We start from the raw sequence: 57,671 nt of genomic DNA, 5'->3' as shown, positions 1-57,671 counted from the left end.
GGACAGGTGTCGAGGTGACACACGCGCATCATGATGCAACCCGAGACCACCAGGGGCGCGGTCGCGAAACCGAACTCCTCGGCGCCGAGCAGGGCGGCGATCATCACGTCGCGGCCGGTCTTCATCTGACCGTCGACCTGGACGACGATGCGGTCACGCAGGCCGTTGAGCAGCAGGGTCTGCTGGGTCTCGGCCAGGCCGAGCTCCCAGGGTCCACCGGCGTGCTTGAGCGAGGTCAGCGGCGAAGCGCCGGTGCCGCCGTCGTGGCCCGAGATGAGCACAACGTCGGCGTGTGCCTTGGACACACCGGTGGCGACGGTGCCGACGCCCGGCTCCGCGACAAGTTTCACGTGAATCCGAGCCTGCGGGTTCGCGTTCTTCAGATCGTGGATCAGCTGGGCCAGATCCTCGATCGAGTAGATGTCGTGGTGCGGCGGCGGGGAGATCAGGCCGACGCCCGGCGTGGAGTGCCGCACCTCGGCGACCCACGGGTACACCTTGTGCGCGGGCAGCTGGCCGCCCTCGCCCGGCTTGGCACCCTGGGCCATCTTGATCTGGATGTCGGTGGCGTTGGTCAGGTAGTGCGCGGTGACGCCGAAGCGACCCGAGGCGACCTGCTTGATCGCCGAACGACGCCAGTCGCCGTTCTCCTCGACCTCGAAGCGAGCGGGGCTCTCGCCGCCCTCACCGGAGTTCGAGCGGGCGCCGATGCGGTTCATCGCGATCGCGAGGGTCTCGTGCGCCTCGGCGGAGATGGAGCCGTAGCTCATCGCACCGGTCGAGAAACGCTTCACGATCTCGCTCGCGGACTCGACCTCGTCGATGGAGATCGAGGCGCGCTGGTTCGACTTGAACTTGAACAGGCCACGCAGCGCCGCCAAGCGCTCGGACTGATCGTCGACCAGCTTGGTGTACTCCTTGAAGATCGAGTACTGACCGGTGCGGGTCGCGTGCTGGAGCTTGAACACCGTGTCCGGGTTGAACAGGTGGTACTCGCCCTCACGACGCCACTGGTACTCGCCACCGACCTCGAGCTCGCGGTGCGCGCGCTCGTTGCGGTTCTCCAGGAACGCGACGCGGTGGCGGATGGCCACCTCTTCGGCGATCTCGTCGAGACCGATGCCGCCAAGCGGGGAGCGCAGACCGGTGAAGTACTCGTCGACCAGGTCCTGTGCCAGGCCGATGACCTGGTACAGCTGGGCGCCGTTGTAGGAGGCGAGAGTGGAGATGCCCATCTTCGACATCACCTTGAGCACGCCGTTGCTACCCGCGGTGCAGTAGTTCGCGACGGCCTTGCGGAAGTCGGCGGCCAGATCGCCGGTGCTGCCCGGAATCTGCAGCGAACCGCGCTCGAGCATGTCCTCGATGGTCTCGAAGGCCATGTACGGGTTGATCGCGGCGGCGCCGAAACCGATCAGCAGGGCCATGTGGTGCACCTCGCGGGCGTCACCGGCCTCCACGACCAGGCCGACCATGGTGCGGGTGCGCTCACGGATGAGGTGGTGGTGCACCGACGAGGTGAGCAGCAGCGACGGGATCGGCGCGAGCTTCTCGTTCGACTCCCGGTCGGACAGCACGATGGTGCGGGCGCCGCCGTCGATGGCGGCCGAGACCTGGGTGTTGATGGCGGCCAGCGCCTTGCGCAGACCCTCGCCGCCTTCGGCGACCGGGTACAGACCGCGCACGACCACCGAGCGCAGGCCCGGCTGGCTGCCGTCGTCGTTGATGTGGACGAGCTTGGCCAGCTCGTCGTTGTCCAGAATCGGCTGTTCGAGCGCGATCATCCGACAGGAGTCAGGGCCGGGGTGCAGCAGATCGGCCTCGGGGCCGAGGTTGCGCTTGAGGCTGGTGACGACCTTCTCGCGGATGGCGTCGAGCGGCGGGTTGGTGACCTGCGCGAACAGCTGCGAGAAGTAGTCGAACAGCAGACGCGACCGGTTCGACAGCACCGCGATCGGCGTATCGGTACCCATCGAGCCCAGTGCCTCGCCGCCGGTCTTGGCCATCGGCGTGATCAGCAGGTTCAGGTCCTCGGTGGTGTAGCCGAAGATCTGCTGACGGATCAGCACGCGGTCGTGCGACATGTGCACGTGCGGGCGGTCGGGCAGGTCGGCAAGGCGGCTGACGCCTTCGTCGAGCCACTGCTGGTACGGCTGCGCCGAGGCCAGTTCCGACTTGACCTCTTCGTCGGTGACGATTCGGCCCTTTTCGGTGTCGACCAGGAACATCTTGCCCGGCTGCAGGCGGATCTTCTGGACCACGGTGGCCGGATCGATGTCGAGCACGCCGACCTCGGAGGCCAGCACGACCAGACCGTCTTCGGTGACCCAGATACGACCGGGGCGCAGACCGTTGCGGTCGAGCACGGCGCCGATCTTGGTGCCGTCGGAGAAGCACACCGCTGCCGGGCCGTCCCACGGCTCCATCAGCATCGAGTGGTACTCGTAGAACGCGCGCCGCTCTGGGTCGAGGTTCTCGTTACGCTCCCACGCCTCGGGAATCATCATCATGATGGCGTGGTGCAGTTCGCGACCGCCCAGGTGCAGCAGTTCGAGCACCTCGTCGAAGCGCGCGGTGTCGGAGGCGCCGGGGGTGCAGACGGGGAAGATCTTCTGCAGACGGTCCTTGCCCGCTTCGTCCTTGCCGAACACATCGCTGCGCAGCAGCGCCTCACGGGCGCGCATCCAGTTCTCGTTACCGGTGACGGTGTTGATCTCACCGTTGTGGGCGACCCGGCGGAACGGGTGCGCCAGCGGCCACGAGGGGAAGGTGTTGGTGGAGAAGCGCGAGTGCACGATGCCGATGGCCGACTCGACGCGCTCGTCCTGCAGGTCCAGATAGAACGCACGCAGCTGGGGCGTGGTGAACATGCCCTTGTAGATGAAGGTCTGGCCGGACAGGCTCGGGAAGTACACCGATTCCTTGCCGACGGTGCCCTCACCGGGGCCTGCCTGGCCGAGCTCGTGCTCGATCCGCTTGCGGATCACGTAGGCGCGACGCTCCAGGTCCATGCCCGAGAGCTGCTCGGCGGAGTTCTTCGGCGAGCCGATGAAGATCTGCCGGAAGGTCGGCATGGCGTCACGGGCCAGCGCGCCGAGCGAGGACTCGTCGATCGGCACCTCGCGCCAGCCGAGCACGGCCAGGCCCTCTTCGGTGACGATCTTCTCGACGCCGTAGGCGGCACGCGCGGCTTCGCGGCGGGCCTGCGGCAGGAAGGCGATACCGGAGGCGTAGGAGCCTTCCGGCGGCAACTCGAAGGGGGCTGCACTTTCGGCGATGATCGCGCGGAAGAACTTGTCCGGGAGCTGGATCAGGACGCCCGCGCCGTCGCCGGAGTTCGGCTCGGCACCCGCAGCACCGCGGTGCTCCAGGTTCAGGAGGGCCGTGATGGCCTTGTCGACGATGTCTCGACTGCGTCGTCCGTGCATGTCGGCGACGAACGCGACGCCGCAGGCGTCGTGTTCGAATGCCGGATCGTAGAGCCCGGTGGCTCCGGGTGACCTGTGGCCAGGAAGTTGCGTCATGCCTCTGCCTTCAAGAAAGTCGGCTGTCGATGTCGGCCACCCAGCAAGCTGAGCGTGGGCCCTTCGTCGTTTCGCCTCCGTCAAGACTGCGTCCGTACGATCCGAAACCAGCGACGGTGGTGGTTTGCGGCGTTGACGTAGTTGGGGTGCTCAGAGATAACGGGATGCTTACTTGTCCCTTACCTCTGCGCGGGGTTTCACCCGCTACTCTTGGCCCGGTTTCACCGGACCTCGAACAGGTGGTTGTGCCGAACTGGGTGCGTTCGGCGTAAGAGCAAACGATAAGTCAGACCGCAGACCCAACCAACTAAGGTTGTGCTAAGTAACCCGTCTAGCTGGGGTTTGTAACGGCTGCTTGCATCGTCGCGCGCGTCGTCCAGTGTAAAGCAGTCCGGGGACCGGATCGATCCCGGACAACCCACGCCTACCTGCGTCAACACCGTCGACGAGCAGACTCGGATCAGCCATCGGCCAGGGGCCGAAAGCTGAACTCACCTGCACCGCAGCAGATTTCCCTGCTGATGACCTGGTCAAACCTCCCACCTCCGCTAACCGGGGGTGGGGACTGTGAGATATTCCCGACACGGGCCCCCACGAGCACGCCAGTCAGCCGACCGTACGGTCTGTATTGCCAAATGTGCGCCACAGCACATCGCTGGCTAACTCCTCCTGGCAGTGTCGTTCGACACAAATCGGGCGCGGGCGGCGGTACGGCCCGGCTCGCCGCGCACGACACGCCGAGGTCGGCCCGGAAATATCTCGGCCAGCGCGATGGGCGGACCCGTTCGACTGTGAGGCTGACCACAAGCAGCGCCTCGCCACTCGGTGTGTCGGTGTCCGGCCTGTCACGCTGACACAACGAATCCATGCCAGTTTCGCCATGCCATGTGGAGCGCACGACCCGGGGAGAACTCATGACCGGCTTACTCACCTGGCTCGGCGGAGGCCTTGCCTCGCCCCCGCGCCGGGACTCCGAAACGGGCACCGACCTGGCTTTCAGCCATGAACAGGGCCGCTATCTCGTCACCGGTGCCGCGGTGTCGCTGTTCGCGGTGGTCGCCGGTCTCGTCGCGTTATCCGCACTGCTCGCCGCCGACGTCGGCGTTGTCGGCGCGGTGCTGTTCGCGCTGGTCATCACCCTCGCGGCCGGGGCGCTCGGCCGGGCGCTGGCCACCACTCGTCCCGGTGCCGACGATGATCGGTTCGGCGTCGCGGCCCGGATCGGGGTCGGGGTGCTGGCGGGGGTGTTCGTGGCCGAACTCGCCGCCACCGTGCTGCTCGGCGGGACCATCGACCGGGAACTGGATGTGCGCGCCCAGGCCGGCGCCGAGAACGCGCCCGCCGTGGTCGCGGCCCGCACGTCGTTCGACCTGGCAGGCGCCGACCGTGGTGCGCTCGACCTGAGCATCGCCAAGGCGCAGGGCGATATCGACCGCGCGCTGGTGATCGCCCGGTGCGAGTACAACCCCACCCCCGAATGCCCGCGGACCAGGATCACCGGGGTACCGGGTCGCGGTCCGGAAACCCAGACCGCCAACGACATGCTCGACGACGCCCGCAAACAGCTCGCCACCGCGCAGGGCCGCATCGAGGGCCTCGACCAGCGGGTTCGTACCGAGTCCGCCACGCTCGCCGCCTCCAGGACCAGCGCGATCGCCGAGGGTGACCGCGGTCTCGGCGCCCGCTGGCTGGCCATGAACAGCTACACCGCCTCACACGCCGGCGGCGCGGCGCTGCGACTGCTCATTCTGCTCGCGGGGATCGTCGTGGCCCTGCTGCCGCTGCTGTTGCGCTGGTGGCGCGGGGAAACCTCGCTGGACCGCCGGGTCGACGCCGCGGAGGTGGCCGATCGGGCCCAGCGCGAATCCGACGCCGCCATCGCGGTGAAACGCGCCGAGGTGCGCACCGAGACGGCCGCGTTGCGCGCCGAACACGAGCTCACTGCCGCGCAACTGGCCATCGAAGCCGATACCGTGATCGATCGAGAACGTCAGCGCACCAGGATCATCGCCGCGATCGGCGGTTTCGAGCTCGGGTTCACCGAGCCGCATCGAAAGGACGACTCCGTGTCTCTGGAGCCGAACGTGACATCGCAGCTGCCCGCCGGTTATGTCCAGCACGCGCTGCCCGCCGGTACCGCCGGGGCGCTCGTCCCCGCGCACCAGGTGCCCACGCAGCAGCCGCCCGCGCAGGCACCGACCAGCGGTGGCGGACTGGAACTGCCGATCATCGGGACGGTGCCGTTCACCGACACCGCCGCCCGCTGGATCCGGCCGCTGGTACCGGCGTTCGTCGCCAATGTCTTCGACTCGGCCACCCACCCGATGCGTACCGCGCGACAGGCGTTCGAAGAGGTCGAAGAGGTGACGTTCACCCTGCGACGCACGCGCAAGGTCACCGTCGACACGCAGGATTCCGCGGCGCAGCAGCAGCAGCAGGTTCCCGCCGGATATCAGCTCGCCGGCCAGCCCGCGCAGGGATTCCTGCCGCCCGGCGCCTACCCGCAACAGCCGTACCAGCAGCAGCCCTACCAGCAGCAGCCCTACCAGCCCTACGCCCAGCAGATCGCCTCGAACGTGGTCGACGCACCGTCGAGCCGCTTCCACCCGGACCCGCGCCAGTACCCGTCGGCACCGAGCTACACCGCGCTGCCCGCCGGACAGGGCAACGGCCTGCCCGAGGCGGACAGCCACGGCGAGCTCCCCGGCGGCAACGCCAACGAACTCCCCGGCAACCGTCGCCAGCTGCCCCCCGCCCGCTGAGAACTCCCACCAGGGCCGATCAGCTCAACGTGCTCTTCGTTCGCAGCGCGCTGTACGCCGCGAACAATAGGACCGCGACGATGCCGAGCACCGTCAGGTGAATACCGCTGACGAACGCCTGATTCGCCGAGGACAGGAACTCCTGCGCCACCGCGGCGGGCAGCTCACCAGCCACCTCGACCGCGCCACTGAGTGAACCCGATGCCGCGGCCACCGCGTCATCGGGCAGCAGGGACAGGTCGAGGCCACGCCGGAAGATCGCCATCACGGTGCTCCCGAGCAGGGCGACGCCGAGCGCGAGACCCGTCTCGTAGGCGGTCTCCGAGATCGCCGCGGCCGCACCGGCACGTTCCTCCGGCGCCGATCCGACGACCAGGTCGGCGGCCACGGTCATGGCCACACCCGCGCCGAGGCCGATGCCGACGAAACCGAGCACGAATGCCTCGGCACCGGTCACCGCGTCGACCGCGAGAAAGGCCGCCGAGCCCATCGCCGTGATGATCAGCGCACCGGCCAGCACCATCGTCGCGCGCCAGCGCCGCACGAGCCAGGCCGCCGCCAGCGAGCCGAGCACGCTCGCCGCGAGTCCGGGCAGCATCAACAGACCCGCCTGCAAGGGCGTGCGCCCGAGAACCAGCTGTAGATACTGCGAGCCGAAGAACAGCACGCCTGCCAGTGCGAACACCGCGAGCAGATTGGTGAACACCGCGACCCGGAACCTCGGCAACTCGAACAGCCGCAGGTCGAGCATCGGATCGGGCAGGCGACGCTGCCTGCGCACGAACAACACGGCCGAGACCACACCGACCAGGCCGGTCAGCAGCGCGCCCACCGCCGGACCGTGCGCGGCGGTTTCCTTCACCGCGTAGACCACCGGGACCAGCGCCAGCATGGACAGCAGCGCGCTGAGCGCGTCGAACCGGCCGGGGTTCGGGTCACGTGATTCGGGGATGAGCAGCGGGGCCAGTGCCAGCAGCACCAGCATCACCGGCAGGTTCACCAGGAACACCGAGCCCCACCAGAAGTGTTCGAGCAGCCAGCCGCCGACCAGCGGACCGGCCGCGGCGCCACCACCGGCCATCGCACTCCACACACCGATCGCCACGGTGCGCTGACGCGCGTCCTGGAACATCGATCGGATCAGCCCCAGCGTGGCGGGCATCAGCGTGGCACCGGCCACGCCCTGCAAGACGCGTGCCGCGATCAGCATTTCCGGCGAAACCGCCCAGGCGGCCAGCGCCGAGGCTATGCCGAAACCGACGGCGCCGATGAGCAGCAGCCTGCGCCTGCCGATCCGGTCGCCGAGATTGCCCATCACCACCAGCAGGCCGGCGAGCACGAACGAGTACACGTCGATGATCCAGAGCAGCTGCGGGGTGCTCGGGGCGAGGTCGGCGCTGATCGCGGGCACGGCCAGGTCGAGCACGGTCGCGTCGACGGCGAGCAGCAGCAGGGCTAGGGCGAGTACGCCCAGGCCCGCCCACTCACGCGGGGTGGCGCGCGGCGGGCTGAGTGCGGTGGGGGTGTTCATCGGTCTCTCGACTTTCGGGTTTGGTAAACCGTCCAGCCGGTACAGTAGCAGAGAAACCGTCCAGACGGTACAGTGATTGCCGTGAGCCCCGGCACCCGCGATCGCATCCTCGACGCCCTGGAAACCCTGCTGCTCGAACGCGGCGCGGCCCAGATGACCCTCGACAACGTCGCCGCGGCGGCGGGCGTGTCCAAAGGCGGGCTGCTCTATCACTTCAAGAGCAAGGACGCCCTGCTCGTCGGGCTGGTCCACCGGCTGGGCGAGCGCGTGCGCACCCAGCTCGACGAAGCAAGGGCGAGCGGGACTTCGATCGCCGAGTGGTACCTGCAGACGCCCGACCCCACCGTGCCCGACGACGTCGTCGAGCTGGCCCTCTACCGCTCGCTACTGGCGACCATGCGCACCATCGACGCCTCGGCGAGCAGCGAACCCGACGAGGTGCAGCGCGCACTGGGCGCGGCGATGGCGGCCTGGTCGGACGACCTCGAGACGGAGGTACACGATCCCGTCCGCGCCGACACGATCCGCCTGGTCGGCGACGGGGTCTACCTGCGCGCCCTGCTCGGCCTGCCGCCGATCGAACCCGCGCGCTACCGCGCGGTCGTCGACCGGCTGCTGGAACACTGACGCCACATTTCAGTGGACGAGTGCACCGCCGAGCCATCGACGACACCCACCTGCTCGCCGGTCCGCGACGCTCGCCCGCGACACATTGAGTGGACGTTTGTACACCGAACATGCTGTGGACAACACCACGGCCCGCCGGCCGGTGCAGCGTCACAAAAACGGCTGCGACCAGTTGGTATAGCAACCTGACTCACAACGTGACCTGAGCGACTCTGTGGCCGATTCGGCTCTATCGGTTTACAGTTCGGATGTGATCAACCGCGAGGGACCTGCGGGCGCGGCAAGATCAGCGCCGTGGGGCTCACCGCTGCTCGGGCCGGTCGACGAGAAATCGACGATCCGCCGCGTTCGGGTGCAGTTGCTGCTCACCATTCCGCTGCTCATCGCGAACCTGATCGGCATCACGATGGTGGTGGTGCTGGCCGGCTTCGTCCTGCCGGGACCGACCGTGTTCACCCGCGAATTGCTGCTGGTCAACAGCGTATTCACGCCACTGTGCGCCGCACTCGCGCTGGCGGGCGGCGGCGTGTGGGGCACGGTGGCGGGCCTGCGGTCCATGGGCTGGGCCACCGACCCCGAGCACGTGCCGAACCCGGCCGAACAGCGGGTCACCGTGTCGGCGCCACGCTGGATGGTGCTGCAGCAGGCCGTGCTGTGGACGTTGACGTTGACCGTGCTCACCATCGTCTACGGCGTGCTCGAGCCCGCGCTGATCCCCAAGGTCATCCTCGCCATCGGCGCCGCGGCGATCGTCGTGTGCGCCAACAGCTATCTGATCATCGAATTCGCGCTGCGCCCGGTGACCGCGCGTGTGCTGGCCGCCGACCCGCAACGCCGCCGCGGCATCGGGGTGTTCGGCCGGACGATGCTGTCGTGGCTGGTCGGTGTCGGGGTGCCGGTGGCGCTGACCATGACGGTCGCGATCTGGGCGCTGGCCGACCCCGCGGTGAGCAAGGCCAGACTCGCGGTGTGCGTGCTCAGCCTCGGCGGCTCCGCGCTGGTGTTCGGGTTGATCCTGATGGCCCAGGTCGTCGCCGCGACGGTGGCCCCGATCAAGGGTGTCCGCCAAGCACTGCGCCGCGTCGAGAACGGTGACCTCGACGCCGAGATCACCCTCTACGACGGCACCGAGCTGGGCGAACTGCAAAGCGGTTTCAATCGGATGGCGCACGGGCTGCGTGAGCGGGCGATGATCGAGGACCTGTTCGGCAAGCACGTCGGCCACGATGTCGCGATGGCGGCGATCGCGTCCCAGCCGGTGCTCGGCGGCACCGAAACCGAGGCCGCTGCCCTGTTCATCGACATCATCGGCTCGACCACGATGGCGGCCACCCTGCCCGCGCCCGAGATCGTCGGCATCCTCAACCGGTTCTTCGACATCGTCGTCGACGAGGTGGAGCGCCACGGTGGGCTGCTCAACAAGTTCGAGGGCGACGCGGCGCTGGCCGTGTTCGGCACCCCGGCTCCCCTCGACGACCTGGCGGGTTCGGCGCTGTCGTGCGGCCGGGCGATCCAGCGTCGACTGCGCGATGCCTCCGATCTCGACGCGGGTATCGGTGTGGCGGCGGGGCGAGTGGTCGCGGGCAATGTGGGCACGCACAATCGGTACGAATTCACGGTGATCGGCGATGCGGTGAACGAGGCCGCCCGGCTGTGTGAGCTGTCCAAGCAGCACGACGAACGCTTGCTCACCTCGGCGACTACGGTTGCCGCGGCTGCCGACTCCGAATCCGCGCACTGGATTCTGGGCGAGAAGGTCACGCTGCGTGGGCGTTTGCAGCCGACGCATGTGGCGCTGCCGAGGCTGTCCGAGCCGGCTGACGGCACCGCGTCCGCGGGGCGCGGGTCCGCCGAGGTTCGGTAGGGACGCATCAGGTCGTACCGGGACCGGGCGACGCATCGACCGGGCGGTTCGGGTGGGAATGACTACACTCGGCGGCGTGCGTCCCGCCGTCGAAACGGTTGGCGCCGTCGGGGCGGGAGTCGATCCGGCGCCGGTGCCTGCGCCGGTGCCGCCGATGCCGCCTACGGTGCCGATCCGCCCCTTGCGTTTCCGCGAACTGCTCGATGAGCCGTTCGCCCTGATCCAGGCCCATCTCCGGGCTTTCGCGGTGCTCGGCGGCAGTGCGCTGGTGCTCGCGGTGCTCGTCGTGCTCGGGCTCACCGGCCTGGTCTCCCACCTCACCGACGGCTCCGACGCGGGCACGGCGTGGGCGGCGATCCTGGCGACCGCGGCGGCGGTGTGGCTGGTGCGCCTGGTCCTGCGCGGTGCGACCGTCGCCATCGCGCTCGCCGATTTCCACGGGGTGCGGTACGGCGTGCTCGACGGATTGCGGGCCGCGGCCCGGCGCGCGATGCCGCTGGTGATGGCACAGATCATGTTCACGCTCACCGGCATCGGGGTGCTGCTGCTTGGCAGCATTCTGGTGATCACCTATCCGCTCGCGCTGATCTGGCTCTCGCATGTGCGGTCACGCCGGTTCGTCGCCGAACCGGTGATCATCGCCGAGCACGCGGGTTTCGGTGTGGGCGTAGCCCGTTCGAAGGAACTCATGCACGGTGCCGTGTGGTCGACCGGGGGTCTGTGGCTCACCCAGCGGTGCATCTTCGCCGTACTCGCGGTGCCCGCGTTCGGTATTCCGTTCTTCCTCTCCGACTTCTCCGGCACCCACCGCTGGGCCGTCATCACACTGCTCGTCGGCGGATTTCTGCTGGTGGTGACGGTGAGCGAGATCGTCGAGGCGACCAGCCGCGTGCTCTGCTACATCAGCAGGCGGTGTGTCCGGGAAGGTATGGACATCAGAATCCCCGGTGATCGCCGGTGACCGACTCCCCCGATGGGGTCCCACCCCGGCCTCGCCTCGGTGCCGCCGCCGAGCACCGCGCCGCCGCCGAGAACGCCGCCGGCCGACGCGATTACGACCGCGCGCTGCGCGAACGCTTCCGCGCCGTCCTGCGCGGACTCGAACAGGACGGCAGCTTGCCGGTGCGCCGCTCGCGCACGGCGCAGGAGACCGCCGACGACGCGACCACCGCACTCCCGCTGGAGCAATCCACCGAATTGCATCCGGCGGCACGGAGTTTCGACGAAGTCGTCTACGGCGGTCGCGCGGCCACCGAGGACGAGTACCGCCGCCTCGAATACGCCGACCGGTACTCCCAATCAGCACCACCGCCCGTACCCGACCCGCTCGAGATCGAGGTCGTCGAACGCGAACCCAAGCAGCGCAGGAAACTTCCGCCGCTGCCCGGGATCTTGCGCAGCCCCCGCTTCTGGGCGACGCTCGCCGCCTGCCTCGCCATCGCGCTGCTGCTCTACGCCACCATGCAGTCGTGCGGCGCCCCCGATGCGCCCGACACCCCCGACCTACCCGACCCGCCGGATCCACCCGACCGCCCGCGCGACGACAGCGACCTCGATTTCGGCAGCGGCAAGGACTCGATCTTCACCCGCCTACCCGGCTGGCTGGCGTTCGGCGGCCTGCAATTCCTGCTCGCCTTCGCCGCGCTGATCTGGTGGCGCGCGCGCAGGCGTGGCGCACTGGTCGGCGAGCCGCGCCCGGTCGAAGTCGCCGCGAACGAGCTGCTCGCGGGCCAGGCGGGGCTGTACCGCCGCTCCGGCGACGTGGCACACGTGGCGCACATCTTGCGCGCCGCGACGCTGCGCCGGATCAAGCCGCGGCTGGGCGGCGAGCTCACCAACGATCAACTCGTCGACGCCGTGTCGAGCCGCCTCGGCGTCCCCGCGCAGCAGATCGGCACGGTCCTGTTCGGTGACGTGCCGGACGAGACAACCCTCAATTACATTGCCGCACACCTCGAATGGATCGAGACGGAGCTCGGATGACAAATATCTCCAAGGACGCTGTTCTGCTCGAGACGCCGAGCGCACAGGAAGCCGCGGCCGCACTGGCCGCGCTGCGCACCGAGATCGGCAAGGCGGTGGTCGGCAACGACCAGGCCGTGCTGTACCTGGTGCTGGCACTGCTGTGCCGCGGCCACGTACTGCTGGAAGGTGTTCCGGGCGTGGCGAAGACGCTGCTGGTGCGCGCGCTGGCCACCTCGCTGGCACTCGAGCACGCGCGCGTGCAGTTCACTCCCGACCTGATGCCGGGCGATGTCACCGGATCCCAGATCTACGACCCGCATTCGGCCGAGTTCACCTTCCGCAAGGGCCCGGTCTTCACCAATCTGCTGCTGGCCGACGAAATCAACCGCACCCCACCGAAAACCCAGTCCTCGCTGCTGGAATCGATGGAGGAGCGCCAGGTTTCGGTGGACGGTCAGCCGCGTCCGCTGCCCGATCCGTTCGTGGTGGTGGCCACCCAGAACCCGATCGAGCAGGAGGGCACCTATCCGCTGCCCGAGGCGCAGCTCGACCGGTTCCTGTTCAAGGTCGACATCCGGCTGCCCGAGCGCGACGACGAGTTCCGCATCCTGCAACGGCATGCGAGCGGCTTCGATCCGCGCGATCTCGGCGCCGCCGGACTGCGGCCGGTCGCCGGGCCCGAGCACATCGCGGCCGCGCGCGCCGCGGTGGGCGCGGTGGCGGTGAGCCCGGAGGTGCTGGCCTACATCGTCGATCTGTGCCGTGCCACCCGCTCCTCCCCCGCCGTCGCACACGGCGCGTCCACCCGCGGTGCGACCGCGCTGCTGGCCGCCGCCCGCGCCTTCGCTTGGCTCAACGGCCGCACCTACGTGACGCCCGATGACGTGAAAACGGTGGCGATGGCGGTACTGCGGCATCGACTGCAGTTGCGTCCGGAGGCCGAGCTGGACGGGGTGAGCACCGAGGGTGTGCTCTCGTCGCTGCTGGTCTCGGTGCCGGTTCCGGTCTAGCGACGTGGTGGTCACAGGCCGATTCGCGCTGCTCGCCACGATCGCGGCGGCGGTGGTGATGTTCGTGGTGCCGACCGGGGTCGGGGTGCTCGGCGCGTGTGCGGTGCTGGTGGCGCTGCTGCTCACCGATACCGCGTTGGCCGCGCGAGCGGATTCGCTGTCGCTGACCCGCGATCCGTTGACCGTGGTGCGGCTCGGTCGCGGCACCGAGGTGGAGCTGGTGGTCACCAATACCGGCACGGCCACCGTGCGCGGCATGCTGTGGGACGCCTGGCCCGACAGCGCGCGTGCCGAAATCCGCGAACAGCACCTGGATCTTGCCCCACACACCCGAATCCGTTTGCGCACCAATCTGACTCCCACCTATCGCGGTGATCGGGTCGCGGGCCCGGTGACGGTCCGGCTGCTCGGACCCCTGGGTCTGGCGGGACGGCAGAGCCGGGTCGATGTGCCTGCCAGGGTGCGCGCGCTGCCCGCGTTCCGCAGTGAGCGACTGCTGCGTTCGAAGGTGAAGCGGCTGCATCATCTCGAGGGCCGCAATGTCGCCAATACGCGCGGGCAGGGCACCGAGTTCGATTCGTTCCGCGAGTACGTGGCGGGCGATGACGTGCGCAGTATCGACTGGCGGGCCACCGCGCGCGCCAATGACGTGCTGGTGCGGACCTGGCGGCCCGAACGCAACCGGCACATGCTGATGGTCCTCGATACCGGGCGGGCCAGTGCGGGCCGGGTCGGCGAGGGGACCCGGCTCGACAGTGCGATCGAAGCGGCGCTGCTGCTCGGCGGGCTGGCCGCGGCCGCGGGCGATACGGTCGATCTGCTGGCCTACGACCGCAGAGTGCGCGCGGAAGTGAGTGGTGCGGGCGGCAATCAGCTGCCGCTGAAACTTATGCACACCCTTGCGGGGGTTACTCCACAGCTGGTGGACACCGACACCGACGGGCTGGTCCGCACCGTGATCTCGCGGGTTCGCAGGCGGGCGCTGATCGTGTGGTTCACCAGTCTCGACGGGCCGACCGTCACCGAGCACCTGTTGCCCGCGCTACCCACGCTCACGCGCCGTCACCGGGTGCTGATCGTCTCCGTCACCGATCCCGATATCGCCGCGGCGGCGGGTGATCGCTCGGCGGTCTACACCGCGGCCGCCGCCGAAACCGTGCTGGCCGAACGCGCTCTCGTGCAGGAATCACTGCGGCGGCGCGGGGTGGCCGTGGTGGCCGCGGCCCCCGATCACCTGCCCGAGGCGCTGGCCGACGAATACCTCGAACTCAAGCAGTCCGGCTCGCTGTGATCTGTGGGCATCGCGAATTGTGCACAACCGCACATGGTTGTGGATAACCGCAGTTTCCACCAGTACTCACAGGTCATCCACCGACTCGCCAACAGATTCATCCACAGGCTGGGTTGTGCACAGGTAGGTTCGCGCACAACCTGATTCGTGCACAGCTGATTCATCCACAGCCTGTGCATCTACCTCAGCGAAAGCTGCTGTCGCCGAGCGAGAATCGCGCCGAGCACGTGATACGGCGGGTAGCCGACAGGCACCGGGCAGCGCAGCGCCGCACACATGGCCTCGACGAGCTGAGTGCCCAGATAGTGCTGTGTGGGCGGCGTGAGCATCGGCAGCCTGGTCAGATACCGGCGGGCCGCCCCGGCCAGTTCGTCGGAGATCCCGCTCGGATCCAGCTGCGCCGACCAGCCTGTCAACCACGGCGGCGCGACGGCCAGCGACGGCATCGGCATGGTCTGACGGGTGTGCACAACTACCGTTCCGGCGAGCACGTCGCCCACCCGCTTGCCATCGCGCGAACACAGCGACGTGACAACGGCCACCGCGCCGAACGCGCCGAGCATCCAGAAATCCACAATCGCGCCCGCGAGGCCGCGGGTGAGCGCGTGCCGGAAGTCGATCGGCCCGGCGTCGGCCCGCACAACGCGCAAGCCGAACGCCAGCTTGCCCAGTGACCGCCCGCGCGAGACGGTTTCGCTGCACACCGGGTAGGCGATCAGCACGGTCACCACCGTGACGACCGCGGTCACCGAGAACCAGGCGGAATCGGCGTCGGTGGCCAGCAGCACGAGCATCATGATGTATTGCAGCGTCGCGGCGAGGGCGAGCTGGAGCATCAGGTCGAGCAGAAAAGCGCCCGCACGGCTGGGGATGCGCGCGATCGGTAGTTCGAGCGCTACCGCTTCGCCGGTGGTGAATTCAGCCATGTGGCTAGCATTCCCGATATGGACACCGATGCCTACAGCTGGGCGAATCAACGGTCGTGGTATCGGCTGGATCAGCTGGTTCGCCAGCGCAAGCTGTCCGGCGCGGAGGCCGATGAGCTGGTCCGGTTGTATCGGTCCACCTCGCAGCAGCTGGCGAGATTGCAGGCGCACCATCCGGATCCGGAACTCGTCGACCGGCTCAGCGCGCTGCTGGCGCGCGCACGCGGGCGGGTGCTCGCGGCGCGGTCGCAGCCGTGGCGCGAAGTCGGCCGGTTCTTCACCCGGCACTTTCCCTCGGCTGTGTACAGAGCCTGGCCGTGGTGGCTGGGGACAACCGCGGTCTTTCTCGCTGTCGCGGGCGTGATCGGCGTGCTTGTGGATCGTTCGGCTGCGGCCCGCGATGCGCTGGGGATACCAGAGGGCGACCTGTCAGATGTCACCGGACCTGGGGGTTCGTTCGAGTCGTACTACTCCGAGCACCCCAACGAGGCCTTCGCCGCGAAGGTGTGGACACACAATTCGCTGGTGTCGGCGATCGCGTTGTTCACCGGTGTACTGATCCTCCCGGCTGTGTACGCATTGTTCATGAACGCGCTGAATCTGGGGATAACCGGTGGATTGATGGCCGAGGCGGGGCGGCTGGATTCGTTCTTCGGCTTCATCCTGCCGCACGGCACCCTGGAGCTCACCGCGCTGTTCGTGGCCGGCGGGGTGGGGTTGAAGCTCGGGTGGACGCTGGTCGACCCGGGACGGCGCAGCAGGGCGGCCGCGATGGCCAGGCAGGGGCGTGCGACCGCGACGGTGGCGCTCGGGCTGGTGTGCGTGCTGCTGGTGTGTGGGCTGCTGGAGGGTTTCGTGACGCCGAGCCCGCTGCCCGCACCCGTGCGGATCGCGCTGGGGTTCACCGCCGAGGCGCTGTTCCTGTACTACGTCTTCGGGATCGGCAGGCGGGTGGCCGAGGAGCAGGACGCCGAGGCGGCGGGACCGGTTGTCTCGGCGGATCCGGCCGATCGGTGGCTGATGGCGCCGGCGAAGGTTCTCGACCGGGCGTGAGCTCGCATCTGCACGTACATCTGTGAGGCCGACAACTCCGAGCACACCGCGCCGGGGACAGCACCGGACAATCGGCAGCTACGGAAGGTTAAGAGACGGTGACGAACTCCCCCATTTGAGTTCCGCTGGCCGCAGCGAGTCGGGCTCGAACTGCGGCCAGCGTTACCGTCAACTGTACACAATCGTTATGCCCATGCAACCCCCAACGCGCAGGTCCGGGGTAGGAATTGCGAACCTGCAAAGGCCTGTGGACGCACTGTTTTTCACACCCGCAGCAAACTTCCGGCGCCCCCTTCATCGAGCAGTCGGCGGCACCGAGAATTCACCCCGGGCAAACCTTCGATTACGAGTCACGCATCCTCGATGGCACCCGCGCGCGAATTTCGGGCAAGGTTGCCCCCGATCACACTGAGCCCTCCGCATAGCTGTCACCTGGGGTTTCGGCAACGGAATTACGGTTGCCGACTACTTGAAACGGGAAAAGAGACTTCAAGTTTGTTAACTAGTCTGCAAACAAGACACACGCTCAGCAATCGCAGTGAAACACCGAATTCATCGGCTCTAACTGGACGGACGACTGGTTGCGAACGGTCCGCCGAACAGTCAGAAATCAGCAGAAGAACATCCGGAATACAAGGTTGCACTGGCAGTGTGACCTTCGCCTCACCTGCGGGGATCAGGAGTATCCGACCGCCTGTGCGGGCAAGTGAAACCCGGCGAACGGTCGGAGGGCGCGTCGATATCGCCAACGCTGAGATAAGTCGTCAGGCAGCTGAAACAGGCGCGAGGTCGGGTTTGCGCGGGCGAGGCGGCCTCAGCCGATTCGGACGACCCCCGAGATCGTTCCCTGCCACAGCGCGCCCCCGCGGGTGATGAGCGCGGCCATCTGCAGCGGGTCCTCGGCGACCGTGCCCGGCAGCGGAGTCGAGGCGCGTACGGCACCCGTCGCCGGGTCGATAACGACATAGTCGAATCCGTCGAGGGGGGTTGTCACATCGGGTCCGACACGGCGCAGAGTGTGGATGCCACCATCGGCGAGAGACAGCCGTGGGACGGCCGCGCTGCGTACCCGGCTGTCCCACACCGGGACACATCCCTCGGCGGTGAGGTCGACCCGGCTCAGACCGCCGCGAAACGGCGCGCTCGCGGGCACAGCCGGGCCCGCGCCCTCCGGAACGGTGGGATACGGATAGCCGTAGGTACTCGCGACGAAGACCGACGAACCGACCGCGATCGGCGAATTCTCGCTGCCGCCGACTGGAACCGGGACGGAGCAGACCTGCTCACCCGAACCGGAGCGCGCCACGATGAGCCGCACCTGGTCGTCGGCGTTGTCGACGATGGCGAGATATTCGTCGCCGCGCACCGGCCCGAAGTACGTCGGCGTCGAGCCGGTGCCCCAGCTGAGCTGACCCGGTTTCCGCGCGGAACCACGATCGTAGGCAGATCGCCAACGAATCTCGGGCTCACCGGCTTTCGCGTGCAACTCGTAGAGCGCATGCGTACTCGCCACGGCCACACCACCATTGGGCGCCGACGAAATGCTGTTGGCCACCAGTTCCCCCGACGGCAGCGCCACCGTCCCCACCCGCCCGTCCGGTCCGACGAACCCGACCACCCCGTGTCCGGTCGCGAACCAGACGTTGCCGGTCCAATCGGGGACGAGTCCGGTCACGTTGTCGCCCTGCGGAATCGAGCTGCTCAGATCCGCCTGCACGGCGGCGGTCAATCGCCACGCACCGTCGTCACCCCGAACATGAGCGACCCGCAGCAGCCGTCGCCCACCGTCGACGACCACCAGCCGATCCTCGTTGTCGAGGTAGGCATACACCCCGCCGAGCAAGCTCCCCTTGGTCAACGGCAACGAAGCGAGCGCCCCACCGATCGGCCCCGACGCACCCGAGTCGAACAGGAACACCGTCGGCGTCTGCCCCGCGATGGCGGTGCACAACCCGACCACCAACCCGTCCGCGCCTTCGAGCAGCGTCGGGCATGCCGCCCCGAGCGGATACACCGTGACACCGGCCCCGGCGGCAGGCCCGGCCAGCGGAGTCACATCCGAGGACCCCGCGTCCCCGTGCATGGTCGCCGTCCCGAGCGGACCGAGGTAGGGATTAGCCGCCAGCGGACCGGTCACCGGCGGCTGGTCCGCCGACGCCGAACCCGACCAGGCACCCGCCGAGACGAGGACCAAGGCGGCGGCGCGGGCGATGAAGCGGCGGCGGGTTGCAGACGGCACGGTCTGTATAGAACCCCAATTCGAGGCCGGGCAAAAGCATTCGGATCATCTTGCGGCACCGGCGGCGATCCGATGCCGCCTACGATGGCGGCATGACCGGGGTCAAAGATCGCTTGCTCACGACAATCGCCGGGCAGCTCGGCAATCCGCACGGTGTGCTCGGTAAGGGCGTGGCATTCGTGCTCAATCGCGGGAACAAGCGTGCCATCGCGGCTGCCGTCGACGCCGCGGCGCCGCCCGCAGGGGCGACGGTCGCCGATATCGGCTTCGGTGGTGGGGTCGGCCTCGAGTTGTTGCTGGCCCGCGTCGGTGCCGACGGTGTGGTGCACGGCATCGAGCCGTCCCCCGACATGCTCGCCCGCGCCCGTGGCCGTTTCGCCATGGAGGTCGCCGAGGGCCGCCTGGCGCTCGCCGACGGCACTCTCACCGCGCTCCCGCTGCCCGACGCGAGCGTGCACGCGGCGATCACCGTCAACACCATCTACTTCCTCGACGACCTCCCGGCCGCCTGCACCGAACTCGCCCGCGTGCTTCGCCCCGGCGGCAGCGCGGTGATCGGCATCGGCGACCCCGAAGCCATGTCCACCATGCCGTTCACGCCCTATGGATTCACTTTGCGTCCGGTCGCCGATGTGGTGGCGGCGCTGAGCTCCGCAGGACTGACCGTGGAGCAGCGCACCCTGGCCAACCCGCCGATTCCGCACCACCAGCTGATCGCCCGCAAGGCCTGACCAGACTCTTGACCGACCGGTCGGTCATGGCTACCGTCGGTACATGAGCACACCGATCACCGTCACCACACGATATGGCGAGGTGGTCGTGCACCTGAGCGGCCGCTCGCCCGCTGACGCGCCGGGACTGCTTCTGCTGCACGCGAATCCGGGTGACCATCGCGACTTCGATCAGATCGTCCCCAGGCTGGGCGAGACGTGGGCCCTCGCCGCGATCGACTGGCCGGGCTACGGCGCGTCCACGGTCGTCGACCCGGACGCGATCACCGTCGACGCGCTCGGTGACGTCGCCGTGCAAGTGTCGAAGACGCTGGCGCAGCGCGGTTTCGGTTCACTCACGGTGATCGGCAACAGTGTCGGCGGCTACGCGGCAGTCCGGTTGGCCGAGCGCGCTCCGGATCTGGTGCGCGGGCTGGTGCTGGTGCAGTCGGCCGGGTTCGCACCGCGGAACCTGTTGACCAGAGCCATGTTCCACCTCATCTCCCGCCCCTCGGTAGCCCGGCGGTTCGTCGTTGCGAACGCGAGGCTGTATCTGGGTTCGCTGCGAAACGATGGTGTTCGTCCCCTCTTCGAGCGGGCCCGCGAGATACCCGGCGATCCGGTCCGGCTCGCTGTGTACCGCCGTCTCTGGCTGAGCCTGGACGACCCGCGCGTCGACCTACCCGCCGCATCCCCGCTGCTCCCCGACCTGCCCGTCCAGGTGGTCTGGGGCCGCAACGACCCGACCAATCCCTGGCTGGTGAACCGGCGCGGCATCGCCCGCGCCCTGCCCGAGTCGCCGGTCGCCCTGCTGGCGACCCGGCACGAACCGTTCGCCGAGGCCCCCGACCTATTCCTCGACGCCGTGCGCGAGTTTCTCACCACCTGCGCCGGGGTGCGGCAATGAGATCCGCCGAGCCAGGGCGCCGCGCCCTGTTGAACGCGGGCAGGCAGCTACTGGCCACCGAGAACCTGAGCAAGCTCTCGGTCAATGCCATCGCGGCCGAGGCCAAGATGGCCAAGGGCAGCTTCTACCAGCACTGGCCGAGCCGGGAGTCCTACATACTCGCCCTCCACCGTGCCTTCCACGACGATCTCGACGACCGGGTCAGCACGGCGACCGCCGACCTGCCCCCCGGCGAAGAACGCCTCGCGACCGGGATCACCGCCTACCTCGACGGCTGCCTGGCCGCCCCGGCGACAAAGGGCCTATTAGTACAAGCCAGAACCGACGCCGGCCTGGCCACCGAGGTGGGCGCCCGCAACACCGCCGCCGCCACCCTGCTCACCACCGACCTCACGGCAATGGGCTGGTCGGACCCGGCACCCGTCGCCGTCCTGTTGGTAGCTGCCATAGCCGAAACCGCTCTACTCGAGCTGGACGCACAATCCCCCCGACCGGATCTGCGCGCAGCTCTGCTCCGCATTGCTCGGACTTGACCCCGAAAACGACTGAAGGCCCGATCCAGAAGGATCGAGCCTTTAGTCTGTGTGGGCGAAGGGGGACTTGAACCCCCACGTCCTTACGGACACTGGCACCTGAAGCCAGCGCGTCTGCCATTCCGCCACTCGCCCGAGCGACTGGAAAAATCTAACATGCCCCGCGGGCGAAAATAAAATCGATTCCCTGACCTGCGGCGATGCCGTAGAAACCAGCGTGGGAACCGGGGGGCGCCGCCGGGAGTTACCCAGGTAGAGGATCGTGGATATCATGCAAGGAACGTGGTCGGGTCCGGACACGCCGTAACCACGTGTCGAGGCGGGCGAACACGCGCACCGAAGGGAGGGCTGTGATGGGCATCGTGTCGAGATTCGAACGTCGCTTGCAGGGCGCTGTCGGTGACGTGTTCGCGAGAGTGTTCGGCGGCAGTGTGGTTCCCCAAGAGGTGGAGGCCGCGCTGCAGCGCGAAGCCGCAGATCAGATCCAGGATCTGGAGGGCGGGCATCGACTCGCGCCGAACAGTTACGTGATCACGATCAACGAAACCGATCACGGCAAGCTCGACGCCGATCACGACCTGACGACCAAAGCGTTCGCCAAACATCTGCAGGATTACATCCGGGAGCAGGGCTGGCAGACCTACGGCGAAGTACACGTGGCGTTCGAGGCATCACCTACGCTGCACACCGGAATGTTCAGAGCGAGCGGCCGCGTCGACCCCGACGCCGGTCGCGGGACGGCCCCACCTCGCACCGGACCGCCACAACGACCCGCACACCCGCAACCAGGAGCTGGCCCCATGACGCATAACTCAGGCTACGAGCCAAGCCGAGAGCCCGCGGAGTCCGATCCACGCAACCGCGGGTACGCACCGCCGCCCGCCGGCGCGCCAGGGGCTCCCTACCCGGCTGACGATTACGGCCGCGGTGGCGGCTACGGCGCGCCCGAGGCGCAGCCCGGATACAACGACGCCTACGGCCAGCAGGGTGGCGATTACCAGAACGGCTACGACCCCGCCGCGCCCGCGCAGCAGGGCTACGGTCAGCAGGGTGGCTACGGCGCCCAGCCCGCGTACGGCGAGCCCGGTTACGACCAGCAGGGCGGGTACGGCCAGCAGGCCTACAGCCAGCAGGGTGGCTACGGCGCGCAGGGCGGCCAGCCCGGTTACGCCGAGCCCGGTTACGACCAGCAGGGTGGCTACGGCCAGCAGGGCTACGCCGAACCGCAGCAGCAGGGCTACGGCCAGCAGGCCGGTTACGGCCAGCAGGGCTACGCCGAGCCGGGCTACGACCAGCAGGGTGGCTACGGCCAGCAGGGCTACGCCGAACCGCAGCAGCAGGGCTACGGCCAGCAGGGTTACGGCGCGCAGCCCGGTTACGCCGAGCCCGCCTACGGCCAGGAGGAGCAGGGCGGCTACGCCCAGCCCGCCGCCGGTTACGGCCAGCAGGGCTACGGCCAGCAGCAGGGCGCGGGCTACGCCGCCGCCCAGTCGAGCTACTCGGCCACGCTCCAGCTAGACGACGGCAGCGGCCGCACCTACGCGCTGCGCGAGGGTTCCAACATCATCGGCCGCGGCCAGGACGCCCACTTCCGGCTGCCCGACACGGGTGTGTCGCGTCGCCATATCGAGGTGCGCTGGGACGGCCAGACGGCCATGCTCTCCGACCTGGGTTCCACCAACGGAACCCTGGTCAACGGTTCACCCGTGCAGGATTGGCAGCTCGCCGATGGCGACGTCATCCGGGCCGGACATTCCGAGATCCTGATCCGGATCGTCTGATCCCGTAAGCTGCGCGGTGCACGTCACGAGTCGACGCTGTCGGCTCTATGATGCTGCCATTACACGCACGGTCCCGACCTCGGGGCCCGCAAGCCAGCACGCTGGTGGGGGTGGTTCGCCCCGCACCTGCCGTACCGACGTACCCGGGCGAACAGGAGGTGGAACGCCGTGCAGGGATTGATCCTGCAATTGACCCGCGCGGGGTTCCTGCTGCTGCTCTGGTTGTTCGTCTGGGCCGTTCTGCGGACCTTGCGCAGCGATATCTACGCGGCATCCGGCATACGGATACAGCCGAGGGCAACTCGCGGTAGTCGCGGGTCCATCGGTCTGCCCTCCTTCAGCCGAAGCCAGAAGGGCGCCAAGTATCTAGTGGTGACTCACGGTTCACTCGCCGGCACTCGAATCACCCTCGGCACGCAACCGGTCCTCATCGGACGCGCCGACGATTCCACGCTGGTACTCACCGACGACTACGCCTCGACCAGGCACGCGCGACTGTCTCAGCGTGGTGACGACTGGTACGTGGAAGACCTCGGTTCCACCAATGGCACATATCTCGACCGCGCGAAAGTCACCACCGCCGTCCGTGTTCCGCTCGGCACTCCGGTGCGAGTCGGCAAAACAGTGATCGAGCTGCGATCGTGACACTTGTTCTGCGCTACACAGCGCGAAGCGACCGCGGACTCGTCCGGGGCAACAACGAAGATTCGGTCTACGCGGGCGCACGCTTGTTAGCGCTGGCCGACGGCATGGGTGGGCACGCCGCCGGAGAAGTGGCCTCCCAGTTGATGATCGCCGCCCTGGCGCATCTCGACGACGACGAGCCCGGCGACGACATCCTCGGAAAGCTCGACCACGCCACGCATTCCGGCAACGCCGCCATCGCCGACCACGTCGAGGCCGAACCCGAACTCGACGGCATGGGCACCACGCTCACCGCCATCCTGTTCGCGGGCCGCAAGCTCGGCCTTGTCCATATCGGCGACTCGCGGGCCTACCTGCTGCGCGACGGCGAACTCGCTCAGATCACCCGCGACGACACGTTCGTGCAGTCACTGGTCGACGAGGGCCGGATCACCGCCGAGCAGGCGCACACCCACCCGCAGCGTTCGCTGATCATGCGTGCCCTCACCGGCAACGAGATCGAGCCGACGCTGATCATGCGCGAAGCCCGCGCCGGTGATCGTTATCTGCTGTGCTCCGACGGACTCTCGGACGTGGTGAGCGACGAGACCATCGGCAACACCATGCGCGAGGGCAATACCGACGAGTGCGCCGACCGGCTCATCGAGCTGGCGCTGCGCAGCGGTGGTCCCGACAATGTGACCGTCGTCGTCGCCGATGTGATCGACCTCGACTACGGCCAGAGCCACCCGATCCTCGCGGGCGCCGCCTCCACCGAGGAGGAGGAAGACTCCCCGCCGCCGAACACCGCGGCAGGGCGCGCCGCCGCCATGCGTCCGCCGCGCGCGCAACCGCGCAGGGCCGCCGCGGCACCGCCGCCGCCGGAGACGAAGTCGCACAAGCTGCGCTGGCTGCTGTTGTCGCTGGCCTTGATCGCGGCGGTCGCCATCGGACTCGTGGTGGGCTACAAGATGATTCGCAGCAACTACTACGTGGGCGCCGACAACGACAAGGTGGTCGTGATGCGCGGCCTGCCCGGTTCGATCCTCGGCTACTCGATCCACGATGTGGAGCTGCAGGGCTGCGTGAACAGCAAGAGCGAGCTCACTCTCGTCGAGGTGGGCAAGTCCGCGCCGAGTGGTTGCAAGACGCTGATGGTCAGTGACCTGAAGCAGACCGGGCGCGACCAGGTGCAGAAGGGCCTGCCGCCGGATTCGCTGGACAAGGCGCGCGGCAGCATGAAGGTGCTGGCGCAGAACGAGCTCCTGCCGCCGTGCCCGAAAAAGGAATCGGTGCCACAGCCCGGCGTGCTGCCGCCCGAGCAGTCCCCGGTGATCCCCGGTGGCGCGCCGACTCCCGGCCCTGACCAGCCCGCGACACCGACCACGACCACCCCGGCACCGACCACAACGACCGTCCCCCCGACAACCCCGCAGATCTCAGGGGAGAACTGCCGGGTGACGGACTGATGTCCGCACCGCCACCGCCGTCGGCTGGGGCGTTCCCCAGTCCCCCTGGTGGATTCGCGCCGGCGCCGCCGCCGTCGACGCGACGCAACCAGGAGTTGCTGCTGCTGGCGGGTGCGGCGGGCATCACGACGGTGTCGTTGTTCATCGTCGAGGCGAGCCAGGAACAGTCGATCACCACCGACATCGCCAAGTACGGGGTGGCGTTCCTCGCGCTGTTCGGAATCGCCCATCTCGCGGTGCGCCGGTTCGCGCCGTTCGCCGACCCGCTCCTACTACCGATTGTGGCGCTGCTCAACGGTTTGGGGCTGGTGCTGATCCACCGGCTCGATCTCGCGGACGCGCAGAAAGCGGCGTACGACTCCACGCCGATCCCCTCCCCCGACGCCAACCAGCAGATCATGTGGACCGGCCTGGGCATCGTGGTGTTCATCACCCTGCTCATCGTCTTGCGGGACTACCGCACGCTGGCGCGCTACACCTACACCCTAGGCCTGGTCGGCCTGGTCGCGCTGGCGATTCCGGCACTGTTGCCGAGCCGGTTCTCCGAAGTCAACGGCGCCAAGATCTGGATCCGGCTGCCCGGATTCAGTGTGCAGCCAGGTGAATTCGCGAAGATCCTGCTGATCGTGTTCTTCGCGGGCGTGCTGGTGGCCAAGCGTGATCTGTTCACCGCGGCGGGCAAGCACTTCCTCGGAATGGAGTTCCCGCGGCCGCGCGATATGGGCCCGGTCCTGATCGTGTGGGTCGTCTGCATCGGCGTGCTCGTGCTCGAAAAGGATCTCGGCACTTCGCTGCTCATCTTCGGCACGGTGCTGGTGATGATCTACATCGCCACCGAACGGGTGGGCTGGCTGATCATCGGCGGCGGGCTGCTCGCGCTCGGATTCGTGTTCGCCTACCAGCTGTTCGGGCATGTGCGCGTGCGCGTCGACACCTGGCTGCACCCGTTCGACGACTACCACAACACCGGTTACCAGATCTCGCAGTCGATGTTCGGCTTCGCCACCGGCGGGCTCGCGGGTACCGGCCTCGGCAGTGGCAGGCCACAGCAGGTGCCCTTCGCCAAGACCGATTTCATCGTCACCACCATCGGTGAGGAACTCGGCCTGATCGGGCTCACCGCGGTGCTGATGCTGTTCCTGATCTTCATTGTCCGCGGGCTGCGCACCGCGCTGGCCGTGCGTGACAGCTTCGGCAAGTTGCTCGCGGCGGGCCTTTCCTTCACCATCGCGATCCAGATCTTCGTGGTCGTCGGCGGTGTCACCAAGCTGATTCCACTCACCGGTCTGACCACGCCGTTCATCTCCTATGGCGGTTCTTCGCTGCTGGCGAACTACGCGCTGCTCGGGCTGTTGATGAAGATCTCCGATGCGGCCCGCGCACCGGCACCGACCCGTAAGCGCGCGCCCGCCCCGATCGCCGACGCCGCAACGGAACTGGTCCGCAGGCCGGAAAGCAGGGTGAGCGAATGAACACGCCTCTGCGTCGCGTCGCCGTCGCCGTCATGGTGATGGTGGTGGCGTTGCTCGTGAACGCGACCTACCTGCAGGTGGTCAAGGCCGACGATCTGCGCAGCGATCCGCGCAACTCGCGGGTGCTGCTCGACGAGTACTCGCGCCAGCGCGGTCAGATCTCCGCGGGCGGCACCGTGCTCGCCGGCTCCGTCGCCACCGACGACCGGTACAAGTACCTGCGCCAATACCCGTCCGACCCATCGGCCTACGCGCCGGTCACCGGCTTCTACTCGATGCAGTACGGCAAGACCGGGCTCGAGCTGGCCGAGGATCCGCTGCTGTCGGGCAATGACTCGAGCCTGTTCGGCCGGCGGCTCATCGACATGTTCTCCGGGCGCGATCCGCGCGGCGCGAACGTGCTCACCACGCTGAATCCGATGATGCAGCAGGTCGCCTACGAGCAGATGACGTCGAAGGGCTACACCGGCGCCGTCGTGGCGATCGAGCCGAGCACCGGCAAGATCTTGACCATGGTCTCCACGCCGAGCTACGACCCCAACGAGCTGTCGGGCCACGACGGCGCGGCGGGGCGGGCGGCCTGGGAGCGGTTGAGCACCGACCCGAGTCAGCCGATGCTCAACCGCGCTGTCTCGCAGACCTATCCGCCGGGATCGACGTTCAAGACCATCGTCACCGCGGCCGCGCTGTCCAACGGCGTCGCCGGTCCGAACGACCAGTTCACCGCGGCACCCAACATCACCCTGCCCGGGACGAGCACCACGCTGGAGAACTACAACGGCAGCACCTGCGGCGACCAGCCGACCGCCAGCCTCTACGAAGCGTTCCGGCGTTCGTGCAATACCGCGTTCGTCGAACTCGGCGTGAAGGTCGGCGCGGCCAAGCTCAAGGACGAGGCCGCCGCGTTCGGCATCGGAGTCGAGGATCCGCCCGGTGTGCCGATCCCGGTCGCTGAATCGACCGTTGGCCCGATCCCGGACAACGCCGCGCTCGGCCAGTCGAGCATCGGTCAGCGCGATGTGTCGATGACACCGCTCAATGTCGCGGTGATCGCCGCGACCATCGCCAACGGCGGCACCAGGATGCAGCCCTATCTGGTCGATCAGACCCAAGCGCCCGATCTGTCGGAGCTCAGCAAGACCAAACCGGTCAGCATCGGGCAGGCGGTGAGCCCCCAGGTAGCGTCGACCCTGACGGATCTGATGGTCGCCTCGGAGGCCAACACCGCGGGCGGCGGGCGGTCGCGGTACCAGATCGCGTCCAAGACCGGAACCGCCGAACACGGCAGTAATCCCCGTAACACCCCGCCACACGCCTGGTATATGGCCTTCGCGCCCGCGCAGAACCCGAAGATCGCCATCGCGGTGATCGTCGAGAACGGCGGCGATCGGGCGCTGGCGGCCACCGGAGGTTCGGTAGCCGCGCCGATCGCCAGGTCGGTACTGGACGCGGGCCTGGCAGGGGGCTGAACGAAATGAGTGTGCGAGTGACAACACGGGGGCCCCGATGCTGAACAACGGCGCCATGATCGCCGACCGCTACCGCCTGCAGCGGCTCATCGCCACGGGCGGTATGGGTCAGGTGTGGGAGGCGATGGACACTCGGCTCGATCGCCGAGTGGCCGTCAAGGTCCTCAAGACCGAGTTCTCCGCCGACCCGACCTTCCGCGCGCGATTCCGGGTCGAGGCGCGCACCACCGCGCAGCTCAACGCGCCCGGGATCGCAGGCATCTACGACTACGGCGAGACCACCGACCCGTCGGGCGGCGAGACCGCGTACCTGGTGATGGAGCTCGTGCAGGGCGAACCGCTCAACGCGGTGCTCAACCGGATGGGCAGACTCTCGGTCATCCAGGGTCTGGACATGCTCGAGCAGACCGGGCGCGCCCTCGAGGTCGCGCACGCGGCGGGCGTGGTGCACCGTGACGTGAAACCGGGCAACATCCTGGTGACGCCGACCGGTCAGGTGAAGATCACCGACTTCGGCATCGCCAAGGCGGTCGATGCCTCGCCGGTGACCAAGACCGGCATGGTGATGGGCACCGCCCAGTACATCGCGCCCGAACAGGCCGTCGGCGAGGACGCCACCGCGGCCTCCGACGTGTACTCCCTCGGCATCGTCGGCTACGAAGCACTGGCCGGAGTCCGCCCGTTCACCGGCGAGGGCGCGATCACCGTCGCCATGAAGCACGTGCGCGACGCGCCGCCGCCGATGCCCGACGACCTGCCCGCCAACGTGCACGAGCTGATCGCCATCACGATGGCCAAGGACCCGCTGCAGCGCTACAGCAGCGGCGGCGAGTTCGCCGACGCCGTCGCCGCGGTGCGCGCCGGACACATGCCGCCGATCCCCGGTGGCGCCACCGGTCCGTCGATGACCGGTGCCACCCGGGTACTTCCGCCCGGCCCGACCGTGGCGATTCCCGCCGCCGCGGCCGCGGCGGACTACGACGGCGCCACCATGCGCTTCGGCCATCAGCCGGGCGGTCCGCCGACCGGTGGCTACAGCGGTCCGGCCACCCAGGCCTCCGCGCCCGCGCCGGTGCCTGCGAGCAACGCGAAGAACAACCAGAAGTGGCTGATCGCGCTCGGCGTCGGTGCGCTGCTGCTCGGTGGCGGTGTGCTGTGGTTGCTGTTCGGCGGTGAACCGAACCGGCAGTCGCCGACCACGACCACCACCGTGCAGACCACCAAGCCGCTGCCGCCGCCGGTGACCACCACCAGGCCCGTGCCGCCGCCGGTCGTCACCACCGAGGAACCGACTACCACGGAACCGCCGCGCCCGACGACCACCACCGAGGCGCCGACCACCACGACCGAGCCGCCGACCACCACGGTGCCGCCGACCACCACGACCAAACCCAAGCCGACCACCACGACCAAGACGACCAAGCCGGAGCCGACCACCACGGCGCCGGCCGGTGGCACCACCACCGTCGGCCGCCCCCGGCTGCCCACCTTCGACCTGCCGTTCCCCGATAGCGACACGGCCGTAGGCCCGAACATAGGACAACGATGACGACCCCGAAGAATCTCTCCTCGCGGTATGAGCTGGGCGAGATCATCGGGTTCGGCGGCATGTCGGAGGTGCACCGCGCCCGCGACGTTCGCCTGTCCCGCGACGTGGCGATCAAGGTGCTGCGGGCCGATCTGGCCCGCGATCCCACGTTCTACCTGCGGTTCAAGCGCGAAGCCCAGAACGCGGCCGCGCTGAACCACCCGGCGATCGTTGCCGTGTACGACACCGGCGAGGCCACCGTCGACGGCGGGCCGCTGCCCTACATCGTCATGGAGTACGTCGAGGGCGACACCCTGCGCGACATCGTGCGCGGCAAGGGACCACTCGCGCCGCGCAAGGCGATGGAAGTCGTGGCCGACGTGTGCGCCGCGCTCGATTTCAGCCACAAGGCCGGGATCGTGCACCGCGACATGAAGCCGGCCAACATCATGATCAACCGCGCCGGTGCGGTGAAGGTGATGGACTTCGGCATCGCGCGGGCGATCGCCGACAGCGCCAACCCGATGACCCAGACCGCCGCGGTGATCGGCACCGCCCAATACCTCTCACCCGAGCAGGCCCGCGGCGAGACCGTCGACGCGCGTTCGGATGTGTATTCGGTCGGCTGTGTGCTGTTCGAAATCCTCACCGCGCGACCGCCGTTCACCGGTGACTCGCCGATCGCGGTCGCTTACCAGCACGTCAAAGAGGATCCGCCGCTGCCGTCGTCGGTCAACCCCGGCGTGCCGCGCGAACTCGACTCGGTGATCCTCAAGGCGATGACCAAGAACCCGGCCAACCGGTACCAGACGGCCGCGGAGATGCGGGCCGATCTGATCCGGGTGCTCGGCGGGCAGAAGCCGAGCGCGCCGATGGTGATGAACGACGAAGACCGCACCGATTACGACGACGAGCCGGGCCCGCGGACCTTTCACGACCGCGGCGACGACACCTCCGAGCACCCCGCCGTCGGGCCGCCCGGCGAGGAACGCAACCGCACCGGGCTGATCGCGCTCGGTGTCGCGGCCGCGCTCGCCGTCGCGTTCGGACTGTTCTGGGTGCTGGTCGGGCCGGGAAGCCGGGCCGACCAGGTCGCCGTTCCCGACCTGTCCGGCAAGCCCGCCCAGCAGGCACAGACCGAACTGCAGCAGGCCGGTTTCCATGTGGCCAGGCAGGAGAAGCCCGACGGCAAGGTGGCGCCGGGCAATGTGATCGCGACCCAGCCGCTCGGTGGTTCTCGCATCGACGAGGGCAGCACCGTGACGTTGCAGGTCTCGACCGGGCCGACGCAGGTGCAGTTGCCGCGGCTGATCGGGCTGAGCCAGGCCGACGCCGAGCAGAAACTGAATTCGCTGGGTTTGCAGCTGGATCCGAATGTGGTGCGCAAGGCGTCGAGTACGGCCGAGACCGACAAGGTGATCGAGCAGGAGCCGAGCGCGGGCGTGCGGGTCGACATCGACCGGCCGATCATCGTGACCATCGGCGGCGGGCCTGAGCAGGTCCGGGTGCCGACCGTGGTCGGCCAGGACATCTCCGTCGCCCAGCCGAATCTGGTCGAATCCGCGAAGTTCAAGGTCGAGATCCAGGAAGTGAAGTCGTCGCAGCCGAAGGGGCAGGTGCTCGCCACCAACCCGGCAGGCGGCAGCAACGCGGAGAAGGGCTCGACCATCACGGTCCAGGTCTCCGCCGGTGACCGGATCACCGTCCCCGATCTCACCGGGCTCACGCCGGTGCAGGCCCAGGAAAAGCTGCGCAGCGACGGGTGGACCGGGCAGCTCAGCCAGACCACGGTGATCACCCTCGACGGCAATGCCTCTGGCAAGGTCGTCGGTCAGAGTCCGGCGGCCGGTTCGTCGGTGACGATCAGCGGCAATATCGTTTTGCATGTAGGAGCGTCGCCGATTCCGCGTTGAGGTCTCGATTGGATGGCGAACCCGCCCGGCGCGTCTGCGCGGGCGCAGAATGAGGCTGCTTTCCCATCCAGCGTTGCTGACGAGGAGGTATAGCCCTTATGACGACAGCCAGGGACATTATGAAGCCCGGTGCGCAGTGGATCACCCGCGGAGACTCCGTGGCGACCGCGGCGACGGCGATGGCCGATCTCGGAGTCGGATCGATCGTCGTCGCCGATGACGACGAGCGCATGTGCGGCATCATCACCGACCGCGACATCGTGGTGAAGTGCGTCGCGCTCGGTCTGTCCCCTGATATGACAACAGCCGCGGAACTCTGTGAGTCGACCCCGCGGTGGGTCAGCGCGGACGCCGATGTGGAAGACGTGCTCGACCAGATGGAGTCGCACCGGGTGAAGCGCATGCCGGTGATCGAGAACAAGCGCCTGGTCGGCATGATCAGCGAGGCCGATCTGGCTCGGCATCTCGACGACAATCAGCTCGGCGAGTTCGTGACCGCCATCTACGGGCGGCCGTGAGCTAGCTCAGATCCAGGTGGCTGTTCATCGACATCGCTGCTGCGGCGAGGTCGGTGAGCTCCACCACGCGCACGCCATGGGTGCGGAGTTTGTCCACACCCTCGCAGGCGGCGACGAACAGACTCGGCTCACGCCAGGCGATGACCACCGTGGGAATGCCCGCGGCCAGAATGCGATCGGTGCACGGCAGCCGGGTCGCGGTGGCGCGGGTGGAGCACGGCTCGAGGGTGCTGTAGATCGTTGCCCCGGTCAGGCGGGGGTCGTCGGGGTCGAGTTTGTTCAGCGCCGCCTCTTCGGCGTGCACATTCGCATCGGTTTCGCGGGAGAAGCCGGTCGCGATCTCCACACCGTCGGCGACGATGACCGCGCCGACCGAATAGGCCGTCTCGCTGGGGGGACAGTTCCTGGCGAGCTCTATCGCCCTGTGCATGAACCGGTGGTCGATGTCGTCGTGGCTCATGTCGTGTCCCCTGTGTCGGCGAGTTATCCACAACCCTCGCGTGATGTGGAATCGGTCATGTTCAGGTGTGGAGCAAAGTTGTCCGCGAACTGTGGAGAGTGGGATTTTCCCAGGTCAGTGCCGTGATTCTTTTCGCGGTACCAGTTAGTTGCGGGGTTGGGGATCGGGGCTGACCAGGTAGTTCAGCACAGCGACATCCCCAAGTTGTTCCACACCCACCAGGTGCAGCCTGCGACCGGCGCCACCGGGGAATTCGGCGGGTCCGACGAAGCGTGGGGCCGCCGGATCGCCGACCAGGATCGGGGCGATCGCCAGGCGGATCTCGTCGACCAGGTCGGCGGCCAGGAAGCCGGTGTGCATGCCGGTGCCGCCTTCGACCATGAGCCGGTGGATACCTCGGATGCCGAGGTCGGCTACGAGGGCTGGGAGCACGAGTCGCTCGCCGAGGCTGATCACCTCGGCGAGTCCGTCGAGCCGGTTGGCCAGCTTCGCGGCGCCCGCATCGGAGGTGTAGACGAGCTTGTCGCCGCCGGTGTGCCAGAAGCGCAGGTGCGGATCGAGATCACCGGAATCGGTGACAGTCACCTTCACCGGATACTCCGGTTTGCCCGCCGACACCCGCGCGGCCCGGCGCTCGGCACTGTTCACCAGCAGCCGGGGATTGTCGGTGCGCAGCGTGTGCGCACCGATCAGGATGGCGTCGGATTCGGCGCGGATCTGATCGACCCGATCGAAGTCGGCGGTGTTCGACAGCAGGAGTCGCTGCGCACTCGTGTCATCGATGTAGCCGTCCAGACTGGCCGCCACCGACAGCAACACCCTCATTTGGTCACCAGCGCGGCGACCTCCGCCTCGAGCGTGGCGATGAGTGCCTCCGACGGACGTTCGCCGCAGACCTCGAGCCAGTTGGCGAGCATCCGGTGCCCGCCCTGGGTGAGCACGGACTCGGGGTGGAACTGCACGCCGTGGATGGGCAGGGTGCGGTGGCGCATCGCCATCACGATGCCGCTCTCGGTGTGGCCGACGACCACCAGCTCCTCGGGAATGGTCTCCGGGAGAACCGTCAGCGAGTGGTAACGGGTGGCGGTGAAGGGATCTGGCAGACCGGCCAACACGCCGGACCCGAGATGGAACACCTCGCTGGTCTTGCCGTGCAGCAGTTCGGGTGCCCGGTCGACGGTGCCACCGAACGCCTCGCCGATCGCCTGATGCCCGAGGCACACACCAAGCAGCGGCATATCGTGCCGCGCGGCCGCGTGCACGAGCGGGATGCTCGCGCCCGCGCGGTCGGGGCTGCCGGGACCCGGGCTCACCAACACGCCGTGGAACACGCCGCCCTCGTCGCCGACGGTGAGCAGGGTGTCGAGATCGTCGAGGCGGGGGTCGTCATTGCGCCAGACCACGACGTCGGCACCAAGCTGGCCGAGGTACTGCACCAGGTTGAACACGAAGCTGTCGTAGTTGTCGACGACCAATACACGCATGCGTCGAGGGTACGTGGCGACCCAGTAGGTCGTCGCATCCATTACCTGGTGGGATAGCCTAGGAGTTACCTGTACTCCGAATTCGAGGACGTCATGCCCAAGTCCAAGGTCCGCAAGAAGGCCGACTACACCCCGAGCCCCGCCAGCCGCACGCCGGTGAAGGTGAAAGCGGGGCCGTCGCCGGTCTGGTACGTCGCGATCATGCTGGGCTTCATGCTCGCCGGCCTGGTGTGGCTGATCGTTTACTACCTGGCACAGGACCACATCGGTTTCATGCTCGATCTGGGCGCCTGGAACTTCCTGATCGGGTTCGGCCTGATGGTCGTCGGCCTGATCATGACCATGCGATGGCGCTGATCGCAGCGGATTACACCGGTGTTATTCATGCACACCTGTGGATAACCCTGTGCACAACTCGAGGATAGAGGGGCGAACAACCGCGTGAACGACGCACAACCGGTCTCGTGGTCGACCCCTGTCGCAGGTCTGCTCGCCGTCACCGGCGGCGGAATCCTGCTGGTCGTGGCCGCGATCCTGGCCAACGATGGGCCGAGCAGGCTGCTCGTCGGCGTCGCCGCGGTCGCGGTGCTGGCAACGGCCGCCCTCGGTCTCCGGCAGCGCCCCCGGCTCACCATGTTTCCCGGCTCCGCGCCGCGTCTGGTGGTCGGCACGCTCACCGGCCCGAAGGAATACCCCCTGGACCGGATCGACCGAATCCGGATGGTCTCCTACCGCCGCATCGGCCGCAAGACCGCGATGCTCGAGGTCGACGTTCGCCACGAAGACACCGAGCGTCTGCTGATCTTCGGCCGCTGGGACCTCGGCGCCAACCCGCACGACGTCTACGACGCCCTCGTCGTCAACGGCTTCGCCGCTGTGACATAGCGACTGGCGCCGCCGTGACTTCCGACTGACGTTGTTTCACGTGAAGCAAAAGAACTCCCCGCCGCGATGATCCGCGGCGGGGAGTTCTTTTATGGCGGTGATCAGTCGATTTTCACGGCCGAGATGATGACCGGCTCGTCCGGGCGATCATTGCGATCGGTCTTCACCGAGGCGATCGCGTCGACCACTTTGCGCGAATCGGGGTCGACCACCTCGCCGAAGATCGAGTGTTTGCGGTTGAGATGCGGCTGCGCGCCGACGGTGATGAAGAACTGTGAACCATTGGTCTCGGTGCCCGCGCCCGCATTGGCCATCGCGAGCAGATAGCCGCGGTCGAAGCGCAGATCCGGGTGGAACTCATCGGCGAACTCGAAGCCCGGCCCACCGCGGCCGGTGCCGGTCGGATCGCCACCCTGGATCATGAACCCCGGGATGATCCGATGAAAGACGGCGCCGTCGTAGAACGGGCCACTTTCCGTACCGCCGGCATTGACGGTCGAATACGGCGCGCTACCGTCGGCGAGACCGACGAAGTTGCGCACCGTCTTCGGGGCGTGGTTACCGAAAAGCGCGATCCTGATATCGCCGTGGTTGGTGTGCAGAGTTGCCACGGCCGTCTGGTTGGGTGAGGTCACGCAGTTATGGTGCCACGCGGCGAGCCGAATCCGTTTGTGCCACAGTGGTCGAATGAAGCTTCGTAATCCGCTGCTCGCGTCGATCGCGCTCGCCGGGGCGGGCGCCCTGGCTTACCTGGCCCGCGCCAAGCGTCCACAACTGCCCGAACCGGCCGCCGAGCCGCCGCGTCTGGGGTACTCCCGCAACGGCTCGGCGCACTAGTTCCGGCTGTTCCTCAGCGACTGACCGACTTCTTGTACTGGATCTGAGCCAGCGGCACGAAGACGATCAGGATCACCACGATCCACATCAGCGATGTGGCCACCGGATGCTGCATCGGCCACGCCTCCGAGGGCGGAGCCATCGGGTTGACGTTGCCGAACAGGTCACGCACTGCCTGGGTGAGCGCCGAGACCGGGTTCCATTCGGCGAAGACCCGAAGCGGGGTCGGCATGTTGTCGAGCGGAACGAACGCGTTGGACAGGAACGTCAGCGGGAAGATCACCATGAAGCTGGCGTTGTTGAACACCTCCGGCGCGCGCACGATCAGGCCGACCACGGCCATCATCCACGACAGCGCATAGGCGAACAGCAGCATCAACGCGTACGCCAGCACCGCGTCGAGGAACGATCCGCGGATCCGCCAGCCGACGACCAGACCGGTCAGCGACATCACCACCAGGCTGACGACGTTGATCACCACATCGCTGATCGTGCGCCCCACCAGCACCGCCGACGGCGCCATCGGAAGCGACCGGAATCGGTCGATGATGCCCTTCTGCATGTCTTCGGCCAGGCCCGCACCGGTGAAGGTGGCACCGAACACCACCGTCTGGGCGAAGATGCCGGCGATCAGGAACTCCCGGTAGCCACCTTCGAGTCCGGGGACCGAAATCGCCGAGCCGAAGACGTAGGCGAACAGGAGCACGAACATGATCGGTGACAACGTCGTGAAGATCAGCACGTCGGGCACGCGCTTGATCTTGATGACGTTGCGTTTGGCGATGGTGATGCTGTCGCTCACCACCATCGACAGTCGTTCGCCGAGGCTGGGGCGGTGCAGCTCGGCCTTGTCGAGTGCGACGGTCATCGGTTCTTTCCTTCCGCGGCGCCCACGGTCTCCGACTCGCGGTCACCGCTGACGAGTTCTTCGGCCTCGTGCCCGGTGAGCGTCAGGAAGACGTCGTCGAGCGAGGGTCTGCGCAGGGCGACATCGTTGATTTCCACCTTGCGCTCGGTAAGCCTGCCGATGGCGGTGACCAGGTCCTGTGACCCGTCGGCGACCGGCACGATGAGCTTGCGCAGGCCGGGTTCGAGATGGATCTCGCCATCGGCGAGCCCGCTCAGCGCCTGCTGGGCGACGGCCAGTTGATCGATGTGGCCGACAGTGAGTTCGATTCGGTCGCCACCGACGAGGGCCTTGAGTTCGTCGGCCGTGCCGCGCGCGATCACCTTGCCGTGGTCGATCACCGCGATCGAATCGGCGAGGCGGTCGGCCTCGTCCATGTACTGGGTGGTGAGCAGCAGCGTGGTGCCACCTGCGACCAGCTCCTCGATGACGTCCCACAGGTCGAGCCGGGCACGCGGGTCGAGACCGGTGGTCGGCTCGTCGAGGAACAGCACCGGCGGGTTGGCCACCAGCGCGCCTGCCAGGTCGAGGCGCCTGCGCATACCGCCCGAGTAGCCCTTCACCGGCCGGTCGGCGGCGTCGGTGAGCCGGAAGCGGTCGAGCAGTTCGCGGGCCCGCTCCTTACTGCGCTGGGTGCCGAGGTGGTAGAGCCTGCCGACCATTTCGAGATTCTCGAAGCCGGTGAGGTATTCGTCGACCGCGGAATACTGGCCGGAGGCGCCGATGCGTGAGCGCAGGGCCTGTGGATTGTTGAGCACGTCGATACCGGCGACGGTGGCGGTGCCCTCGTCGGGGACGAGCAAAGTGGTGAGAACGCGAACAGTCGTGGTCTTTCCCGCGCCGTTGGGGCCGAGTAGCGCGGTGACGGTACCTTCCGGTACGGACAGGTCGAGTCCGTCCAGGGCGACGAGCTGCCCATACCGTTTGACCAGACCCTCGGCGACGATTGCGTCGGGCATGATTCTCCTGAAGTCGTGGTTGGCGATGCTTTGCCCAGTATTGCCCCACCCACCGACAAGTCGCATCCCCAATTCCGGCGCGACCACACATCAGATGTACACAATTGTTCGACATGCCGACGGGCGGCGACACGCGGCGAATCGGACTGATTTTCTGTCTCACAACACGAACAAGAGCGCCTGTTCCCTGGACGGCCGCCCTGCGCGAGACGAGAACATGTTCACCGGCGATTCCACGTAAAGCCTTGCGTACCAGCTGATTCCGATCTCCGTAAGACACCTGACAAGCACCACGCACGCATACCGGCCGATCACCACACCCCAGGCCACCGCCGGCACCCGCGCCGGCACCCGAAAAAACTCGCGAACTCGCCCGGTGCGCGTACACGAATTCCGCGCGTATCGCGTAGGATCGTTCAGGTCGGCCCCTCCCCCCCGGGCCGACCCTACGCGGGCCTCGGCTAACTCCCCCCCTTCGCCGAGGCCCGCTCCCCATTTTCCGGCAAGGTCGCAGCTCGGCAGATCAGCTGATGCGCACCGGTACGCCGAGCGTCACAGTCCGGCCACGTTCCGGCGATCACCCGGCAACCAGGGTTATCGTCGGCCCATGGTGCCTGGTCGTGGAGCGATCGCCGGGGTCGTCCTATCGATGACGCTCCTGGTTGGTTGCACCGGATCCACCGACGACGAGCACCCCACCGCGACGCCGACCGCCGAGCTCCCCCCGAACCAAGTCGCCGGTGTCGCCCTGCCCACCGACGCGGTCGACAAAGCCATCGGACGGCTCGACGAACTGGCGGGCTCGCTGATGGAGTCCAGCCGCATCCCCGGCATGGCCGTCGCCGTCGTTCACGGCGGGAAGACCGTGTACGCCAAGGGTTTCGGTGTTCGTGCGGCAGGCGCGCCGGACAAGGTCGACGCCGACACCGTCTTCCAGCTGGCCTCGGTGTCGAAGTCGCTCGCCGCGACCGTCGTGGCCAACCAGGTCGGCGCGGACGCGATCGAGTGGACGACCCCGGTGGTCACGCACCTCCCGTCGTTCGCGCTGGCCGATCCCGCCATCACGGCCCAGCTCACCGTCGGTGACCTGCTCGCGCACCGCAGCGGCCTGCCCGACCACGCAGGCGACCGGCTCGAAGACCTCGGGTACGACCAGGCCGCGATCTTCGACAAGCTGCGCCTCGAACCCCTCGACCCGTTCCGGATCACCTATCACTACACCAACTTCGGATTCACGGCCGCGGCCGAATCCGTGGCCGCGGCGGCCGGGAAGGACTGGGCCGAGCTGTCGGCCGATGCTCTCTACGCGCCCCTCGGCATGCGCGACACCAGCTCCCGCTTCGACGACTTCCACGCCCGCCCGAATCATGCGGTCGGGCACGTGAACATCGATGGCAACTGGGTCGCCCGCTACGTGCGCGACCCCGACCCCCAGTCCCCCGCCGGCGGCGCGAGCTCGTCGGTGAACGACATGGCCCGCTGGCTGACGATGCTGCTCGGCGACGGCACCGCGGGCGCGACGACCATCGCCCCGCCCGAAGCGCTGCTGCCCGCCGTCACGCCCCAGATCGTCTCGGCACCGCCATCGACCCCCGTGGCGCGGGCTGGCAGCTACGGGTACGGCTTCAACGTGTCGGTCTCCTCGGCCGGTCGCACCGCCAACAGCCATTCCGGCGCCTTCACCCTCGGCGCGGCGACCAACTTCCTGGTGATCCCGTCCGCCGACGTGGCCATCGTCGCGCTGACGAACGCGGCGCCGCTCGGGATCCCGGAGACCCTGACCGCCGAGTTCGGCGATCTGGTGCAGTTCGGCGAGCTGCGCGAGGACTGGCGCGGGCTGTACCGCGAGGCGTTCACCGGGGTCAACGAGCCCGAAGGCGACCTGGCAGGCCAGCAGGCCCCGGCGAATCCGGCTCCCGCACAGGCACTGCCGACCTACGCGGGCACCTACGACAGCGCCTACTGGGGCCCCGCGACGATCTCGGCGACCGAATCGGGCCTGGTCCTCACCGTCGGCCCCGCCCGGCGGGAGTACCCACTCCGGCACTGGGACGGCGACACCTTCGCCTTCGAGCCGACCGGCGAGAACGCCCCGCCCGGGAGCGTCTCCTCGGCGCGGTTCGCCGACGGCACACTGACCATCGGCTACTTCGACGAGAACGGCCTCGGCACCTTCACCCGAAGCGATTGACACAGCACCAGAAGCGATTGATCAGGCCAGCGCGCGCCACGCGGTCGCCAGCCGCGCCGCCCTGACCTTGCCCGCCACCCCGAGCAGCGGCACGTCACGCTCCCAGCGCTCCCTGACCTCCTGGTCCACCGGCGCCCACAGCGGCTCCAGTTCGGTACGCAGCGCGGTCAGCCGATCGAAGAGGCCGCCGAGCGCGATGTGCACACCCGGGGAGCCGGGGTCCTCGGCACCGACCCCACGTACCGCCGCAAACAGCGCCAGCAGCTGTTCTACGGGCTCCGCGGGCCACTGCGCTAGCCGGGCAACCCGGACGAGCTGACCGAGCACAGCGGCCACCACGTGCAGGTCCTCGACCGTCCGGAACGGCTTCAGATAGTCCGTGTAGCCGTCACCGGGCAGCAGTTCGCCCGGCGCGGCATCGAAGGTGACTCCCGCGTGCGGGATCTCGGGCGCGAAGGGCAGCGCGGGCAGCGGCGTGATCGCGGCGGACGCACCGGCGGGCACCAGCACGGCCCGCAGGATCGGCCTGCCATCGGGCTGAGTACCGGATCGGGCGATCACCAGGAACCGATCGGCGAACGTACCGAGCGTGGCGAAGGATTTCGTCCCGCTGACGACGCCGTCGGCACTCACCGTCGTGGTCATCGTCGACGGCCGCGCACCAGTGGCCTCGGTGGCACACATCGAGGAGAGCTCACCGGGATCGAGCGAGGGCACCAGCGCGTGCAGCGCTTCCTGATATCCACCGAGAAACGCGGGACCTGTGCCCGCACTGTCGAATCCGGCGATCGCCGCCCGGTCGATGGAACTCGCGAAATCGTGGGACCGGGCGCGGTGACGCGCCCACACCGTGGCGAAATCAGCCGAGACCGTGTCGGCCGGTGCGGTGGTGAGAAGAAAATCGAATACCGAGGAATTCACAGATGTGGAGCCTAGGGGAATCGAACCCCTAACCCCTGCCTTGCAAAGGCAGTGCTCTGCCAATTGAGCTAAGGCCCCTTACTGGTCACAGACCAGTTGGCAACCCGAAATCAGCGAGTGGTGACGTCGCGCCAGAGGTCTGCGTCGTCGCGCTTGCGGAATTTGCTGACACCGATGAGAACGGCGATCACAACACCGACCATGAGGACAATCTTCATGATTCCCACCCTACTGTGCTGTTCGGGAGTGGGCCTAGGAGGACTTGAACCTCCGACCTCTTCGTTATCAGCGAAGCGCTCTAACCGCCTGAGCTATAGGCCCGAACTCATTTCGATCCCTGCCTGAGCAGTGAACCGCAACGAGAAACGAGGTTACCTTACCTGCCTACCGATAACCAAAACGGCCGGTCAGACCCAGTTTCCTGGACTGACCGGCCGTGAGAGGAAACCCTACTTCTAGTCGGGATCGGCCAGGGTTATCTGGATGCCACCGACCAGATCACAGCACTGGTTGTAGATGAACACGCCGACCGTGGCCAGCGCGGTGAACAGCACCACGTTGATCAGGCCGATCACACCCGCGTAGCCGAACACCGTGCCCGCGTCGATCAGGCTCGACGAGCTGCCCTCCTGGTTCAACATCTCGCCCAGCGAGTTGTCCAGGTTGTCCCAGACGCCCATGCCGGCCAGCACGATGTAGAGCAGGCCGACGGCCACCATCCACACGAAGAACAGCGCGACGCTGATCACCAGCGTGATCTTCAGGGTCGACCACGGGTCGATCCGGCGGATCTGCACTGTCGCGCGTAGAGGCTCACCCGACGCGGCGGCCGCGATGGCCACCGGAGCCGCGGGCGAGACCGTGCTCGCCGCGGCGGCCCGTGCACTCGGCCCCATGTTGTGCTGCTGGTACTGGGGCTGCGGCGCCATCGGTAGACCGGGGGGCACCACCGGCGCCTCGGGTGCCGGGTGGCGCACGTCGGACAGGTCTGGCATGTCCTTGACCAGTTCCGGACGCGCGATGCTGCGGGTCGGCCCGTCGATACCGACGGACTTCACCATCGCCGCTTCCTTGCGGGCCGCCTTGGCCGCCAGGTCCGCCGTGGTGCGGGCGTTGGACGAACCGCTGCCCTTGAGCCCGCCCTGAGCCGCCCCCGATGAGGGGCGCCCCTGGCTCGGCGATTCGCCGGGCCGGTACAGGTTCGACTGCGGTTCGCGCTGCGGCAGCTGAGCCCACCCGTCCTGGTAGGGCGACGATTTGCTGCCCTTACCGTCGAGCGAATCGGTCCCGGCCGCACCGGATTCCGGCGCCGCGCCCTCGGCCGGACCGCCCTGGCGTGGGATCGGTCGCGGCGGGATCGGAGACGTGGCGATCCGTTCGGTGACGCCGTTGGTCTGGTTCCGATCGTCGTTCGACTGATTCGGTGTGGTCAATGGAATCCTCAGATCCGTTCGTTGCCGCCGCTATTTGGTGTGTTACTCCGAAGCCACGTCGCCGAGGAGCTGATCGGGATCGGGCTCGTCGGCGTTGCGCGCGATCGCTAGCAAGGTATCGCCATCCGCGAGGTTCATCAATCGGACGCCCTTGGTCTGACGTCCAGCCTTACGAACCTGCTTGGCTGCGGTGCGGATGACGCCACCACTGGAAGTGATCGCGTACAACTCGTCCTCGTCGTCGACGATGAGCGCACCCACCAGGCTGCCACGCTTCGGATCGTATTGGATTGTCAATACGCCTTTTCCGCCACGGCCCTGCGCGGTGTACTCCTCGATCGCGGTCCGCTTGGCGTACCCGCCGGCCGTCGCGACCAGCAGATATGTCTCCAGACGGACCACATTGAGCGAGAGCAGCTCGTCGTCGGTGTTGAAGCGCATGCCCTGCACGCCGGAGGTGGCGCGACCCATCGGACGCAGCGCCTCATCGGTCGCGGCGAAGCGGATCGACTGGCCGTGCGCCGAGACCAGGAGCAGGTCATCGTCGGACGAGCACAGCACCGCACCGACCAATTCGTCGTCATCGCGCAGGTTCACCGCGACGATGCCGCCGGAGCGGTTGGAGTCGAAATCGGTGAGTTTGGACTTCTTCACCAGGCCCGCGCGTGTCGCGAGCACCAGGTACGGCGCGTCCTCGTAGGTCTTGAGCTGGATGATCTGGGCGATCTTCTCATCCGGCTGGAACGCGAGCAGGTTGGCCACGTGCTGACCACGCGCGGTCCGGTTGGCCTCGGGCAGCTCGTAGGCCTTGGCCCGGTAGACGCGGCCCTTGTTGGTGAAGAACAGCAGCCAGTCGTGCGTGGACGACACGAAGAAGTGCTTGACGATGTCGTCCTGCTTGAGGCCTGCGCCCATCACGCCCTTGCCGCCACGCTTCTGCGAGCGGTAGAGGTCGGTCTTGGTGCGCTTGGCGTAGCCGGTCTCGGTGATCGTGACCACCACGTCTTCGCGCGCGATCAGATCCTCGTCGGCGACGTCACCGTCGGCGGCGATGATCCTGGTCCGACGGTCGTCGCCGTACTTCTCGACGATCTCGGCCAGCTCGTCGCGCACGATCGCTCGCTGACGCTCGGGCTTTTCGAGAATGTCCTTGTAGTCGGCGATCTCGATCTCGATCTTGGCCAGATCGTCGATGATGCGCTGACGTTCCAGGGCCGACAGTCGACGCAGCTGCATGTCGAGGATGGCGGTCGACTGGATCTCATCGATATCGAGCAGCTGCATCAGGCCGGTGCGCGCGGTGTCGGTGTTGGCCGCCCCGCGGATCAACGCGATGACCTGGTCGAGCATGTCAAGGGCCTTGACCAGGCCGCGCAGGATGTGGGCCCGCTCCTCGGCCTTGCGCAGCAGGTAGCGGGTGCGCCGGACGATGACCTCGAGCTCGTGATTCACGTAGTAGCGAATCATCTGGTCGAGGCGCAGCGTGCGCGGCACACCGTCGACGATCGAGAGCATGTTCGCGCCGAAGCTGGTCTGCAGCTGGGTGTGCTTGTAGAGGTTGTTCAGCACCACCTTCGCCACCGCGTCACGCTTGACCGTGACCACGATGCGCATGCCGACACGGTCCGAGGACTCGTCGTGGATATCGGAGATACCCGCGATCTTCGCGTCCTTCACCTGCTCGGCGATGGAGTTGACGAAGTTGTCGGTGTTGACCTGGTACGGCAGTTCGGTGATGACGATCGTGGTGCGGCCACGCGCGTCTTCCTCGATCTCCACCACACCGCGCATGCGGATGGAACCGCGACCGGTGGTGTAGGCGTCGTGGATGCCCTGGCCGCCGACGATCAGGCCGTGCGTCGGGAAGTCGGGGCCCTTGACCCGTTCCATGCAGGCGGCGAGGGTGGATTCCTCGTCGGCCGCGTAGTTCTCCAGCGCCCAGTAGATGGCCTCGGCCAGCTCGTTGAGGTTGTGCGGCGGGATGTTGGTGGCCATGCCGACCGCGATGCCGTTGCTGCCGTTCATCAGCAGGGCGGGCACGCGCGCGGGCAGCACGGTCGGCTCCTGCGAGCGACCGTCGTAGTTCGGGACGAAATCGACCGTCTCCTGGTCGATATCGCGCAGCATCTCCATCGCGAGCGGCGTCAGGCGGCACTCGGTGTAGCGCATGGCGGCCGCGCCGTCGTTGCCGCGGGAACCGAAGTTGCCCTGGCCGTCGACCATCGGGTAGCGCAGCGACCACGGCTGGGCCATGCGCACGAGGGTGTCGTAGATCGACGAGTCGCCGTGCGGGTGGTAGTTACCCATCGTCTCGGCGACCGGGCGCGCGGACTTCACATAGCCGCGATCGGGGCGGTAGCCGTTGTCGTACATCGCGTAGAGCACACGACGGTGCACCGGCTTGAGGCCGTCGCGCACATCGGGCAGCGCGCGGCCCACGATCACGCTCATCGCGTAATCGATGTAGCTGTTCTGCATTTCGGTCTGGATATCGACCGGTTCGGTCCGGTCGCCCGCACCGCCGGACGGTGGCAGCGTGGTCTCAGTCATCAAATCTCCTTCGAGGGGCCGACATGCGAGCGGGCGCGCCCAAAAGCGCAGCGCCGCTTACACATCGAGGAAACGGACGTCCTTGGCATTGCGGGTGATGAAGCTGCGACGTGCCTCCACGTCCTCGCCCATCAGCACGGAGAACAGCTCGTCGGCCGCGGCCGCGTCATCGAGCGTCACCTGACGAAGCACCCGAACCGCGGGGTCCATCGTGGTTTCCCACAGCTCCTTGGCGTTCATCTCGCCCAGACCCTTGTAGCGCTGGACGCCGTCGTCCTTGTTGATCTTCTTGCCCGCGGCGAGGCCTGCCTCGATCAGCGCGTCGCGCTCACGGTCGGAGTAGGCGAACTCCGGGTCCGAACGCATCCACTTGAGCTTGTACAGCGGCGGCTGGGCCAGGAACACGTGACCGTGCTCGACCAGCGGACGCATGAAGCGGAACAGCAGCGTGAGCAGCAGCGTCGCGATGTGCTGACCGTCCACGTCGGCGTCGGCCATCAGGATGATCTTGTTGTAGCGCAGCTTGGCGATATCGAACTCGTCGTGGATACCGGTGCCGAACGCGGTGATGATCGACTGGACCTCGTTGTTCTTGAGGACACGGTCGATGCGGGCCTTCTCGACGTTGATGATCTTGCCGCGCAGCGGCAGGATCGCCTGGTACATCGAGTCGCGGCCGGACTTCGCCGAGCCACCGGCGGAGTCGCCCTCGACGATGTAGATCTCGCACTTGCCCGGATCCTTGGACCGGCAGTCGGCCAGCTTGCCCGGCAGTCCGCCCAGGTCGGTCGCCGACTTGCGGCGCACCAGCTCGCGCGCCTTACGGGCGGCCATCCGGGCCTGCGCCGAGGACACCGCCTTCTGCACGATGGTCTTCGCGTCGGCCGGGTTGGCCTCGAACCAGTGCTGCAGGTGCTCGTTGCAGGCACGCTGCACGAACGACTTGACCTCGGTGTTGCCCAGCTTGGTCTTGGTCTGGCCCTCGAACTGCGGCTCGCCGACCTTGACGCTCACGATGGCGGCCAGGCCCTCGCGGATGTCGTCGCCGGTGAGGTTGCCGTCCTTCTCCTTGAGGAGCTTCTTCTCCTTGGCGTACTTGTTGACCACCGTGGTCAGCGCCGCGCGGAAGCCCTCTTCGTGGGTGCCGCCCTCATGGGTGTTGATCGTGTTGGCGAAGGTGTGGACCGACTCGGAGTAGCCCGAGTTCCACTGCATCGCGACCTCGAGCTCGTGGCCGGTGCCCTTGACCGTGTAGCCGACGACCGAGTTGTGGATGGCCGACTTCGTGCGGTTGATGTGGCGGACGAAGTCCACCAGGCCTCCCGGGTAGTGGTAGGTGCGGGTCTTCACCTTGTGTTCGACCGCTTCCGCGGCGACCACCTCGGCGTCCTTGGGCGCCTCGGCGGTCTCACTGACCACCTCGTCGGTGATGTCACCGACGGCGACCCGCTCATCGGTGAGCTTGATGGTGAGGCCCTTGTTCAGGAAGGCCATCTCCTGCAGGCGCCGCGCCACGGTCTCGAAGTTGTAGGTCGTGGTCTCGAAGATGTCCGGATCGGCCCAGAACCGCACCGTGGTGCCGGTCGCCTTGATCGGCTCACCCTGGATGAGCTTGCCGGGCTTGGCGTCCTTGTAGGTCTGGTTCCAGTGGAAGCCGTCGACGTCGATCTCGACCTCGACCTTGGTCGAGAGTGCGTTCACCACCGAGATACCGACACCGTGCAGACCACCCGACACCGCGTAGGAGTCGGAGTCGAACTTGCCACCCGCGTGCAGCTGGGTCATGACGACCTCGATCGTCGGCACGCCCTGGGCGTGCATCCCGACCGGGATGCCACGACCGTCGTCGATCACCTCGACGCCGCCGTCGGCGAGCAGGGTCACCTCGACCTTGGTGGCGTAGCCGGCCATCGCCTCATCGACCGAGTTGTCCACAACCTCCCAGATGAGGTGGTGCAGACCGCGCTCACCGGTGGAGCCGATGTACATGCCAGGGCGCTTGCGCACCGCCTCGAGGCCTTCGAGGACCGTGATGGAAGAGGCACCGTAGCCTGAATTGTTGCCCGATGCGTTGGAGTCGTTGGCAGCCACTTCTCGGTAGCTCTCCTTACTTGCTGATCCCTGGCGCAGCGATCCGGGCAGCACGCGCACGGCCCCGAAGAGCCATCAGATATCACGGACTGCACAGCACGCGCCGAGGGTTCGCCGCTGGTTACGTCACCATCCTACTGGTAAGCCCAACTTACAGTGCACCTACGACACCCCTGGCTTCCCGTGTAATGCAAGAAATCGCCTCACCGCGAGACATTTCCGCCTCTACGGGAATTTTGCCGGTCGTGGGAGCGAATAGGCTGCGCGTCCGAGTCTGCGGTTGTGTGGTGCGAGATCCGGCACGTTGCCCGGGGTGAAAGTTATCCACAGGCGTTGTGCACATGTCTACAACTTCGGGTCTGAGAGCGGCGCAGGCGCAACGGATCTCGCCCCGGTCACCGCGCGGCTACCCGTAGGTATCGCGCGGGCCACGGCCCTTGATGTGGCGATCGCCCTTGCGCCAGCTCGGCGCGGCGGGGCCGGTGATGCGCAGCGAGGTGACCACGCCCTGGCCGACCGCGGCATTGATCTTGGCCAGGATCTGGCCCTGCAACATGCGCAGCTGAGTGGCCCACGCGGTGGACTCCGCGGCGATCTTGAGCACACCGCCTTCGAGGGTCACCGGGGTGGCGTGCGACGCGATGTCCTCGCCGACCACACGCGGCCAGCTGCCGAACACCGTGCCCTCGGCTACCTTGCCTGACCAGCCACGATTCTTCGCGAGCGAGCCGCTGAGCGCGCCGAGGAGCTGGGGATCACGGGCATCGGGGCCAGAGCCGGACCAGCCGCTGCGGCGCCTGCCACCGGCCCGCAACTTGCGCACCGGCGAGGCCCTGCCCTGCCCGACGGACTTGCCATTGGCCTTGGCCGCGGCACGCGCCTCTTCCAGCGCACGGCGGGCCAGATCGATGCCGCGCAGCTCCGGTGCGGGTTCTTCCGGCACGGGGTTCCGCCTTCCGGTGTCGAGGGTGGCCGAGTGTGGATGGAGTCTACGCCGGGGCGCCGACCGGCTCGTCGAGCGCGGATCTGGCATATGTCCAGCATGTTGCCGGTTTTCCACAGGGGCTGGGGATAACTATCGCGATCTGTGCATATCTTCGGCGTGTTCGACCACTTCGGGGACGATCTGTGAGATACGCCGGTCGGCCTCGCCGGTCGTTTGCACACGCAACGGTTCGGCGGACAGTTCCGACGGCACGTCCTCGGCCACCGCGGCCGTGATCAATACCTGCTCAGCACCCGCGGCCACCTCCGCGAGCGCGGCGCGGCGGCGGCGGTCGAGCTCGGCGAACACGTCGTCGAGCAGCAGCACCGGTTCGGAGCCCTCACCGCGCAACAGCTCGAACGAGGCCAACCGCAGCGCGAGGGCGAACGACCAGGACTCACCGTGACTGGCGAATCCCTTCGCGGGCGCGCTGCCGAGCAGTAACTCCAGATCGTCACGATGTGGACCGACCAGACAGACCCCGCGATCGAGCTCCCGGTTCCGCGCGGCGGCCAGCTCGCGCAGCATGATCTCGTGCAGCAGCTGTGCATCACCCGCCGCAGGCACCCTGGCCGGATCGAGGAGTTCCGGTGGCAGATACCCGGAGCGGTAAGTGATTGCGGCAGGGCGTGATTCGGGGGCGATCGACCGATATGACTGGGACAGATGGGGATACAGGTCGTGGACCAGTCGCAGCCGCTCGGCGAGCAGCACCGCCGCGTGCTCGGCGAGGTGCCCGTCCCACACATCGAGGGTGCCCAGATCGGCACGCGAACGAGATTGGCGCCCAGCGGTTTTCAACAGGGCCGAGCGCTGCCGCAGCACCTTGTCGTAGTCCGCGCGAACACCGGCGAGCCTGGGCAACCGGGCTGTGCACAACTCGTCGAGGAACCGGCGCCGCTCCCCCGGATCCCCACGCACCAGCGCCAGATCCTCCGGCGCGAACAGCACAGTGTGCAGAATCCCCAGGATTTCGCGTGAGCGGCGCACCGGCGAGCGATTGATCTGCGCGCGGTTGGCACTGCCCGCCTTGAGTTCCACATCCACGCGCAGTTCCCTGCCCGTGTTCACCACGGTGGCCCCGATCCTGGCCTGGGTGGCGCCCATCCGGATCAGCGGCGCGTCGGCGGAGACCCGGTGCGAGCCGAGCGTCGCCAGATAGCCGACCGCCTCGAGCAGATTGGTCTTGCCGTTGCCGTTTGCCCCCAGCAGCACCGTGCGCCCTGGGGACAACTCGAGGTCGGCGTGTTCCCACGAACGGAAATCACGGACCGACAGCTCACGTATGAACATGCAGGCCTAGCCGCCCCCGCCGGCTCAGCCGGGCAGCCGGACCGGCATCAACAGGTAGATGTACTGGCTCTCCAGCGCCGCGAACGCGCCCGACTCGAGCACCTTGGGCTCCTCGTCGGAGGCGGGCAGCAGCACGGCGGGCCGGCTGGGGGTGGTGAACCCGAAGGTGACCCGGTCGGTGTGCAGCGCGGCCAGGCCCTCGGTCAGATAGCCGGGGTTGAACGCGATGGTGAGCGGTTCGCCGCGGAAATCCGCTTCCAGCCATTCCTCGGCCCGGCCCGCGTCGTCCCCACCCGCCGACAGCAGCACGCCGTCTGTGGAGAACTCGAGCCGCACCTGGGCACCCCGCTCGGCCACCAGGGCGACGCGCTTGATCGCCTCCGACAGCACGGCGACGGGCAAGGTGGCGATGGAGGTGTGCTCCTTGGGGAGCAACTGGCGGAACTTGGGGAATTCCGCGTCGAGCAGCCGGGTGGTGGTGCGCCTGCCGCCGTTGACGATGCCGAGCAGGCCGTCGGCGCCGCCACCGCTGCCCAGCGACAGCTGCACGGGTGCCTCGGCGGCACCGAGGGTCTTGGCGGCCTCGGACAGCGTGCGCGCGGGGATGAGCACCGCGGTCTCGATATCGGAGCGGGTCGGCTGCCACTGCAGGTGGCGCACGGCGAGGCGGAAACGGTCGGTGGCGGCGAGCACCACGTCGTTGCCCTCGATCTCGACCCGGATGCCGGTGAGCATCGGCAGGGTGTCGTCGCGGCCCGCGGCGACGGCGACCTGGCCGACGGCCTCGGCGAACACGTCCACGGTGAGTTCACCGGTCTGCTGCGGTACCTCTGGCAGCTGGGGATAGTCCTCGACCGGCATGGTCGGCAGGGAGAACTTCGCGCTGCCACAGGCGATGAGCACGCGGGTGCCGTCGACGGAGACATCGACCGGCTTGTTCGACAGCGACTTGGTGATGTCGGCGAGCAGGCGGCCCGAGACCAGCACCTGGCCGGGACCGGCGACCTCGGCCGCGACGCGCATCTGCGCGGAGACCTCGTAGTCGAACCCGGAAACCGTCAGGCCGTTCTCGTCGGCCACCAGCAGCACACCGCCGAGAACAGGCACCGGAGGCCGGGACGGGAGACTGCGCGCCACCCAGGCCACCGATTCGGCGAAGTCCTCTCGGGCGACCCGAAACTTCATGCTCGCAAGCTCCATCGCCCGATTTGTCCTCTCCGAGTTTCGAATCCGTGTGCGGGTGTGTGTCAGCGGAGTTGAACTGCTGTGTCGGCCGCGCCATGAGTCTCGCACAACCGACCGACAACCAAACGGTACCCGTGCAGTGCGCGAACTCCGCATCGACCCTCCCGGCCGATTCCGCCTCGTCGAACCACCCCGCTCCTCCTTGCCTGTCTGTGAGTGAACAACCGACGAAGCTGAGTCTCCCCAACCGAGTTTCCACACACCCTGTTTTAAAAGAAGTCTCTCTAGAAGGAGAACTGAAGTAGTAGTAGGCACTGTGGAATCTGTGGATTTCGGCCGAATCCGCAGGTCAGCGGGCTCGGCGGCATGGGGATGGCCGTGGAGTGACTCGAGGATGAATCCGCGATGTCTGTGGAGACACGAAGTTGTCCCGAATCCATCCTCGAGTTGTCCTCGAGTTGTTCCACCGGATTCACCCAGTTGTTCACACCCAGCGCCACCCTGGTGGCAACGGTGGGGATTCCTCGAGGACTCCACAGGGACTCCTCGAGGAATCCACAGGCCAGATTCGGTGACGTCGCAGGTCACCGCTAGTGCACAGGTGTTAGTGGAGCGTCTTGTGGATGATGTGGACAACTGCCTGTGCATGAACGCTGCACACCCGTGCCCAACACCCTGTGCACCGACCGGTGCACAAAGGTGTGGATTCCTCGAGGAGTCCACAGGAATTCCTCGAGGAATCCACAGGGCAAAAAAGAACACCGCCCCAGGTCAGGGCGGTGTTCGGGGTTGGGGATGAAATCAGCGGGAGCGCTGTTTAATTCGGGCTGTGAGTTCTTGGACCTGGTCGTAGACGCGACGGCGCTCGGTCATCTCCTTGCGCACTTTCTTCTCCGCGTACATCACCGTCGTGTGGTCGCGACCGAACGCCTGGCCGATCTTGGGCAACGACAGATCGGTGAGCTCACGGCACAGGTACATCGCGATCTGGCGGGCCTGCGCCAGCGGACGCGCCTTGCCGGGCCCGGTCAGCTCCTCGAGCGTGGTGTTGAAGTATTCGGCGGTGACGGCCATGATCGTCGCCGCGTTGATCTCCAGCGCCGCGGTGTCGGGCATCAGATCGCGCAGCACCACCTCGGCCAGCGAGAGGTCGAGCGGCTGACCGTTGAGCGAGGCGAACGCCGTCACCCGGATCAGCGCGCCCTCGAGCTCGCGGATATTGCGCTCCACCCGGCTCGCGATCAGCTCGAGCACGTCGTGCGGCACATCGAGCCGGTCCATCCGCGCCTTCTTGCGCAGGATCGCGATGCGAGTCTCCAGCTCAGGGGGCTGCACATCGGTGATAAGGCCCCACTCGAAGCGGGTCCGCAGCCGTTCCTCCAGGGTGGCCAGTTGCTTGGGCGGGCGATCCGAGGACACCACGATCTGCTTGTTCGCGTTGTGCAGGGTGTTGAAGGTGTGGAAGAACTCCTCCTGGATGCCTTCCTTGCCCTCGATGAACTGGATGTCGTCCACCAGCAGGATGTCGGTCTCGCGGTAGCGGCGCTTGAACGCGACCTTGCGGTCGTCGCGCAGGCTGTTGATGAAGTCGTTGGTGAATTCCTCGGTGGAGACGTACTTCACCCGCATACCGGGAAACAGTCGCTGCGCGTAGTGGCCTGCCGCGTGCAGCAGGTGGGTTTTGCCCAATCCCGAAGCGCCCCAGACGAACAGCGGGTTGTAGGCGCGTGCGGGAGCCTCCGCGATGGCGACCGCGGCAGCGTGCGCGAACCGGTTGGACGCGCCGATGACGAACGTCTCGAACGTGTACTTGGCATTGAGACTGGCCGAGGACGAAGACTGCGGCGGCGCCTCGGGCGACTTGCTGAAATAGGTCGGCCAGTTGTTGCGGTTGCTGACCACCGGTTCGTCGTCGACCGGCTGGGCACCGGGCTGACCCGGGAACGGCTTGTCCTGGCCCTCGGCGCTCGGCTCCTCGGCGCGGGCGGCGGCGGGCTCCTCGGACGGCCTGCCGCGGTTCGGTGCGCGCTGCGGCGGGTCGGGAGTGAACAGCGACTCCTGCCCGGAGTGGTCGCGGCGCGGCGCGGCCGCCTGCTCCCGGCGCGCGGGCGGTGCGGTCTCGGGGACCCGCTGGTCCGGACGCGCGCCACGGAACTCACCGCGGCCGCCGAACTCGGCACCGGGATAGTCGGGGACCGGGTACGCCACGGTCGGCTCGAAATCGGAGCCGGGGAACTCGTTGCGCTCGCCCTGGTACTCGGATGGCTGGGTGTATTCGGACGGTGCCTGCTTGTATTCCGATTGCTGGCCGTATTCCGGGGGTGCCTGCTGGTATTCGGCCTGCTGGCCGTATTCCGAGGGCGCCTGTTTGTATTCCGCGGGCTGGCTGAACTCCGACGGTGCCTGCTTGTACTCCGGCTGCTGCTGGTATTCGGGCTGTTGCTGCTGGTACTCCGGTTCGGCCGGGTACTCGCGGTGCCCCGCGTAGTCGTTGCGCTCGCCGTACTCGCCGGCCTGCCCGGGGTACTCACGGCCGCCGTAGCTGTTCGGGTACTCGCCGTTGGCCGGATAGTCGGGGGACGACTGATAGTCGTTGCCGTACTCGCCGCCCTGGGCGGGGTACTCGCCCGCGCCGTAGCGCGGCCTGCCGTACTCACCGCGAGCGGCGTAATCGGGAACGCTGAAATCGGGGCCGGGATAACCGGCGGGCGGGCGCACCTGCTCGCGCGGACGCTCCGGCCTGCTCGTCATCCTGGCGTGCCGGGGCGAACTACCTGCCCGCTCCCCCGCGGCCGGGCTCGGCGCGGCGATGCGCACTCCGAGTCCTTCCACTTGGGGGCCGAGCCTGCGGCCGAGCGATCGCAGGATCGGCTCGCGCAGATCACGCTCGATCGCCTCCTGTGCCAGCGACGACGGAACCGACAGCAACGCGAAACCCTGCGCGACGGTGAGTGGCTTCACCAGCTTCAACCAGGCCTGCTGCGCACGACTCACCGCGGGGATGGCGCCGTCGGCAGAGCCGGTGGTGAGCTCGGCAACCACCTCCGGCCACACTGTGGCCAGCACGTTCTGCTCGTCGTCCATACAGCGTCCTCCCCGGACCGGTTTGTTGGGGCCCACGGCCTTCGCGCACGCCGGAAAGCACCCGCGAACAGGTGTGATCCAGTGATCCTGCGTACAACCGAAGCCGGTTCGAACGCTGTCGCCCGGTGATTCCGGACTGCGGCGCGGGCACCGACGGCCCCACGAATATGCCACTGCGGCCGTCTGTCCACATAATTATCCACAGATGTGGACAAACCTGGGGATAAAGGAATTCTGCCAGCGTGTGGCAGCGAATGGGGCTGGACCTGCGGTTCTTCAGCAATCCCCCGGCTACAGAGGTTAGCTGGCCGCGCCGCACAACGCCAGGGGTGTGGAAGAACTCACGAAAAGTGGCCGGATGCGTCACTGTGCCCGGGCGTGTCGTGCCTGGTCGGGCTCCGCCCCACGTCGAACAAACGCCGATCCCTTGGTCCGTTCGGGTGTCCGGTAGCCTTGACCCTGTGCCGGTGACAGGTACGTGGGGGCCGAGTTTGACCCGTTCCTTCGGGGTAAGTACCCTCGTACAGTCACCCCTTGGCGCGGTTGGCGGCTGTCTGCTGCACATCGATCGCCAAGGCAATCTGTGCGTAGACCGCGGTCCGCAGCGCAGACAAATCATTTGTACAGACTTCGGGCGCCGAATGGTGCCCACCTACTACAGGAGTGTTGACCGTGGCCAAGGGCAAGCGGACGTTCCAGCCGAACAACCGTCGTCGGGCGCGCGTCCACGGCTTCCGTCTCCGGATGCGGACCCGTGCGGGCCGCGCCATCGTTGCGGCGCGTCGCCGTAAGGGCCGTACCGAACTGACTGCCTGATCGCGCGTAGTCGGACGCTCGGGTGTTGCCTGAGCCGTATCGGTTGCACCACCGTGCCGAATTCTCCCGCACGGTGCGCCGCGGTCAGCGAATCGGGAGGCGAGATCTTGTCGTACACGCGCTTACGCTCGGGTACGACGATGTCGCCGACGGCGATTCCCTGGTCCGCGTAGGCGGTCCTCGGTTCGGGCTGATTGTCAGCAAGGCGGTGGGTAACGCGGTGGTTCGCCACCGGGTGGCCCGCCGCCTGCGTCATATGTGCGCCCAGGTGGTCGACGAACTACCGGTCGGCACCGACGTCGTGATCCGGGCACTCCCCGGTGCCGCTACCGCCGATTCCGCCGAGTTGCTGCGCCAGCTGCGCACCGGCCTGCGCAAGTTCGGCTTGCGTGGGACACCGGAGCTCGCGCTCGGTCGCACCCCGGCCGGTGAACGGTGATGAGGACCCTCACCCGCCTACCCGCGAAAGCCTTGATCTCGCTGATCGAGCTCTACCGGACCTATGTCTCCCCCACCCGGATGCCGATCTGCCGGTTCACCCCCACCTGCAGTGAGTACGCGGTGACTGCCTTGCGTACCCGCGGGTTGGTCGTCGGATCGGCACTCACGGTCGTGCGGCTCGCCAAATGCGCGCCCTGGCACCCTGGAGGGTGGGATCCCGTGCCAGAGCGCGGGTCGAATGCCTGCACAAAGTCATCGCCCGCGCTGATCGGCGATACGAACGACGGGAGTACCTAGAGCCGTGCTCGACATCATCTATTGGCCGGTATCCGCAATTCTGTGGTTCTGGCACAAGGCCTTCGGCTTTGTGTTCGGCGCCGACAGCGGGCTCACGTGGAGCCTCGCCGTGGTGTTCCTTGTCTTCACTCTCCGGCTGGTGCTGTACAAGCCGTTCGTGAAGCAGGTGCGCACCACCAAGCAGATGCAGGAACTGCAGCCCCAGATCAAGGAGCTGCAGAAGAAGTACAAGAACGACCGCGAGACCATGGCGCGGGAAATGCAGAAGCTACAGAAGGAACACGGCTTCAACCCACTCATGGGCTGTCTGCCGGTCCTGGTGCAGGTGCCTGTCTTCCTCGGTCTGTTCCATGTGCTGCGCTCGTTCAACCGCACCGGCCACGGCTGGGGTCAGCTGGGCATGTCCGCCTACGACAACGCGCACACCCCGAACTACATCTTCAGCGCGACCGACGTCCAGTCGTTCCTGAGCGCTCGCATCTTCGGTGCGCCGATCGCGTCCTTCATCACCGCGCCCGTCAGCGAGATGCAGGCGTTCGCCGATTGGGGTGGCACGCCGACCAAGCTGAACATCGCGATGGTCGCCGTTCCGCTGATGATCATCGCCGGTCTCGCGACCCACTTCAACGCTCGCGCCTCGGTACAGCGGCAGACGCCCGAAGCCGCCGCCAACCCGCAGGCCGCCATCATGAACAAGCTGTCGCTGTGGGTCTTCCCGCTCGGCGTGATGGTCGGTGGCCCCTTCCTGATGATCGGCATCCTGCTCTACTGGGTGGCCAACAACATCTGGACCTACGGACAGCAGCACCTGGTGTTCGGCCGGATGGAAAAGGAAGACGAAGAGCGCAAGCAGAAGAAGCTGGAGCTGCGGTCGCAGAACGCACCAAAGCCCGGTGCCAAGCCGGTCGACGTCCGCAAGAAGCAGGACGCCCCTGCCGATGACGAGCCGTCGGCGAACGGCACCGCGGCGACCAACGGCACCACCCCCAAACAGTCGGCCAAGCAGGGCGGCGGCAAGCGCAGGCCCGGCGGGCAGCAGCGGCCGGGTAACCGTGGCCGTGCGAACCAGAAGCGTAAGCGCTGAGACGCGATCGGATAGAGGGAATCCAATGACTGTTGAGACCGAGACCGACGGAGGGGACGCCACTGTGGCGACGACTGCTGTTGACGTCGTGAACGACGCCGAAGAAGCGTTGATCGAAGAGGGCGAGATCGCCGGCGACTACCTCGAGCAGCTACTCGACGTGCTCGACTTCGACGGCGATATCGACCTCGATGTCGAGGGCGACCGCGCCATCGTGAGCATCGACGGCGGCCGCGATCTGACCAAGCTCGTCGGGCGCAACGGTGAAGTGCTCGACGCGCTGCAGGAACTGACCCGGCTCGCCGTGCAGCAGGCGACCGGCGTGCGTAGCCGGCTGATGCTCGATGTGGCCGGCTGGCGTGCACAGCGCCGGACCGATCTGAGCGAGATCGGCGTCGCCGCCGCGAAGCGGGTGCTCGAGTCGGGAGCGCCCGAGGCGCTGTCCGCGATGACTCCGTTCGAGCGCAAGATCGTGCACGACGCCGTGGCCGATATCGATGGCGTGGCGAGCGAGAGCGAAGGCGTCGAGCCGAATCGTCACGTGGTGGTAGTGCCCGAGTAGGCTTACCTCCGCCGTAACCACGAATGATGTGATTAGGCCTCCGGTCTCGGACCGGGGGCTTTTTCATTGCCCTCAACGGAGAAGGATGTTTCACGTGGAACGAGAACTGGGCACGCCGTCCGACGAGCTGGAACCGCCCGCCGCCGCTGCCCGGGTGTTCGGCGACCGGTTGGATATCGCCCGCCGCTACTACGCGGCGCTGGCGACGGCCGGCGTGGAGCGCGGTCTCATCGGCCCGCGCGAGGTTCCCCGGCTGTGGGAGCGTCACATCCTCAACTGTGCCGTCATCGGCGAGTTGATCGATGAGGGCACGTCGGTAGTCGATATCGGCAGCGGAGCCGGGCTTCCCGGAATCCCGCTCGCCATCGCCCGGCCCGACCTTCGCATCACTCTCGTGGAACCGCTGCTGCGTCGGACGATCTTCCTGAGCGAGTTCATCGAAGAAGCCGGGCTGGATGTCACTGTGGTTCGCGGTCGTGCGGAGCAGTCCGGCGTGATCAAGGAAGCGGGCGGTGCGGATGTCGCTACTTCGCGCGCGGTCGCTCCCCTCGCCAAACTCGCGCACTGGTCGCTCCCCCTCCTCCGCGACCACGGACGCATGCTCGCTCTCAAAGGAACCAGCGCCGCCGAAGAACTCGAGCGCGACGGCGCCGAGCTGATCCGTGATGGCGCCACCGATCTCCGTGTTGTCGGATGCGGTGCGGGCATCGTAGAAATCCCCACCCTTGTCATCAGCGCCGAACTCCTCCCCCGCGCCGAGCGTCCGACTCGTCGTAGCGAACGCAAGGCTGCCGGGGTAGAGAAGAAGGCGCGAAAGCGTCGCGAATCCTGATCGGCCTGAAACTTCTTCCACCGAGCGGGTTTGCGCGTTTCGTAACGTGACGAATCATGCCGAGGGTTGTTGTATGGGCTTGAAACGGGCCTACTTTCGATGGTTACGGAGGGGTGTCGCGTTCGCGGAGCAAATGTGTTTCACGTGGAACCCGAACACCCCTCTTCTCTCCTCTGCGTGGATCGAACTGCGCAATCGGTGTACGGACTCCTCTAATCGGATGGTCCTCGTGGTGGATTCGCTCGCTCGGCTTGTTCGCATCGATAGCTGTATGTGCGTAACTGGGATGCGTCAGCCGTGCTGCTAGACGCCGGTGAGCCGAGCGTCACTGTCCGGGAAGCGTGTTGCCGTGAGTCGAGGACGGACATTCGGTTCTCTATCGCGCGGCGCCTGGGATGTGAGCTCATCATTCATCTGGATCTGCGCGCGATCGGGGTGGCGGTGCACTGATGCTGAGGGTTGCTCTCGGCTGGACCCAGGGGTGCGTGGGTGATGGGGAGTGAGGGTGTGATTGTGGCTGGGATTGGATGTTCGGTAGTCCCAGGAGGTTTGACGCTGTGTTTGTTGGCGCGCTGGCGCGCGCGTGTCCGCGGCCCCAAGGGGCCGCCGGTTAGACACCGTTGCTTGCTCCTTCGTCGCGTACGCAACGGCGTCTAAC

General features: G+C 67.4%; 47 protein-coding genes and 3 tRNA genes (1 of these 50 cut by a window edge). 29 read left to right on the top strand and 21 right to left on the bottom strand.

Annotated elements, in window-relative coordinates:
• On the bottom strand, positions 1–3,524 hold the 5' portion of the coding sequence (gene gltB, locus ACFWPX_RS10185) for a glutamate synthase large subunit (protein WP_378927118.1). The gene continues 1,144 nt to the left of window position 1, outside the view; 3,524 of the gene's 4,668 nt are visible here — the first part of the coding sequence; its start codon is at positions 3,522–3,524; its stop codon lies off the left edge, out of view.
• A 914-nt stretch (positions 3,525–4,438) separates the two neighbouring features.
• Here gltB and ACFWPX_RS10180 point away from each other — a divergent pair.
• Positions 4,439–6,286: a DUF4407 domain-containing protein gene (locus ACFWPX_RS10180; RefSeq protein ID WP_378927117.1), complete on the top strand. Its 1,848-nt coding sequence runs from the start codon at positions 4,439–4,441 to the stop codon at positions 6,284–6,286.
• A 19-nt stretch (positions 6,287–6,305) separates the two neighbouring features.
• On the opposite strand, the gene ACFWPX_RS10175 is transcribed toward ACFWPX_RS10180, so the two are convergent.
• The gene (locus ACFWPX_RS10175) at positions 6,306–7,817 is read right to left on the bottom strand and encodes an MFS transporter (protein WP_378927116.1); all 1,512 of its coding nucleotides are present in this window, start codon (positions 7,815–7,817) and stop codon (positions 6,306–6,308) included.
• Between the two features lie 81 nt (positions 7,818–7,898).
• Here ACFWPX_RS10175 and ACFWPX_RS10170 point away from each other — a divergent pair, with 81 nt between their 5' ends.
• From ACFWPX_RS10170 to ACFWPX_RS10145, 6 genes are all read left to right on the top strand, one after another.
• On the top strand, positions 7,899–8,444 hold the full coding sequence (locus ACFWPX_RS10170) for a TetR/AcrR family transcriptional regulator (protein WP_378915004.1): 546 nt from the start codon (positions 7,899–7,901) through the stop codon (positions 8,442–8,444).
• Positions 8,445–8,694: 250 nt separating this feature from the next.
• Positions 8,695–10,308, top strand: a complete 1,614-nt coding sequence (locus ACFWPX_RS10165; RefSeq protein WP_378927115.1) for an adenylate/guanylate cyclase domain-containing protein — start codon at positions 8,695–8,697, stop codon at positions 10,306–10,308.
• 58 nt (positions 10,309–10,366) lie between these two features.
• On the top strand, positions 10,367–11,269 hold the full coding sequence (locus tag ACFWPX_RS10160) for a hypothetical protein (protein WP_378927114.1): 903 nt from the start codon (positions 10,367–10,369) through the stop codon (positions 11,267–11,269).
• Entirely contained in the window at positions 11,266–12,291 is a 1,026-nt protein-coding gene (locus ACFWPX_RS10155; protein ID WP_378915010.1) for a DUF4129 domain-containing protein, read from the top strand. The genes ACFWPX_RS10160 and ACFWPX_RS10155 overlap by 4 nt, the downstream gene beginning before the upstream one ends.
• Entirely contained in the window at positions 12,288–13,283 is a 996-nt protein-coding gene (locus tag ACFWPX_RS10150) for an AAA family ATPase (RefSeq protein ID WP_378915012.1), read from the top strand. Before ACFWPX_RS10155 ends, ACFWPX_RS10150 begins: the two co-directional genes overlap by 4 nt.
• Before the next feature lie 4 nt (positions 13,284–13,287).
• Positions 13,288–14,574 carry a DUF58 domain-containing protein gene (locus tag ACFWPX_RS10145; protein WP_378927113.1) on the top strand — a complete coding sequence of 429 codons (1,287 nt, stop codon included), beginning with the start codon at positions 13,288–13,290 and terminating at the stop codon, positions 14,572–14,574.
• 179 nt (positions 14,575–14,753) lie between these two features.
• On the opposite strand, the gene ACFWPX_RS10140 is transcribed toward ACFWPX_RS10145, so the two are convergent.
• Positions 14,754–15,500 carry an RDD family protein gene (locus tag ACFWPX_RS10140; RefSeq protein ID WP_378927112.1) on the bottom strand — a complete coding sequence of 249 codons (747 nt, stop codon included), beginning with the start codon at positions 15,498–15,500 and terminating at the stop codon, positions 14,754–14,756.
• Between the two features lie 18 nt (positions 15,501–15,518).
• On the opposite strand from ACFWPX_RS10140, the gene ACFWPX_RS10135 reads away from it, so the two are divergent.
• Positions 15,519–16,553, top strand: a complete 1,035-nt coding sequence (locus ACFWPX_RS10135) for a stage II sporulation protein M (protein WP_378927111.1) — start codon at positions 15,519–15,521, stop codon at positions 16,551–16,553.
• 814 nt (positions 16,554–17,367) lie between these two features.
• Here the strand turns inward: ACFWPX_RS10135 and ACFWPX_RS10130 are convergent.
• A complete protein-coding gene (locus ACFWPX_RS10130; RefSeq protein WP_378927223.1) occupies positions 17,368–18,801 on the bottom strand; it encodes a hypothetical protein in 1,434 nt (477 codons plus the stop codon).
• Between the two features lie 83 nt (positions 18,802–18,884).
• On the opposite strand from ACFWPX_RS10130, the gene ACFWPX_RS10125 reads away from it, so the two are divergent.
• The 3 genes from ACFWPX_RS10125 to ACFWPX_RS10115 are packed head-to-tail and all read left to right on the top strand — an operon-like array spanning position 18,885 to position 20,942.
• Positions 18,885–19,523, top strand: coding sequence for a class I SAM-dependent methyltransferase (locus ACFWPX_RS10125; RefSeq protein WP_378927110.1), 639 nt, complete (start codon positions 18,885–18,887; stop codon positions 19,521–19,523).
• Positions 19,524–19,566: 43 nt separating this feature from the next.
• A complete protein-coding gene (locus tag ACFWPX_RS10120) occupies positions 19,567–20,409 on the top strand; it encodes an alpha/beta fold hydrolase (RefSeq protein WP_378927108.1) in 843 nt (280 codons plus the stop codon).
• Positions 20,406–20,942, top strand: coding sequence for a TetR/AcrR family transcriptional regulator (locus tag ACFWPX_RS10115; protein ID WP_378927107.1), 537 nt, complete (start codon positions 20,406–20,408; stop codon positions 20,940–20,942). The genes ACFWPX_RS10120 and ACFWPX_RS10115 overlap by 4 nt, the downstream gene beginning before the upstream one ends.
• Before the next feature lie 52 nt (positions 20,943–20,994).
• On the opposite strand, the gene ACFWPX_RS10110 is transcribed toward ACFWPX_RS10115, so the two are convergent.
• Positions 20,995–21,077: transfer RNA gene (locus ACFWPX_RS10110), tRNA-Leu, on the bottom strand.
• A 218-nt stretch (positions 21,078–21,295) separates the two neighbouring features.
• Between ACFWPX_RS10110 and ACFWPX_RS10105 the strand changes: the two genes are divergently transcribed.
• From ACFWPX_RS10105 to ACFWPX_RS10070, 8 genes are all read left to right on the top strand, one after another.
• Positions 21,296–22,723, top strand: coding sequence for an FhaA domain-containing protein (locus ACFWPX_RS10105; RefSeq protein ID WP_378915025.1), 1,428 nt, complete (start codon positions 21,296–21,298; stop codon positions 22,721–22,723).
• Between the two features lie 168 nt (positions 22,724–22,891).
• A complete protein-coding gene (locus ACFWPX_RS10100; RefSeq protein WP_266294852.1) occupies positions 22,892–23,368 on the top strand; it encodes an FHA domain-containing protein in 477 nt (158 codons plus the stop codon).
• Entirely contained in the window at positions 23,365–24,816 is a 1,452-nt protein-coding gene (locus tag ACFWPX_RS10095) for a PP2C family protein-serine/threonine phosphatase (RefSeq protein ID WP_378915027.1), read from the top strand. The genes ACFWPX_RS10100 and ACFWPX_RS10095 overlap by 4 nt, the downstream gene beginning before the upstream one ends.
• Complete coding sequence (locus tag ACFWPX_RS10090) at positions 24,816–26,288, top strand: FtsW/RodA/SpoVE family cell cycle protein (protein ID WP_378927106.1); 1,473 nt, start codon at positions 24,816–24,818, stop codon at positions 26,286–26,288. The genes ACFWPX_RS10095 and ACFWPX_RS10090 overlap by 1 nt, the downstream gene beginning before the upstream one ends.
• Positions 26,285–27,757: a peptidoglycan D,D-transpeptidase FtsI family protein gene (locus ACFWPX_RS10085; protein ID WP_378915031.1), complete on the top strand. Its 1,473-nt coding sequence runs from the start codon at positions 26,285–26,287 to the stop codon at positions 27,755–27,757. The genes ACFWPX_RS10090 and ACFWPX_RS10085 overlap by 4 nt, the downstream gene beginning before the upstream one ends.
• A 37-nt stretch (positions 27,758–27,794) precedes the next feature.
• A complete protein-coding gene (locus ACFWPX_RS10080; protein WP_378927105.1) occupies positions 27,795–29,306 on the top strand; it encodes a protein kinase in 1,512 nt (503 codons plus the stop codon).
• Positions 29,303–31,198, top strand: coding sequence for a Stk1 family PASTA domain-containing Ser/Thr kinase (pknB, locus tag ACFWPX_RS10075; RefSeq protein ID WP_378927104.1), 1,896 nt, complete (start codon positions 29,303–29,305; stop codon positions 31,196–31,198). Before ACFWPX_RS10080 ends, pknB begins: the two co-directional genes overlap by 4 nt.
• 98 nt (positions 31,199–31,296) lie before the next feature.
• Entirely contained in the window at positions 31,297–31,716 is a 420-nt protein-coding gene (locus tag ACFWPX_RS10070; RefSeq protein WP_378927103.1) for a CBS domain-containing protein, read from the top strand.
• A 1-nt stretch (position 31,717) separates the two neighbouring features.
• Here ACFWPX_RS10070 and ACFWPX_RS10065 read toward each other — a convergent pair whose 3' ends face one another.
• The 3 genes from ACFWPX_RS10065 to ACFWPX_RS10055 form a co-directional block, all read right to left on the bottom strand.
• Positions 31,718–32,176: a deaminase gene (locus ACFWPX_RS10065; protein WP_378927102.1), complete on the bottom strand. Its 459-nt coding sequence runs from the start codon at positions 32,174–32,176 to the stop codon at positions 31,718–31,720.
• A gap of 144 nt (positions 32,177–32,320) precedes the next feature.
• Positions 32,321–33,001, bottom strand: a complete 681-nt coding sequence (locus ACFWPX_RS10060) for a RibD family protein (protein WP_378927100.1) — start codon at positions 32,999–33,001, stop codon at positions 32,321–32,323.
• The gene (locus ACFWPX_RS10055) at positions 32,998–33,660 is read right to left on the bottom strand and encodes an aminodeoxychorismate/anthranilate synthase component II (RefSeq protein ID WP_378915041.1); all 663 of its coding nucleotides are present in this window, start codon (positions 33,658–33,660) and stop codon (positions 32,998–33,000) included. Before ACFWPX_RS10055 ends, ACFWPX_RS10060 begins: the two co-directional genes overlap by 4 nt.
• Positions 33,661–33,753: 93 nt before the next feature.
• Here ACFWPX_RS10055 and crgA point away from each other — a divergent pair, with 93 nt between their 5' ends.
• Together crgA and ACFWPX_RS10045 are read left to right on the top strand one after the other, a co-directional pair.
• Complete coding sequence (gene crgA, locus ACFWPX_RS10050) at positions 33,754–34,017, top strand: cell division protein CrgA (protein WP_378709172.1); 264 nt, start codon at positions 33,754–33,756, stop codon at positions 34,015–34,017.
• Positions 34,018–34,101: 84 nt separating this feature from the next.
• Entirely contained in the window at positions 34,102–34,545 is a 444-nt protein-coding gene (locus tag ACFWPX_RS10045; RefSeq protein WP_378927098.1) for a PH domain-containing protein, read from the top strand.
• 101 nt (positions 34,546–34,646) lie between these two features.
• On the opposite strand, the gene ACFWPX_RS10040 is transcribed toward ACFWPX_RS10045, so the two are convergent.
• On the bottom strand, positions 34,647–35,180 hold the full coding sequence (locus ACFWPX_RS10040) for a peptidylprolyl isomerase (RefSeq protein ID WP_378927097.1): 534 nt from the start codon (positions 35,178–35,180) through the stop codon (positions 34,647–34,649).
• A gap of 52 nt (positions 35,181–35,232) precedes the next feature.
• Here ACFWPX_RS10040 and ACFWPX_RS10035 point away from each other — a divergent pair, with 52 nt between their 5' ends.
• The gene (locus tag ACFWPX_RS10035) at positions 35,233–35,382 is read left to right on the top strand and encodes a hypothetical protein (RefSeq protein WP_170112099.1); all 150 of its coding nucleotides are present in this window, start codon (positions 35,233–35,235) and stop codon (positions 35,380–35,382) included.
• 13 nt (positions 35,383–35,395) lie between these two features.
• Here the strand turns inward: ACFWPX_RS10035 and ACFWPX_RS10030 are convergent, their stop codons facing one another.
• Positions 35,396–36,250: an ABC transporter permease gene (locus tag ACFWPX_RS10030; protein WP_378915047.1), complete on the bottom strand. Its 855-nt coding sequence runs from the start codon at positions 36,248–36,250 to the stop codon at positions 35,396–35,398.
• Positions 36,247–37,248 carry an ATP-binding cassette domain-containing protein gene (locus tag ACFWPX_RS10025; RefSeq protein WP_378927096.1) on the bottom strand — a complete coding sequence of 334 codons (1,002 nt, stop codon included), beginning with the start codon at positions 37,246–37,248 and terminating at the stop codon, positions 36,247–36,249. The genes ACFWPX_RS10030 and ACFWPX_RS10025 overlap by 4 nt, the downstream gene beginning before the upstream one ends.
• 607 nt (positions 37,249–37,855) lie before the next feature.
• Here ACFWPX_RS10025 and ACFWPX_RS10020 point away from each other — a divergent pair.
• The gene (locus tag ACFWPX_RS10020; RefSeq protein WP_378927095.1) at positions 37,856–39,439 is read left to right on the top strand and encodes a serine hydrolase; all 1,584 of its coding nucleotides are present in this window, start codon (positions 37,856–37,858) and stop codon (positions 39,437–39,439) included.
• Between the two features lie 21 nt (positions 39,440–39,460).
• Here ACFWPX_RS10020 and ACFWPX_RS10015 read toward each other — a convergent pair whose 3' ends face one another.
• The 10 genes from ACFWPX_RS10015 to dnaA all read right to left on the bottom strand — a co-directional run bounded on the left by ACFWPX_RS10015 (position 39,461) and on the right by dnaA (position 52,981).
• Positions 39,461–40,360, bottom strand: a complete 900-nt coding sequence (locus tag ACFWPX_RS10015) for an acyl-CoA dehydrogenase (RefSeq protein WP_378927094.1) — start codon at positions 40,358–40,360, stop codon at positions 39,461–39,463.
• Positions 40,361–40,365: 5 nt separating this feature from the next.
• Positions 40,366–40,438: transfer RNA gene (locus tag ACFWPX_RS10010), tRNA-Ala, on the bottom strand.
• Between the two features lie 169 nt (positions 40,439–40,607).
• A tRNA-Ile gene (locus tag ACFWPX_RS10005) sits at positions 40,608–40,681 on the bottom strand.
• A gap of 134 nt (positions 40,682–40,815) precedes the next feature.
• On the bottom strand, positions 40,816–41,793 hold the full coding sequence (locus tag ACFWPX_RS10000; protein ID WP_378927093.1) for a DUF3566 domain-containing protein: 978 nt from the start codon (positions 41,791–41,793) through the stop codon (positions 40,816–40,818).
• A 42-nt stretch (positions 41,794–41,835) separates the two neighbouring features.
• Positions 41,836–44,343: a DNA gyrase subunit A gene (gene gyrA / locus ACFWPX_RS09995; protein ID WP_378915057.1), complete on the bottom strand. Its 2,508-nt coding sequence runs from the start codon at positions 44,341–44,343 to the stop codon at positions 41,836–41,838.
• 57 nt (positions 44,344–44,400) lie between these two features.
• Positions 44,401–46,434: a DNA topoisomerase (ATP-hydrolyzing) subunit B gene (gene gyrB / locus ACFWPX_RS09990; RefSeq protein ID WP_378915059.1), complete on the bottom strand. Its 2,034-nt coding sequence runs from the start codon at positions 46,432–46,434 to the stop codon at positions 44,401–44,403.
• Between the two features lie 406 nt (positions 46,435–46,840).
• A complete protein-coding gene (locus tag ACFWPX_RS09985) occupies positions 46,841–47,377 on the bottom strand; it encodes a DUF721 family protein (protein ID WP_378927091.1) in 537 nt (178 codons plus the stop codon).
• 132 nt (positions 47,378–47,509) lie between these two features.
• Positions 47,510–48,712: a DNA replication/repair protein RecF gene (gene recF / locus ACFWPX_RS09980; RefSeq protein WP_378927090.1), complete on the bottom strand. Its 1,203-nt coding sequence runs from the start codon at positions 48,710–48,712 to the stop codon at positions 47,510–47,512.
• Between the two features lie 24 nt (positions 48,713–48,736).
• The gene (gene dnaN / locus ACFWPX_RS09975; protein WP_056822597.1) at positions 48,737–49,912 is read right to left on the bottom strand and encodes a DNA polymerase III subunit beta; all 1,176 of its coding nucleotides are present in this window, start codon (positions 49,910–49,912) and stop codon (positions 48,737–48,739) included.
• Positions 49,913–50,698: 786 nt separating this feature from the next.
• Positions 50,699–52,981 carry a chromosomal replication initiator protein DnaA gene (gene dnaA / locus ACFWPX_RS09970; protein WP_378927089.1) on the bottom strand — a complete coding sequence of 761 codons (2,283 nt, stop codon included), beginning with the start codon at positions 52,979–52,981 and terminating at the stop codon, positions 50,699–50,701.
• Between the two features lie 672 nt (positions 52,982–53,653).
• Here dnaA and rpmH point away from each other — a divergent pair.
• From rpmH to rsmG, 6 genes are all read left to right on the top strand, one after another.
• A complete protein-coding gene (gene rpmH, locus ACFWPX_RS09965) occupies positions 53,654–53,797 on the top strand; it encodes a 50S ribosomal protein L34 (RefSeq protein WP_082843828.1) in 144 nt (47 codons plus the stop codon).
• Positions 53,798–53,819: 22 nt separating this feature from the next.
• Positions 53,820–54,236 (top strand): ribonuclease P protein component, encoded by a 417-nt coding sequence (gene rnpA / locus ACFWPX_RS09960; protein ID WP_378927088.1) that lies wholly within the window; start codon positions 53,820–53,822, stop codon positions 54,234–54,236.
• On the top strand, positions 54,236–54,535 hold the full coding sequence (yidD, locus tag ACFWPX_RS09955) for a membrane protein insertion efficiency factor YidD (protein ID WP_378927087.1): 300 nt from the start codon (positions 54,236–54,238) through the stop codon (positions 54,533–54,535). Before rnpA ends, yidD begins: the two co-directional genes overlap by 1 nt.
• Positions 54,536–54,539: 4 nt before the next feature.
• Positions 54,540–55,619 (top strand): membrane protein insertase YidC, encoded by a 1,080-nt coding sequence (yidC, locus tag ACFWPX_RS09950; protein WP_378915071.1) that lies wholly within the window; start codon positions 54,540–54,542, stop codon positions 55,617–55,619.
• Between the two features lie 25 nt (positions 55,620–55,644).
• Positions 55,645–56,181, top strand: coding sequence for a R3H domain-containing nucleic acid-binding protein (locus ACFWPX_RS09945; RefSeq protein WP_266294803.1), 537 nt, complete (start codon positions 55,645–55,647; stop codon positions 56,179–56,181).
• A gap of 85 nt (positions 56,182–56,266) precedes the next feature.
• Positions 56,267–57,013, top strand: coding sequence for a 16S rRNA (guanine(527)-N(7))-methyltransferase RsmG (gene rsmG / locus ACFWPX_RS09940; protein WP_378927086.1), 747 nt, complete (start codon positions 56,267–56,269; stop codon positions 57,011–57,013).
• Positions 57,014–57,671: the final 658 nt, after the last annotated feature.

The sequence above is a fragment of the Nocardia sp. NPDC058518 genome, assembly GCF_042719655.1.
Taxonomy (GTDB): Bacteria; Actinomycetota; Actinomycetes; order Mycobacteriales; family Mycobacteriaceae; genus Nocardia.
This window is presented reverse-complemented; position numbering and strand designations above follow the sequence as displayed.

Excerpts from the sequence above, each read along its gene's own strand:
- crgA (WP_378709172.1), top strand. The coding sequence starts at position 33,754 with ATGCCCAAGTCCAAGGTCCGCAAGAAGGCCGACTACACCCCGAGCCCC.
- ACFWPX_RS10085 (WP_378915031.1), top strand. The coding sequence starts at position 26,285 with ATGAACACGCCTCTGCGTCGCGTCGCCGTCGCCGTCATGGTGATGGTG.
- ACFWPX_RS10090 (WP_378927106.1), top strand. The coding sequence starts at position 24,816 with ATGTCCGCACCGCCACCGCCGTCGGCTGGGGCGTTCCCCAGTCCCCCT.
- rsmG (WP_378927086.1), top strand. The coding sequence starts at position 56,267 with ATGTTTCACGTGGAACGAGAACTGGGCACGCCGTCCGACGAGCTGGAA.
- ACFWPX_RS10120 (WP_378927108.1), top strand. The coding sequence starts at position 19,567 with ATGAGCACACCGATCACCGTCACCACACGATATGGCGAGGTGGTCGTG.
- ACFWPX_RS10115 (WP_378927107.1), top strand. The coding sequence starts at position 20,406 with ATGAGATCCGCCGAGCCAGGGCGCCGCGCCCTGTTGAACGCGGGCAGG.
- ACFWPX_RS10065 (WP_378927102.1), bottom strand. The coding sequence starts at position 32,176 with ATGAGCCACGACGACATCGACCACCGGTTCATGCACAGGGCGATAGAG.
- ACFWPX_RS10105 (WP_378915025.1), top strand. The coding sequence starts at position 21,296 with ATGGGCATCGTGTCGAGATTCGAACGTCGCTTGCAGGGCGCTGTCGGT.
- dnaN (WP_056822597.1), bottom strand. The coding sequence starts at position 49,912 with ATGGAGCTTGCGAGCATGAAGTTTCGGGTCGCCCGAGAGGACTTCGCC.
- ACFWPX_RS10080 (WP_378927105.1), top strand. The coding sequence starts at position 27,795 with ATGCTGAACAACGGCGCCATGATCGCCGACCGCTACCGCCTGCAGCGG.
- ACFWPX_RS10035 (WP_170112099.1), top strand. The coding sequence starts at position 35,233 with ATGAAGCTTCGTAATCCGCTGCTCGCGTCGATCGCGCTCGCCGGGGCG.
- ACFWPX_RS10175 (WP_378927116.1), bottom strand. The coding sequence starts at position 7,817 with ATGAACACCCCCACCGCACTCAGCCCGCCGCGCGCCACCCCGCGTGAG.
- ACFWPX_RS10140 (WP_378927112.1), bottom strand. The coding sequence starts at position 15,500 with ATGGCTGAATTCACCACCGGCGAAGCGGTAGCGCTCGAACTACCGATC.
- yidD (WP_378927087.1), top strand. The coding sequence starts at position 54,236 with ATGAGGACCCTCACCCGCCTACCCGCGAAAGCCTTGATCTCGCTGATC.
- ACFWPX_RS10125 (WP_378927110.1), top strand. The coding sequence starts at position 18,885 with ATGACCGGGGTCAAAGATCGCTTGCTCACGACAATCGCCGGGCAGCTC.
- ACFWPX_RS10070 (WP_378927103.1), top strand. The coding sequence starts at position 31,297 with ATGACGACAGCCAGGGACATTATGAAGCCCGGTGCGCAGTGGATCACC.
- ACFWPX_RS10025 (WP_378927096.1), bottom strand. The coding sequence starts at position 37,248 with ATGCCCGACGCAATCGTCGCCGAGGGTCTGGTCAAACGGTATGGGCAG.
- gyrA (WP_378915057.1), bottom strand. The coding sequence starts at position 44,343 with ATGACTGAGACCACGCTGCCACCGTCCGGCGGTGCGGGCGACCGGACC.
- ACFWPX_RS10135 (WP_378927111.1), top strand. The coding sequence starts at position 15,519 with ATGGACACCGATGCCTACAGCTGGGCGAATCAACGGTCGTGGTATCGG.
- ACFWPX_RS10160 (WP_378927114.1), top strand. The coding sequence starts at position 10,367 with ATGACTACACTCGGCGGCGTGCGTCCCGCCGTCGAAACGGTTGGCGCC.
- ACFWPX_RS10060 (WP_378927100.1), bottom strand. The coding sequence starts at position 33,001 with ATGAGGGTGTTGCTGTCGGTGGCGGCCAGTCTGGACGGCTACATCGAT.
- ACFWPX_RS10030 (WP_378915047.1), bottom strand. The coding sequence starts at position 36,250 with ATGACCGTCGCACTCGACAAGGCCGAGCTGCACCGCCCCAGCCTCGGC.
- dnaA (WP_378927089.1), bottom strand. The coding sequence starts at position 52,981 with ATGGACGACGAGCAGAACGTGCTGGCCACAGTGTGGCCGGAGGTGGTT.
- ACFWPX_RS10055 (WP_378915041.1), bottom strand. The coding sequence starts at position 33,660 with ATGCGTGTATTGGTCGTCGACAACTACGACAGCTTCGTGTTCAACCTG.
- ACFWPX_RS10020 (WP_378927095.1), top strand. The coding sequence starts at position 37,856 with ATGGTGCCTGGTCGTGGAGCGATCGCCGGGGTCGTCCTATCGATGACG.
- recF (WP_378927090.1), bottom strand. The coding sequence starts at position 48,712 with ATGTTCATACGTGAGCTGTCGGTCCGTGATTTCCGTTCGTGGGAACAC.
- ACFWPX_RS10180 (WP_378927117.1), top strand. The coding sequence starts at position 4,439 with ATGACCGGCTTACTCACCTGGCTCGGCGGAGGCCTTGCCTCGCCCCCG.
- ACFWPX_RS09945 (WP_266294803.1), top strand. The coding sequence starts at position 55,645 with ATGACTGTTGAGACCGAGACCGACGGAGGGGACGCCACTGTGGCGACG.
- ACFWPX_RS10150 (WP_378915012.1), top strand. The coding sequence starts at position 12,288 with ATGACAAATATCTCCAAGGACGCTGTTCTGCTCGAGACGCCGAGCGCA.
- pknB (WP_378927104.1), top strand. The coding sequence starts at position 29,303 with ATGACGACCCCGAAGAATCTCTCCTCGCGGTATGAGCTGGGCGAGATC.